Annotated in this window: 38 protein-coding genes (2 of these 38 running past the window's edge); 31 read left to right on the top strand and 7 right to left on the bottom strand. The window is 41.6% G+C overall.

Going from position 1 to position 57671, the window contains the following annotated elements; translation table 11 throughout:
- Positions 1-63, top strand: partial view of a DUF3861 domain-containing protein gene (locus G3R48_RS08635; RefSeq protein ID WP_228497426.1) — the 3' end only. It extends 240 nt beyond the left edge of the window; only the last 63 of its 303 coding nucleotides appear in the window; its start codon lies beyond the left edge, outside the window; the stop codon is at positions 61-63.
- 35 nt (positions 64-98) lie between these two features.
- Here the strand turns inward: G3R48_RS08635 and G3R48_RS08630 are convergent, their stop codons facing one another.
- The 3 genes from G3R48_RS08630 to G3R48_RS08620 all read right to left on the bottom strand — a co-directional run bounded on the left by G3R48_RS08630 (position 99) and on the right by G3R48_RS08620 (position 3572).
- Complete coding sequence (locus tag G3R48_RS08630; protein WP_153664207.1) at positions 99-740, bottom strand: LysE family translocator; 642 nt, start codon at positions 738-740, stop codon at positions 99-101.
- Positions 741-1227: 487 nt separating this feature from the next.
- Complete coding sequence (locus G3R48_RS08625) at positions 1228-1476, bottom strand: DUF3297 family protein (RefSeq protein WP_153664211.1); 249 nt, start codon at positions 1474-1476, stop codon at positions 1228-1230.
- Between the two features lie 224 nt (positions 1477-1700).
- Positions 1701-3572: a methyl-accepting chemotaxis protein gene (locus G3R48_RS08620; RefSeq protein ID WP_153664213.1), complete on the bottom strand. Its 1872-nt coding sequence runs from the start codon at positions 3570-3572 to the stop codon at positions 1701-1703.
- A 1142-nt stretch (positions 3573-4714) separates the two neighbouring features.
- On the opposite strand from G3R48_RS08620, the gene G3R48_RS08615 reads away from it, so the two are divergent.
- From G3R48_RS08615 to G3R48_RS08535, 17 genes are all read left to right on the top strand, one after another.
- On the top strand, positions 4715-6427 hold the full coding sequence (locus tag G3R48_RS08615; protein ID WP_153664215.1) for a formate--tetrahydrofolate ligase: 1713 nt from the start codon (positions 4715-4717) through the stop codon (positions 6425-6427).
- Positions 6428-6817: 390 nt separating this feature from the next.
- Positions 6818-7720, top strand: a complete 903-nt coding sequence (locus G3R48_RS08610) for a homocysteine S-methyltransferase family protein (protein WP_212593280.1) — start codon at positions 6818-6820, stop codon at positions 7718-7720.
- Complete coding sequence (locus G3R48_RS08605; RefSeq protein ID WP_153664219.1) at positions 7707-9230, top strand: BCCT family transporter; 1524 nt, start codon at positions 7707-7709, stop codon at positions 9228-9230. Before G3R48_RS08610 ends, G3R48_RS08605 begins: the two co-directional genes overlap by 14 nt.
- 292 nt (positions 9231-9522) lie before the next feature.
- Complete coding sequence (locus G3R48_RS08600; RefSeq protein WP_153664221.1) at positions 9523-10938, top strand: leucine-rich repeat-containing protein kinase family protein; 1416 nt, start codon at positions 9523-9525, stop codon at positions 10936-10938.
- A 453-nt stretch (positions 10939-11391) separates the two neighbouring features.
- Complete coding sequence (gene hyaA / locus G3R48_RS08595) at positions 11392-12528, top strand: nickel-dependent hydrogenase small subunit (protein WP_153664223.1); 1137 nt, start codon at positions 11392-11394, stop codon at positions 12526-12528.
- A gap of 2 nt (positions 12529-12530) precedes the next feature.
- Positions 12531-14234 carry a nickel-dependent hydrogenase large subunit gene (gene hyaB, locus G3R48_RS08590; protein WP_153664224.1) on the top strand — a complete coding sequence of 568 codons (1704 nt, stop codon included), beginning with the start codon at positions 12531-12533 and terminating at the stop codon, positions 14232-14234.
- Positions 14235-14260: 26 nt separating this feature from the next.
- Positions 14261-14926 carry a Ni/Fe-hydrogenase, b-type cytochrome subunit gene (gene cybH, locus G3R48_RS08585; RefSeq protein WP_153664226.1) on the top strand — a complete coding sequence of 222 codons (666 nt, stop codon included), beginning with the start codon at positions 14261-14263 and terminating at the stop codon, positions 14924-14926.
- Between the two features lie 5 nt (positions 14927-14931).
- A complete protein-coding gene (locus tag G3R48_RS08580; protein ID WP_212593278.1) occupies positions 14932-15495 on the top strand; it encodes a HyaD/HybD family hydrogenase maturation endopeptidase in 564 nt (187 codons plus the stop codon).
- The gene (locus G3R48_RS08575) at positions 15476-17281 is read left to right on the top strand and encodes a Kae1-like domain-containing protein (protein ID WP_153664228.1); all 1806 of its coding nucleotides are present in this window, start codon (positions 15476-15478) and stop codon (positions 17279-17281) included. The genes G3R48_RS08580 and G3R48_RS08575 overlap by 20 nt, the downstream gene beginning before the upstream one ends.
- A gap of 72 nt (positions 17282-17353) precedes the next feature.
- Complete coding sequence (hypF, locus tag G3R48_RS08570) at positions 17354-19882, top strand: carbamoyltransferase HypF (RefSeq protein ID WP_153664230.1); 2529 nt, start codon at positions 17354-17356, stop codon at positions 19880-19882.
- A gap of 127 nt (positions 19883-20009) precedes the next feature.
- Positions 20010-20759, top strand: coding sequence for a hydrogenase nickel incorporation protein HypB (gene hypB / locus G3R48_RS08565; RefSeq protein ID WP_153664232.1), 750 nt, complete (start codon positions 20010-20012; stop codon positions 20757-20759).
- A gap of 3 nt (positions 20760-20762) precedes the next feature.
- Positions 20763-20999, top strand: coding sequence for a HypC/HybG/HupF family hydrogenase formation chaperone (locus tag G3R48_RS08560; protein WP_153664234.1), 237 nt, complete (start codon positions 20763-20765; stop codon positions 20997-20999).
- Between the two features lie 3 nt (positions 21000-21002).
- On the top strand, positions 21003-22148 hold the full coding sequence (gene hypD, locus G3R48_RS08555) for a hydrogenase formation protein HypD (protein WP_153664236.1): 1146 nt from the start codon (positions 21003-21005) through the stop codon (positions 22146-22148).
- Complete coding sequence (gene hypE / locus G3R48_RS08550) at positions 22138-23148, top strand: hydrogenase expression/formation protein HypE (RefSeq protein ID WP_153664238.1); 1011 nt, start codon at positions 22138-22140, stop codon at positions 23146-23148. Before hypD ends, hypE begins: the two co-directional genes overlap by 11 nt.
- Complete coding sequence (locus tag G3R48_RS08545; RefSeq protein WP_153664240.1) at positions 23148-23492, top strand: hydrogenase maturation nickel metallochaperone HypA/HybF; 345 nt, start codon at positions 23148-23150, stop codon at positions 23490-23492. The genes hypE and G3R48_RS08545 overlap by 1 nt, the downstream gene beginning before the upstream one ends.
- Positions 23493-23578: 86 nt before the next feature.
- Positions 23579-23743, top strand: a complete 165-nt coding sequence (locus G3R48_RS08540) for a hypothetical protein (protein ID WP_194823883.1) — start codon at positions 23579-23581, stop codon at positions 23741-23743.
- 372 nt (positions 23744-24115) lie between these two features.
- Positions 24116-24751 carry a pseudouridine synthase gene (locus G3R48_RS08535; protein WP_153664242.1) on the top strand — a complete coding sequence of 212 codons (636 nt, stop codon included), beginning with the start codon at positions 24116-24118 and terminating at the stop codon, positions 24749-24751.
- 65 nt (positions 24752-24816) lie between these two features.
- On the opposite strand, the gene G3R48_RS08530 is transcribed toward G3R48_RS08535, so the two are convergent.
- Positions 24817-25995 (bottom strand): flagellar assembly protein T N-terminal domain-containing protein, encoded by a 1179-nt coding sequence (locus G3R48_RS08530; RefSeq protein ID WP_153664244.1) that lies wholly within the window; start codon positions 25993-25995, stop codon positions 24817-24819.
- A 3-nt stretch (positions 25996-25998) separates the two neighbouring features.
- Positions 25999-26727 (bottom strand): flagellar basal body L-ring protein FlgH, encoded by a 729-nt coding sequence (locus G3R48_RS08525; protein ID WP_153664246.1) that lies wholly within the window; start codon positions 26725-26727, stop codon positions 25999-26001.
- A gap of 443 nt (positions 26728-27170) precedes the next feature.
- Here G3R48_RS08525 and G3R48_RS08520 point away from each other — a divergent pair, with 443 nt between their 5' ends.
- The 12 genes from G3R48_RS08520 to G3R48_RS08465 all read left to right on the top strand — a co-directional run bounded on the left by G3R48_RS08520 (position 27171) and on the right by G3R48_RS08465 (position 50802).
- Complete coding sequence (locus G3R48_RS08520; RefSeq protein WP_153664248.1) at positions 27171-27884, top strand: hypothetical protein; 714 nt, start codon at positions 27171-27173, stop codon at positions 27882-27884.
- Between the two features lie 65 nt (positions 27885-27949).
- Entirely contained in the window at positions 27950-28405 is a 456-nt protein-coding gene (locus G3R48_RS08515; RefSeq protein WP_153664250.1) for an LPP20 family lipoprotein, read from the top strand.
- Between the two features lie 202 nt (positions 28406-28607).
- A complete protein-coding gene (locus tag G3R48_RS08510) occupies positions 28608-29384 on the top strand; it encodes an outer membrane protein OmpK (RefSeq protein WP_153664252.1) in 777 nt (258 codons plus the stop codon).
- A 148-nt stretch (positions 29385-29532) separates the two neighbouring features.
- Entirely contained in the window at positions 29533-29982 is a 450-nt protein-coding gene (locus G3R48_RS08505) for a hypothetical protein (RefSeq protein WP_212593277.1), read from the top strand.
- Between the two features lie 455 nt (positions 29983-30437).
- Positions 30438-31790 carry an NCS2 family permease gene (locus G3R48_RS08500; RefSeq protein ID WP_153664254.1) on the top strand — a complete coding sequence of 451 codons (1353 nt, stop codon included), beginning with the start codon at positions 30438-30440 and terminating at the stop codon, positions 31788-31790.
- Between the two features lie 298 nt (positions 31791-32088).
- Positions 32089-40560, top strand: coding sequence for a PKD domain-containing protein (locus G3R48_RS08495; RefSeq protein WP_153664256.1), 8472 nt, complete (start codon positions 32089-32091; stop codon positions 40558-40560).
- Between the two features lie 248 nt (positions 40561-40808).
- A complete protein-coding gene (locus tag G3R48_RS08490; RefSeq protein WP_153664258.1) occupies positions 40809-41483 on the top strand; it encodes a response regulator in 675 nt (224 codons plus the stop codon).
- Positions 41452-43701: an ATP-binding protein gene (locus G3R48_RS08485; protein ID WP_153664260.1), complete on the top strand. Its 2250-nt coding sequence runs from the start codon at positions 41452-41454 to the stop codon at positions 43699-43701. Before G3R48_RS08490 ends, G3R48_RS08485 begins: the two co-directional genes overlap by 32 nt.
- A 415-nt stretch (positions 43702-44116) precedes the next feature.
- Positions 44117-44980 carry a CLCA_X family protein gene (locus G3R48_RS08480; protein ID WP_153664441.1) on the top strand — a complete coding sequence of 288 codons (864 nt, stop codon included), beginning with the start codon at positions 44117-44119 and terminating at the stop codon, positions 44978-44980.
- A 169-nt stretch (positions 44981-45149) separates the two neighbouring features.
- Positions 45150-47084 carry a B12-binding domain-containing radical SAM protein gene (locus G3R48_RS08475; RefSeq protein WP_153664262.1) on the top strand — a complete coding sequence of 645 codons (1935 nt, stop codon included), beginning with the start codon at positions 45150-45152 and terminating at the stop codon, positions 47082-47084.
- A gap of 638 nt (positions 47085-47722) precedes the next feature.
- Positions 47723-49738, top strand: coding sequence for a bifunctional metallophosphatase/5'-nucleotidase (locus G3R48_RS08470; protein WP_153664264.1), 2016 nt, complete (start codon positions 47723-47725; stop codon positions 49736-49738).
- A gap of 305 nt (positions 49739-50043) precedes the next feature.
- Positions 50044-50802 (top strand): glycosyltransferase family 2 protein, encoded by a 759-nt coding sequence (locus tag G3R48_RS08465; protein WP_153664266.1) that lies wholly within the window; start codon positions 50044-50046, stop codon positions 50800-50802.
- 175 nt (positions 50803-50977) lie between these two features.
- Here the strand turns inward: G3R48_RS08465 and G3R48_RS08460 are convergent, their stop codons facing one another.
- Entirely contained in the window at positions 50978-53089 is a 2112-nt protein-coding gene (locus G3R48_RS08460; RefSeq protein ID WP_212593276.1) for a TonB-dependent siderophore receptor, read from the bottom strand.
- A gap of 1271 nt (positions 53090-54360) precedes the next feature.
- On the opposite strand from G3R48_RS08460, the gene G3R48_RS17340 reads away from it, so the two are divergent.
- Positions 54361-56316, top strand: coding sequence for a methyl-accepting chemotaxis protein (locus G3R48_RS17340; RefSeq protein ID WP_153664268.1), 1956 nt, complete (start codon positions 54361-54363; stop codon positions 56314-56316).
- Between the two features lie 123 nt (positions 56317-56439).
- Here G3R48_RS17340 and G3R48_RS08450 read toward each other — a convergent pair whose 3' ends face one another.
- Positions 56440-57671, bottom strand: partial view of a type I restriction endonuclease subunit R gene (locus G3R48_RS08450; RefSeq protein WP_153664270.1) — the final stretch only. Its footprint extends 2026 nt past the window's final position; only the last 1232 of its 3258 coding nucleotides appear in the window; the start codon falls outside the window, past its right edge; it ends in the stop codon at positions 56440-56442.

Genomic DNA, 57671 nt, shown 5'->3' with positions numbered 1-57671 from the left:
CCGCACTTTAAAAACTTTATGCAAAATCTAAAAAATACGGTTAAAGCGGCGAAAGGCAATTAATCAGTTAACTTATTGAAGAGTAGAATAACTAAGCCTTAAACAACGTCTTGAACTTGTGATGCTAATAGCCAAATTGCCAAAATAAAGAAAATCAGCCCCATTAATTTATTTTGGTATTGGCGAAACTTATTATTGTTTAACAAAGGCTTACCAAGTGTACCTATGAGTGCCACCAACAATAAGTTAAACAATAACCCCATCACATTCAGTAATAACCCCAGAACCAACATTTGTTGTCCCGAGCTAGCACTCAGTTGCGTTGAAACAAACTGAGGTAAAAATAAAACAAAGAAAATAAGTGCTTTAGGGTTAAGTAAATTACTCATCACCGCACGACGATACAATAACTTGGCAAGGTTATTATGTTGCTCTACATCGGGTGTTTGCGCCGCACTGCTGCGCATACAGTCCCAACCCATTTTAAGCAAGTACGCCCCACCGAGTACCCGTAACACCTCTAATGCCGTTGGGTTCATGGCTATCAACGCAGACACGCCCAAGGCGGCTAACACGGTTAAAATCAATCCTGATGTGGCATTACCAAAACTGGCATAAACGCCCACTTTACGCCCATAACTTAAACTTGAACTCGCAATTAACAGCATATCGGGGCCAGGAATTAACAACAAGGCCACCACGGTGGTGAGATAAACGGGAAGTAAAGCCAGATCAATCATGTTAAATACGCTACTACAAGGGCAAAAAATCAGTCGCGCATTCTACCGTGATTTAACATGAATAAAAATCATGTTGTGTTAAAAATCAGCTAATCATTGGCAGAGATTATTTACATATTTCACGCCACTAATGCCATTCACACCACAGAAAAGCCAATTCTGAGCAAAATGCGTAAACAAAGGGAATTAACAGGATAAGGAATAACTGAGAAAGTGAAACTGTGAAAAAATGTGAAAGTGAAACAAGAGTGTGATAACGCTAGTGGATAAACTAAGCTATGACCCAAGCTAAAAACCAACTAATACAACTAATACAACTAATACAACTAATACAACTAATACAACTAATACAACTAATACAACTAATACAACTAATACAACTAATACAACTAATACAACTAATAGCACATGTAAACAACCCAACTAGCACAGGTAACCAACTCAATGAAGCGGATAACAATATCCGCAAACATTGAGTTAGTCGCTATTAACGGTAAAACGCTTCCACGTTACCTTTAACCGTCATCAGCAATGGCTGACCGCGACGGTCAAGGGCTTTGTGAGATGCCACTTTTACCCAACCTTCGCTAATGCAATATTCTTCAACATCAAAACGTTCTTTACCATTAATGGTAATGCGGATGTCATGCTCAAATACTTTAGCCACATGGAATTTGCTACGTGGATTAATTGATAAACGATCCGGTAATGCCGGCTTTTCTGTCGTGTCAGTCATATCATGCTCTAATTAGAAAAAATCGTCGGTCATTGTAGGCAATCACACTGTTATGCTCAAGGCACATCATTAATGATTGCAGCTAACATCACCTAAATAATGCTCTAGATTTATCCCTATGTTGACCTAAATTCATACGAGCACGTCTTAGAAAAGTGATTATTGTCGTTCAAACTCAACCTTTGCAACCGCGCCCTATCTCGTGCAAATATGGCGCATTAGCCTTATAGAATAAACGTTGCCACTAGATCATTTAATGATTTTGCTTGGTCTTTTAAGTTTTGTGCTTTTTGTAGACCTTCATTAGCTGAGTGAGCAATTTTATCGGTCACATCTTTAATAGACACCGTATTTTGTGTAATTTCATTGGTTACTTGAGTTTGCTCTTCAGCGGCAGTGGCTATTTGGCTGGCCATATCAGACATTAACGCAGCGGCGCGTGTAATCTCTTCAATGGCTTTGTTTGCTTCATCGGCATCACCAACACTGCTAGTTGCTAAAGACTGGCTGCTTTGCATTAACGAGACTGCATTGGTGGTAGTATTTTGTAATGTTTCAATCGTTTCTTGAATCTCTCTTGCTGATTCTTGAGTGCGATGAGACAACACTCTCACTTCATCTGCAACCACGGCAAAGCCACGACCATGTTCACCAGCTCGAGCCGCTTCAATGGCAGCATTTAGTGCTAATAAGTTGGTTTGTTCAGCAATACCTTGAATGGTTGATAAAATACTTGAAATTGCATTGGCATGTCGATCTAACTCACCAATAACATCCGTAGCTTGAGAGACTTCATCAGCTAACCGGTTAATTGACTCGCGTGTTGTCGCGACTAGGTTTTGACCTTGGATACTGCTATCACTTGATTGCTGCGCTGAAGATGCGGTACTTTCAGCACTGGAAGCAATTTCTTGTGTTGCACTAGCCATTTGCGTGACTGCCGTTGCAACCATCGTCACTTCTTGTTGCTGAATTTGAATTTCGCCTTCTACTTGATGGCTACCTGATACAGTTGCATCAGCTTCTTGATCAAGCTGTTTTGCCACCTCGCGAATTTGACTAATCAGTATATGCTGGCTACCCACAAAGCGATTAAAACTGTCAGAAAGCACACCCACTTCATCTAATGTGTCAACTTCAATGCGTTGAGTTAAGTCACCGTTACCGTCTGCTATAAGGGCAAGGGCTTCTGATACGCGAGTTAGGGGGCGAAGTATTTGACTCATTAACCATGAAATAACAGCCATGCTTATTAATAGTACTAACGCAGATAAGCCAAGTAGTTTCAGTAATAAGGTTTCTAATGGTGTTTCTAAGGTTTTCTTATCTAAGACGACAATGAGTTGCCAATCAGTTTGAGGTATAGATTGTATCCAGACTAATTTATCTTTGTTTTCTGTCTCAAAGTGAACGGGGATTAATTGTTTACTGACATTTTGCTTTAATAAACTGTAATCCAATTGTGGAGTGATTTCACGAACATTCTTCATGACTTTACTGGTGTCTTTATAAGCAATAACAGTACCGTCTTTGTGTACCATAATAGCGAAACCGTTAGAAGGCAACTGCATGGTATTAACTTCATCAGCGATGTTGCTAATGGTTAAATCTGCGCCAATCACTCCTTGTTCGATTTGCTCTGCAAGGGTGGTAACAAGTTGTTTCGTCGAAAAATCAATATATGGTTTGGTTAACAGCATACCTTGACTGTTCTTTGCTTGCTTATACCAAGGGCGAGTGCGAGGGTCATAATTTGAGAAGTCGCCTTCAGTATCAGTGGTGGTCATTTCACCGTTATCCTTACCAAAATAAGTGGCTAGGAATTGACCTGCGTGCGAGGCATTTTTTAGCACATCAAGATCATTACCTTGGTGCAAATAACTTTCACTCGAACTGATAATTTCTTTTTTAGAATCTAACCATTCACTAATTCTGTCTGCTTGCTGGCTACTTAGACGTTGAACTTGCTCTAAATTTGACGAGAACAACATATCCTTTTGATTAGAGAAACTCTGCCAAGATAAGAGGGATATGACAGCGATTAGTGCTATCAAAACCGGAAGAAGGATTTTTAATTTCAACGATTTGAGTTTCATATGTTGTACCAATGGTCAATGCGCGATACTTAATTAATAGCAGTTAACTTATCAGTTTCAACCAGCAAAAGGTTAATCATGAAGCACAATTAATAACATCCAAATTAAATACATCCTTTACTTATTGTTTTAAGCAATACCCGAGATTAAAGATATTTATCATAACCCCAAAATCAAAAGGCACAGTTAGCCCTATGAAAAAATAGAGAAAATGCCAAGCTAAATTAGCTGCTCCCCCTGAAAATGCTAAAGCATTAGCTGAAGAATAGGCTGAAAAAGCTACTATTTTCTTCATTTGAGACAATCAAAATTTAAAATAATCCGTGAAATGAAGAAAGCAAATTTAACGCTCAGCGTGAGCAAATTGTGTCGAGTTTGCGCTCAGTTGCTGTTTCTATCATTTCATTTATCACACTAGCAATTTGAAAGACAATTTGGATACGTACGTTTTCCATATTTTTAACCGATATTATCGCCCCCTCAAAGTCACCAGGTATTGCTTGATTTATAACTTTGGACCATTGCCGTTCACATTTTTATTATTTTATTTAAGTAATTGAAACCTACTCGTTTGATTGTAAGTCATACCATCACCGTTCATCTCCCTTGTCATCTGCTCAGTTAACGATTCAACATTAAGCCCTCTTTCAACCACGACGATATTCAACATCAAGGGCGTCAGCGCCATGCTTCATTATTTTAATTGGCCTTGATTTCCTCTTATTTCTCTTACATTGGTTTATGTTATCTCGGCTCAATTTAACGCAAACAAGCCCGAATCAATGAATAAAACCAAGAATAAAACCGTACACAGAAAATCGCACGAGCACTTTTGTGCCACATACAAAACACTGAACACAATTGGTTAATCTCACACTAAGCTATTGGGCGACGTATGCCCATTAACACTCAGTTTCAGTTTATCTTCTACGCAAAAATAACCATAAAGACTGCCACCTAGATCACACTAAGGACACTTTTTAATGAACTAAAAAAGACAATTGCTCAAACTTGCTTACACGTTTTTTGATATGGATTATAAAAATAGACATTGCCAACCGCTGGCTATTTTCTCAGCAGGATAGATCAACTATATTGCAGGCGAAATTTACCCTACAAAACCCCACTGCGGATATATAAGAATGCTTTCAGATATTCAAATTTCACGTCTTCATCAATGCCAACCAATTGCTGATATAGCAAAAAAATGGGGCATTGAAGACAGTGAATTATCACTATTTGGCCACCATAAAGCCAAAGTATCACTTGATGTGGCTAAGCGTTTAGCTGCCAAACCTCAAGCTAAATTAATTATCGTGACAGCAGTGACTCCGACTCCGCACGGCGAAGGAAAAACCGTGACCACAATTGGCTTAACCCAAGGCTTAAATGCCATTGGCTTAAACGCCTGCGCTTGTATTCGCCAGCCTAGCATGGGCCCGGTTTTTGGTATAAAAGGCGGAGCCGCTGGCGGTGGTTACGCCCAAGTTGTGCCAATGGAAGAGTTAAATTTACACTTAACCGGTGATATTCACGCCGTCAGTAGCGCCCATAACTTAGCGGCTGCAGCCATTGATGCTCGCTTGTATCACGAAACACGTCTTGGCGCCCAAGCCTTTACTGAAGCGTCTGGGCTTGAAGCATTAAATATTGACAGCGAAAACATTCTTTGGCGTCGCGTGGTTGACCATAATGAGCGCAGCTTACGACAAATTGAAGTGGGTTTTGGTGCCGTTAACGGCCCGGTACATCAATCAGGTTTTGATATTACGGCCGCGTCTGAATTAATGGCTATCTTAGCGTTAAGCCAAGACATTGATGATTTAAAACAACGTATTGCTCGCTTAGTATTAGCATTAGATGTTGACGGTAACCCGATTACCGCACAAATGCTGGGAGTAGCAGGTGCGATGACGGCGGTGATGGTTGATGCAATTAAGCCGACCTTAATGCAAACCTTATCTGGCGATCCCTGTTTTGTTCACGCTGGCCCTTTTGCTAATATCGCCCACGGTAACTCATCGATTATTGCTGACAATATTGCCTCTAAATTATCCGATTATGTTGTCACTGAAGCCGGCTTTGGATCTGATATGGGATTTGAAAAATTCAGCAATATTAAAGTCAGAAACTCAGGCTACAAGCCAAGTGCAGCGGTAGTTGTCGTCACGCTAAAAGCCCTTAAAGCCAATAGTGGCATTGAGTCAGATAACGACATTAACTTACCTGATTTAGCCCGTTTAAGCGCTGGTTTTAAAAACCTTCAATGGCACATTAACAATGTTAGCCGTTATGGCGCACCAGTTGTCGTGGCGATTAACCGCTTCCCGACCGACACTGATACTGAACTTGAATGGCTACAGCAACAAATTAACACCACCGCAGCGTTTGGCAGCGCCATTAGTGAAGCCTTTGCAAAAGGCGCACAAGGTGCACAAGATTTAGCGCAATTAGTTAAGCAAGCCAGTGAGCAAGACTCTCAATTTTGCAGTTTGTATCAAACTGAGCAAAGTATTGAAACGAAATTATTGACCTTAGCGGAAGTCGGTTATGGTGCATCAGGCGTGTCGCTGTCAGATAAAGCCAAAGAGCAACTAACTTGGTTAAACACTCACGGTTATAACGCCCTGCCTATTTGTATTGCTAAAACGCCAATGTCGATTAGCCATGACCCTAAGTTAAAAGGTGTACCAACAGGCTTTGAAGTGCCGATTACACAATTAAAAGTCAATGCTGGTGCAGGCTTTATTACTGCGTTAGTGGGTAAAGTGATGACCATGCCAGGTTTAGGCATTAAGCCGGGCTACTTAGATATTGATGTCGACCAAAATGGTGAGATTGTTGGCTTAGCATAACCAACATTGCTGAATTTAAGTAGCTCTTGTGGCTGCTTAAATTCACAACTAAACATCATGACTACGCCCGCAAATCACCAGCCCTTTGCAACTCACAAACACAACATCCCAAACTCGCCAATTCAACACTTTATTTACTCTATTAACCAAACTGTATTTTAACGGCCTAGATCACATAAATTATTTATGTGTTTTTTTTAATAAAATCAGTAAAAAAAACAGCTAAGCAGAAAGAAATAAAGCTTTAAATACAACAGGCTAAACAACAACCTTCCGTAGCTTGGTTTAATCAAGTTTTATTCATTTAGCGCGTGAGCCGTTTTCACTTGTAATAGTGGCTATCTTTCGTTAAATACCAGCCTCTATTTTATGTTGTATAAGGTGTTTATAGTGAGCAAATTAACAATTCTTGATGGCGGAATGGGACGCGAGTTAAAACGCATTGGTGCGCCGTTTAGCCAACCATTATGGAGCGCACAAGCGCTGATTGAAGCGCCGCAAAGTGTGCAACAAGCTCACCAAGGTTTTATTGATGCTGGCGCCGAAATTATTACCGCCAATAGTTACGCATGTGTTCCCTTTCATTTAGGTCAAGCGTTATACGCTGAGCAAGGGTTTGCATTGGCACAACTGGCCGCCAAACTTGCCCGTGATTGTGCAGATAAAGCCACGCAGTCAGTAATAGTCGCCGGCTGTATTCCTCCAGCACTAGGCAGTTACCGCCCCGACTTGTTTAAAGCCGATACCGCCAAAGCTATCAGCCAAACCTTATTTGACGCCCAAGATGCTTATGTGGATATGTGGTTAGCTGAAACCCTGTCGAGCTTGGCTGAATTTAGGGTGATTGAAAACGTGCTATCAGCAACAAACAAAGCGTGTTGTTACTCCTTTAGTTTGGCCGACAGTCTTGATGGTGAACCCAAGCTGCGATCAGGTGAGCGCGTGCAAGATGTCGTACAACAGGTCTGCGATTCAGGCGCACAGGGAGTGTATTTTAACTGCTGCATTCCAGAAGTATGCGAACAAGCCATTGCTATTGCCAATGACATTATTACTGCTAATAACGTAGATATTGTCATTGGCGTTTACGCAAACAGCTTCACCCCGATTACAACGGGCCATCAAGCGAATGATGCCATTCAAGGTATGCGTGAATTAACGCCGGCAGACTATTTGGCTTTTGCCAAAAAATGGTATCAAGCTGGGGCACGCGTGATTGGCGGTTGCTGCGGCATTGAACCAAGCCATATTCAATCACTTAGCAATTGGAGTCATCGCATTGAAAAATCTTAATTACTCCTTAGCATTACCCGCAGTGTTATTGGTCATCGTTTTATTATTTCTAGCAGCGGGATTTCCAACACAATCTCAAGCGATGACGAATGTGGCAATGGATTTTGTTACCCATTGGTTTGGCTGGTTGGTCGAACTCGCAAGCTTAGCCTTAGTAGGGTTCTTATTTTGGTTAGCCTTTTCTAAATACGGCCAAATTAAACTCGGTAATCACGCCCCACAATACAGTCTCTTTACTTATAGTGGGATGATTTTTACTGCCGGTGTGGGGGCATCATTAATTTATTGGGGGATTGGTGAACCCATGAGTTATTTACAGTCTCCTCCGTTGTTTGCCCAAGCTGACAGCTATACCGCAGCAGCCTGGGCGGTCACCTATTCAATGTTCCATTGGGGGATAACAGGCTGGGCAATTTATTGCTTTCCGGCTATTCCATTTGCCTATGCTTTTTATGTCAAAAAGCAGCGTTCATTAAAGGTATCAACCCTATGTGAGTCAGTAATAGGTAAAAACCCCATTGCAGCTAAGGCGATTGATTTACTAGCTATATTTGGCACATTAGCTGCATTTGCTAGCTCACTATCATTAACTGTTACGTTACTCAGTGCCGGCGCGGCTGATCTATTGGGTATTCACAACAGTCTTGCTTTACAAGGCGGCATTATTTTGTTGTTTGTGGTGGTATTAGTGCTTGTGATGCTAGTGGACTTTAATAAAGGCATCAGCAAAGTGTCTGATTACACCGTTATTGCAGCCATTGCTTTCAGCTTATTTTTGCTTTTTAGTACCCATCCACAATTTATTCTAAATAACATTACCGACTCTGTTGGGATGATGCTCGATAACTTTTTTAGAATGTCACTGTGGACAGACCCCGTTCAGCAAAGTGGATTCCCGCAAAGTTGGACGCAATATTATTGGTTTTGGTATTACGCCTACTTAATTATGATGGGGTTGTTTATTACCCGAATATCCCAAGGTCGCAGCATTAAGGAACTCATATTAATCACCATTTCCATGGGCTCATTAGGTTGCGCTTTTTTCATCACAATTTTTGGTGGTTATGCGGTTTGGGCACAAATGCTCGGCGGCTTTCCAGTTCAGCAATGGGTCAGTGAAGGCGGTTTACCTTTTGCCGTGGTGTCGTTGATTAAAACCTTGCCAGCAAGCTCGTTCGTTTTAGGGGTGTTTTTAATCATCCAGTTCTTCTTTATGTTAACCACCATGTCTAGTGCAAGCGTCACCACGGCAATGCTGACAACCAACCGTTTAGAGTTAAACGGCGACCCAGACAATAAAGTCAAATTATTATGGGCTGGGGCAATTGCATTAATTAGCTTTAGTGTGTTTTTAGCCGGCGGCGGTATTAGCACCATTAAGTCATTATGTGTTGTGGCAGGGCTACCAATGATGTTTATTTTTGCCATATTGCTAAAACAACTCATGAGTGAATTACACGGTTTGTCTGACGCTAAACTAGTCCAACTGACTAAGCATTCGCTTAATTAACCCAAGCTTAACCCTTTTAAAATTAACTAACCGTTCGACAAAGCACAATGAATTACACCCAATGAATTACGCCCAATGAATAAGACGCGATAAAGCGAGACAAAAAATGAGAGCTTAGGCTCTCATTTTTATTTTGTGGCTGTGGTATACCGTTCATATGTTAATAAAAGCGCTAGTGGCGATAGCCTTTCTCTTTAGTGCTAACATCGGCATCTATGATGTTTTAGTGTTTATATTGCTGAGGTTGATTTATTATGAGCGCCATTTTTAAAGCCACGTTCAGGAATTGCTTTTGCACACGCTAGCTCAATTAACATCAGGTGAATTAACCCATACCGGCCTAAAACGCTTACAAATAGCAGAGCAATTAACCCAATTTCCACTGGAAATACTGCAATTGGCCAGCACGCTTGAAGTGCTCGATTTATCCAACAATCGCTTAAGCAGCCTGCCCGATGAATTTGCTCAACTTACTGAGCTTAAAATCCTGTTTTTGTCGTTTAATTGTTTTAGTGAAATACCAGCCATTATTGCTCAATGCCCAAAGCTTGAAATGATTGGTTTTAAAGCCAACCAAATTACTTACGCGGCTGAAAATTGTTTCCCGTTAGCAACCCGTTGGCTTATTTTAACTGACAATAAACTCACCCAACTGCCCGACTCAATCGGCGATTTATCTCGACTAAAGAAATTTGCTCTGGCGGGAAACCAGCTCACAACGTTGCCTTCAAGCATGCAGCAATGCCAAGAACTTGAATTATTACGTGTGTCAGCTAATCAGCTTGACGTTATTCCTCAATGGCTACTTTCAATGCCTAAATTGGCTTGGTTAGCATTTAGTGGCAACCCCGCAACTGATCGCCAGCAAACTCACAATAACTTTTGCCACGCCAAGCTTGAGGAGTTGCAATTAGGCGACCATTTAGGTCAAGGAGCATCAGGGGTCATTTACCAAGCAACTTGGCGGCAGCCATCGGTAAACAATGCTCAACATCAACACAAGGAAACCGCTGCAGCGAAAGATAAGCTGACAGCAATGACAGACAAAGAAGTGGCGGTTAAAATGTTTCGAGGTGCGGTCACCTCTGATGGATACCCAAGTGATGAACTGCATTGTTGTTTAAGCGCGGGGCATCACCCTAATTTAATTAAGGTGTTGGCACAGGTGACGCAACCAGGGCAATTAGGCTTAGTCATGGAGCTCATCCCTGCACATTTTTACAACTTAGGCCTACCACCGTCTTTAATCACGTGTACCCGTGATACCTTTTCTACCGATATGGATATCAGCATGGCTCATATCATAAAGGTAATGACCAGCATGGCCAATGCACTAAACCACTTGCATCACAATCAAGTCAGCCATGGTGACATATACGCGCATAACACCATGATAGATACGCAAGCCAATATGTTATTTGGTGACTTTGGCGCAGCGTCAGATTTAACTACGCTAACGCCAACTCAAGCACAGTTAATGCAAGCAATTGAAGTTCGTGCTTGGGGAAATATGTTAGAGGATTTACTGCAACAGCAACTTAACTTAGGTTACATTTCAACAACGGATATTGAGCTAACACAACCTGAGCAAACAGCATCAACTACCGCACAAAAACTAATGTGTTTAGTCTTGCAGTGCCAACAAGATAATGCGTTTGCAAGACCGACATTTACAGCATTAGAAACACAACTTAACCAACTAGGTTAACCTGCTTAATCAAAATAACTAATACCCAGTTTATTCAGGGTATTAGTTTATTTATGACGTCTAATTAGCCCAAATACCATATATCCCACTGCATTATTTTTAGCTTAATTAACAAATAGACTTTGACCTTTTCTTAAAAAGTTAGCCATAAACGTGCATTTATCACAATTATGCCCCTTGATGGCCATGCAAGAGAAAATAATGGCACTTTAGATTACCTAAAAATATGAAAGTTCAATGGTTTAGTCAATATTAAATAAAGTTTAACCATACACGTGCCTATTTTAAGTGGTTGATTTATATAAATTAAAAAAATAAGCATTTAACCTAATGAGTCGTAGATCAAATTAATTAATTTTGCTTGATATATATCAAGTTGAATTGAGTCTACACTCTTTACTATCAGTTAGTGGATAAAATCAACCCATTGTGCAAATGATAAAAGGTTAGACTATGGACAACCATGCAGCGCTCTATGAACAAGGTAAACAACGCCTTGAATATCTACGTCAATTTGCCCCAAGGCAAAAGGTATCCCTCCAACAAAAGATGGAAGAATCAGGGATAACACGACGTGACTTTATGAAGTGGACTGGCGCAGTCTCAGCAATGCTTGCATTGCCACTTCCATTTAGCACATTAGTTGCTGAAGCAGCAGAAATAGCCGACCGTGTGCCATTAATTTGGTTACACATGGCTGAATGTACAGGGTGTTCTGAATCACTCATTCGTACAGATACGCCTAACCTAGACACCTTAATTTTTGATCATATTTCACTTGAGTATCATGAAACATTAATGGCAGCCGCCGGTTGGCAAGCAGAAGAGAATCTTGAAAATGCATTAGAGACTTATAAAGGTCGCTATTTACTTGCTGTTGAAGGTGCGGTGCCAACGGCAAACAACGGTGCATATTTAACGGTTGGTTGTAAAGGTCACACAGGTCTTCACACTATCACCGCCGCAGCTGAAAATGCAGCAGCGATTATCTCTGTCGGTACTTGTGCTGCATTTGGTGGTGTACAAGCTGCTGCACCCAACCCAACGGGTGCAAAAGGCGTACAAGAAGTCATCGATAAGCCGGTTATCAACCTTGGTGGTTGCCCTCCGAGCGAAAAAAATATTGTCGGTACATTGATGTATTTCATCATGTTCGGCAAATTACCGGCTTTAGATATCTTCAATCGTCCTAAATGGGCTTATGGCGCACGTGTTCACGATAACTGCGAACGCCGTGGTCGTTTTGATGCGGGTGAATTTGTTGAAACCTTTGGCGATCAAGGAGCGAAAGACGGTTACTGTTTATACAAAGTGGGTTGTAAAGGTCCTTACACTTACAACAACTGTCCAACAGAACGTTTTAATGCACACACAAGCTGGCCAGTACTTGCTGGACATGGCTGTATGGGGTGTTCTGAACCTAATTTCTGGGATGACATGGCTGACTTTGAAAAGCCACTTGGAAGACAATTATTTCATGGCATAGATGCAACTGCAGACACCATTGGTGCTGTTGTATTAGGTGCAACCGCTGTCGGTATCGGTGCTCACGCCGTTGCCAGTTTATTTGCTAAGCCATTGGAGGATTAACCATGAGCAAGCGCGTCGTTATTGACCCTATCACCCGTATTGAAGGGCATTTACGTGTTGAAGTTGAAGTCGATGAAAATAATACCATTACCAAAGCATGGTCATCATCAACACTATGGCGTGGCCTTGAGGTCATTCTTAAAGGTCGTACCCCAATGGACGTGGGTTTATTAGTACAACGTATTTGTGGTGTATGTACTTATTCTCATTACCGCAGTGGCATTGAAGCAGTTGAAGATGCATTAGATGTAAAAATTCCGCTAAACGCGAAATACTTACGCTCTTTAATGCAAGCGTCATTATTTATGCACGATCACATTGTGCAATTCTACCATTTACATGGTCTTGATTGGGTTGACGTGGTATCGGCACTAAGCGCAGATCCTGCATTAGCCGCTCAAGAAGCAACAAAATACACCACAACCCCTATTGCTGCAGGTGAAGGTGATTTACGTGCCGTTCAAGAGAAAGTAAAAGGGTTAGTTGACTCAGGTAAGCTTGGCCCATTCGCTAACGCTTATTGGGGTAATAGCACGTATAAGTTTACGCCTGAGCAAAACTTAATTGCATTATCTCACTACTTAAAAGCACTCGAAGTTCAACGTGTTGCTGCAGAAATGCTCGCTATTTTCGGTGGTAAATCTCCGCATCCACAGTCTTTAGTTGTTGGTGGTGTCACCTCAGTACGTGACATGCTAAGCCCGGCACGTTTACAACAGTGGAAACAAAAGCACGCTGAAGTTCAAGACTTCATCAATCGCGCTTATAAAGCGGACATTTTGATGGCCGCTGCCGCTTACGGTAACGAACCAAGTGTCCTTGGTGGTGTTGCAGTGAAGAACTTCATGGCAACCAATGATTTCGTTATTGCTAATGGCGAGTCTTTATTTGAGCGTGGCATCATTATGAATGCTGACCTTTCAAATGTAAGCGACATCAACCCTGATCTGATTAAAGAAGATGTTACCCACGCTTGGTATGAAGCTGACGGGCCTCAACATCCGTATGAAGGGACAACTATTCCTAACTATACCGGCTTTGTTGAGCGCGATACTGTTTACGGTAAGCTACCAACAATTGATGGTGACGGTAAATATTCTTGGGTTAAATCACCACGTTACGATGGCGAGCCTGTTGAAGTGGGTCCACTAGCTTCACTGCTTGTTAGTTACGCCCGTGGCAATGAACTTGTGACTAAGACCGTTGATGGTTTCCTTAAAGAAGCAGGTTTACCCCTTTCAGCTTTATTTACCACGCTTGGTCGAACTGCTGCACGTATGCTACAAGCAAAAATTGTTGGTGAAGAAAGCTTAAAAACCTTCGATGCAATGCTCGTTAACATGCAAAGCGATGAAAGCACCTATGTGACACCAGAGCTTGACCCTAATAAAGAATATGAAGGTTACTCAATGATGGAAGCGCCTCGTGGCATGCTAAGTCACTGGATCCGTATTAAAGACGGTAAAGTAGAAAACTATCAAGCCGTTGTACCAACAACTTGGAACGCAGGTCCTGTTGATGTAAACGGTAAAGTGGGTCCATACGAAGCATCATTAGTTGGCTTGAAACTAGAAGATCCAACTAAACCGCTTGAAGTTATCCGTGTGATCCACTCATTCGATCCATGTATGGCTTGTTCTGTACACGTGATGGACTACAAAAAACAAGAATTAGGTCAATTTAAACTTTCACCTAATGGTTTCTAACACTTGTTGGTTAGAAAGGAGGAGCTATGGAACACGAAGCAACCCATAAGAGACAGCTCATTTTCACACCTGCCATTAGGATTTTCCATTGGCTACGTGCGTTGTCTATTTTGGCTTTGGTTATCACAGGATTTTATATCTCGTGGCCATTTTTAGTCGCACCAGAATCAAGTGACGTATTAGTGCAAGGCTGGATTCGTTTTGCACACGTCGTATTTGGTTTTGTATTAACAGCCATCACCCTGGTCCGTTTTTATCTGTTTTTCTTTAGTCGAAATGACATTGAAAGACGCTCATTTAAAGACGTCATGAGTGTTAAAAGCTGGATTACTCAGCTTAAATCTTATGTATGGATGGGGCACTTAAATAAAGCAGGGATTTATGGTCCACTGCAGTTTGTTACTTATGTCGCAATTTCATTTGTGGCGCTATTGATTTGTATTACTGGTTTAGTGCTTTATGCCAACGTTTACCATGAAGGATTAGGGGGTATGCTTTGGGATAGTTCAGCTTGGATAATGATGCAAATGGGCGGCTTAGCCAATGTCCGTATTATTCATCATTATTTGACATGGGCATTTATTATCTTTGCAGTAATACACGTATATATGGCTGTGTGGTCAGGTATTCGCTTTAAACACAACTCGGTTGATTCAATCGTGTCAGGATATGACTACCATAAGGATCATTAACCCTAGTGAGCAAAATATTACTCTTGGGTATTGGTAATGTACTGTACGCCGACGAAGGAGTCGGCGTACATTTCACAAATTACATTGCTGAAAAATACACCTTCTCTCACTCAGACCACCAGCTAGATATTGTCGATGGCGGTACGCTAGCTCAAGGTCTGATCCGCATCATCTGCCAATATGACAAACTCATTATCGTCGATACTGTTAACTGTCATGATGCTGAATATGGCGATGTCTATTTCTTTAACTTTGATCAGGCCCCTGCAGAGATTGACTGGCAAGGCAGTGCTCATGAAGTTGAAATGCTACAAACCCTAACAATGATGGATATGGTCGGCGATCGCCCTGAAACCCATATTTTAGGTGTTGTTCCAACAGTAATTGAACCTATGGTGTTAGGGTTAACTGACAAACTATACGGTGCAATACCCACCATGGAAAAAGCACTTTTAGCACATATTGAATCGTTAGGGTTTAGCCACACTAAAGACGATTCAGTGAAAATAGAACAAGTCATTCCTGATGCTTATAAGCGAGGTCAAATCGATGCACCATATTCAGTTTGAGTTTATATGTTCGCAGCCTGTCCCTTTATACGGACACCTGTGCCAAGAATATATAGCTCGTCATGTTTTTAATATCAGTGCAAGCCAGTTCACTGGTGAAGAACACAACACTCACTACGTGATTGAAGCAACCGGTTCTCAAGCTGAACTTGAAACATTAGCTGAAGATATTGCCGAACATTTTTTGTTGTCGGTATGGTTAGTTGATTCAAAAATGCAACTGGTAAAAGAACGTCAATACCCAACATCATCTTTGGGTAAAGATGTGCATTTACCTGTTGCACCTTTAGTTTTTTGTCACCATTGCCAACCTAAATTTGGCGACAACCAAAACCCGCAATTTGGTGATATCAACTTAGCTTGTGATCATTGTGGCGGCCAAAATAAACTGCCCACAGCGCATGATGCCCTTAGCGAACAAGATATTTTCGCGTTCGCGCAGTTACTGCTTGAGAAGCAACCCCTGCATCTAGTTGATGACAACTTGACGCTATCATTAACCGCTATTGGCGATGCAGGTAAACGTCCATCTATTATTGTGTGTAATCCCAACACCTTAAATGACTTCTTCCAGCTCAACGACAAGCAAGTTCAAGCCTTATCAAGTCATGAAAAACCGTGTCTTAACATCAACACCAATGAAGCTGGCGCGGCAAGCTTGCAAGCGTCAATGGTTGACGTGCAATTTGCCAGTAACCGTTTACTGGTGGTGCTATGTGAGAAGTTACGCCAGAAAGGCGTTAATTGGATTTACAGCCAATTTACCCCGTCAGCAAATACCCAATTACCGCCACTCAAGCTTGCATTAATTGATGAACAGTGGGTTGCAAAACAACTGGTTCAGGCGGGTCAAACAGAATTAAAATTATCAGCATTACATGATGAAGCTTGCGCTCAAATTGGCAACTTGGCCTACACTGCCACCAGCCATAAAAAGCACATTAGCTGGCAAATAAGCCAACAAGAACAACAGCAAATTTCTCCAGCAACTCATGCTGCAGAATGTGCGCTTTATGCTGGGTTACAAAGCAAAGATGTTAATGGTAAAAGTACCAAGCCTAAATACGCAACCGTGTTGTTTTTTAGTCGATATCAAGCCAGTCAAATAGTCATGGTCGATCAAGACAGTAAAGCAGAGCTGTTCTTAGAGATGCCCGAAATGCCAAGTGTCGGCTCAGAAATCATTAATCAACTCAATCAAAGCCCTGAAAAAGGCTTGGTAGAGAAGTTTAAAGCCGCCCACCCTGACAGCTATAACGCGTTAATGAACTTAGCCATTACGACTCATGCTAACTCAGTAACCAGCTTTATGGTTGCCGCGGCTTGTGTTGTCGGTATTAAACTACCAACAGGCAGCGCTAAATCGGTTACACAACAATTGGCTGATAACTTTGTCAGTGACGCGATGAGCTATAGAGGCTCTAATGCACCACGCATTGATTTCCCGTTAATTTTGCAAGGCGCACAACGCAGCATTAACTGGTGTAAAACATTAGGCTCATTAATGAGTTTCCGTTTAGCTGGCGAAGATGACACAACCAAATTAGCGTTTGCTTTTCACGACTCGCTTGCTGACTACCTAAGCAACTGGGTTGAGCATATTGATAACAACACCGGTGTACATAACCTTGTACTTGCTGGCAGTGAGTTTGATAACCCAGTACTGGCCAAACGCATTCGTTTGCGCGTTGGCAAAAACATCCCAATTGTGATCAATAAACAACTGGATCTAGAAGGCGCTAACCTTGCCATAGGTGGCCTTTTCCTCACTCAACGGCGTCGTTAATCTGGCATCGAATCACAGTTAGGCACGTTATTAATACATTGGGCGGTACATTAATAACGTTGAGGGGGCTTTATGGCGTTACAACAAGTCAGTATTTTCATTAAAGGCATTGTTCAAGGTGTGGGATTTAGACCGTTTGTTTTCCGCTTAGCGACTGAACACCACCTCACAGGCACGGTGCTAAATGATCATCGTGGTGTCAGTATTGTCTTTCAAGGTGAACTTGAAAACATTAACCACTGCTTACAAATACTTGAACAAAGCCCGCCGCCACTTGCCCGTATTGATTCGATACAAACTCAATCGCAGCTCTTAAGCCCTGCTTTGGATAATTTCAGCATTATCCAAAGCACTAAAGGCCAGCAACAAGCGATTGTGGCATTATCAGGCGACAAAAGTACCTGCCAAGATTGCGTGAATGAAATGAACGATCCTGATAATCGTCACTTTCAATATCCTTTTACCAACTGTACCAATTGCGGGCCTCGTTACAGCATTGTCCAAGCACTGCCTTATGACCGTGGTAACACATCAATGGCGGCATTTGATATGTGTGATGACTGCGCTAGAGCTTATAAAGACCCGTTAAATAGACGTTATCACGCTCAACCTATTAGTTGCCCACATTGTGGCCCACATTTAAGTTTGCAGTTGATTTCACATAGCAATATTAGCGCGACAGCAGCGGAATTAAAGCCATCCCCTCAAAGCAACACGGCGGCGATAATTAACCAAACAATCGATTTACTACAACAAGGTAAAATCATTGCACTAAAAGGCTTAGGTGGGTTTCACCTTATGTGTGATGCCACCAATAATGATGCAGTTAAATTATTACGCCAACGTAAAAATAGAGCCGCAAAGCCGTTAGCTGTAATGGTAAAAAATGCCGAGCAAGCAGCCTATTATGTCAATGCATCATCAGCAGAGTTGCAGGTACTTAATAGCGCCGAAAAACCCATTACCGTGATGCAAAAAAGATTGATGGCTGAGATAGACATTCCTACTCAATATGCGCTTGCACCGAGTGTGGCACCTGATATCGATCGCCTGGGGTTATTTTTACCTTATACCCCACTGCATCATGTGCTAATGAATGCATTTGGCAAACCTTTGGTTGCGACCAGTGCTAACCGCAGTGGTGAACCCATGATTTGTGATGCCGACACGATCATCAACCACCTTAGTCATGTTGTTGACGCCGTACTCGACCATAACCGGCCAATTTTAAATGCTTGTGATGACAGTGTGGTGCAGGTCATTGACCAACAATTACAAGTTATTCGCCTTGCAAGAGGTTATGCGCCGCTCACCTTGCCGACCGGTCACGCAGCTATCGCACAATCACTATTAGCCGTTGGCGGCCAACAAAAAAATGCCCTCGCCTTTGGGTTTGAGCAAAACATGATTTTATCGCCTCATATCGGCGACTTGTACAGCTTAGAAGCCCAATCGTATTTTGAACGCAGCCTTGAAACCTTTAAGCGGTTGTACGACTTTACACCCGATTATGTCATCCATGACAAACACCCCAATTACACGCCGAGTCGCTGGGCAAGTGAATATGGTGAACACCCCCATGTCAGCCTAATCACCATTCAACATCATTACGCCCATGTCTTAGCCATTATGGCGGCAAATCAACAAACACAACCGGTTCTGGGCTTTAGTTATGATGGCACCGGGCTTGGCGATAAAGGAGAGCTATGGGGCAGTGAAGTGATGCTGGCCGATACTCAAAGCTTTACCACTGTGGCTCATTTTAGCGGCTTTAAATTAATTGGCGGCGAACAAGCCATTAAACAGCCTGTACGTATTTTATTGTCATTATTGTTTAGCAGTTTTAGCTTAGAAACCATCAAACACTTACCGATAAATGCCATTAAACAGCTAAGTGATTCGCAGCTAAATAATTTGTACCTGTTATGGAAAAATCCACGTCACGGTATTATGTGCCGCTCAGTTGGGCGCTTATTTGATGCTGTGGCAGTCGCGCTTAATTTAATTGAGACAAATCAATTTGAGGGTCAAGCCGGCATGTTGATTGAAGCCAAAGCGGCTTTAGCGCAATCAAGCTCAAGCACACAGGTATGCCAAAGCGCCCCCCCCCTATTATCACTGTCAATGGTTTCGAGTGCCGCAGGCGATATCGCTACGGAGTCAGTCACTCATTCAGAGTTTAACGAGCAAGTTGAGTCACCTAAAAAGGTCACTGTTTGGGACAGCCAAGCACTGCTAAAACAACTTATTGAACAACGACTACAACCCTGTGAAAACACCGATAAACAAACAGCGTTATTAGCATGGCAATTTATTGAAGCACTAGCTCAAGGCGTCGAAGATATAGCCCTGCAGTATGCGACATACCCTATCGTGCTCTGTGGCGGCGTATTTCAAAACAAGCTATTATTTAGACAATGCTTACGTAATATAAAACGTAATAATTTAACGCGACTACCAAGCCATTATGTCCCAGTAAATGACGGCGGTTTAGCCTTAGGTCAATTGTGGTATGGGTTACATCAACTACCACTATTTCAAGCGAACAGCAGTACTGTTGCGCCCCCCCTTTCTACCGATATCAGCACACTAAATGTGTGATGATAATCACAAATACCAAGGCAACATTGGCTTAGATTTTAAAAAGCTAATTAAGCTGATTTCTGTCAACGTTTGTGAGCTTAATCTATCGCAAACTGAAATATAGATAAAAAATAGGAATTCGATTATGTGCCAAGACTGCGGTTGTTCAATGACTCACGATCACCATCACGACTCATTACACACAAACCCACAATTAAACGACAAAAAAACCTTGTCAGTCATCCATAAAATTTTGGATAAAAATGACGTTGAAGCACAACACAACCGCGACCATTTTGAAAAAAATGGCATTTGTGCTTTCAACCTTATGAGCAGCCCCGGTAGCGGTAAAACCACGCTTTTAGAGCACCTAGTTGATCAAACTGACATGAAATATGCCGTGATTGAAGGTGACTTAGAAACCTCTCGTGACGCAGACCGCTTAATTGCTAAAGGCATTAATGCATACCAAATTCAAACCGGTTCGGCCTGTCATTTAGATGCCTTTATGGTACATGGCGCACTGCATCATGTTGAGTTAGAACCATTAGATATCTGTTTTGTAGAAAACGTTGGCAACTTAGTGTGTCCAGCAAGTTATGATGTCGGCACTCACAAAAATATCGTATTACTTTCCATCCCTGAAGGTGACGATAAAATCGAAAAATACCCCGTCATGTTCCGCCGGGCTGACCTAGTGCTTATCACCAAATCAGACTTACAACAGCATTTTGACTTCAGTGTTGAAAGCGCTAAAGCACAACTGGCAAAACTAAACCCTGACGTTCAAGTTATGAGTATTTCAGTAAAAGAACCGCAAAGCTTACAACCACTTGTTGACTGGTTAGCCACCCAACAAGCTGGTTTAAAACAACAACTAGCAGAGCAGGCATAATTTATGTGTTTATCAGTACCGTCTCAAGTTGTTGAAATTCATGATGACAACTCGGTCACGGTTGACACCATGGGCGTAAAACGCCAAGTCAGCTGCCACTTAATGACCGAACCACTAGCCATTGGCGATTACGTCCTGATCCATATTGGGTTTGTGATGAATAAAATTGACCAACAAGCGGCGCAAGAAAGCTTGGCGTTGTATGAAGAGATTGTCGAAAAAATGTCTGAACAGGAGTAACCCCTGATGCAGCTAAAAGATTTATATCAAGGCTTTCGTCATCCTGAAACCATTCATACTCTTGCAAAATCTATTGCTGAGCATGCGGCAAAAGTTGATGAAACCATTAACATCATGGAAGTGTGTGGTGGTCATACCCACACCATCATGAAATACGGTTTATTACAATTACTGCCAGACAACATCAATTTCATCCATGGCCCAGGTTGCCCTGTTTGCGTGATGCCAAAAGAGCGCATCGATCATGCTGCCGCACTCGCGAATCTGCCTGATGTTATTTTAGTCTGCTTAGGCGACATGATCCGTGTGCCTGGTTCAAAAGGCAGTTTGGCAAAATGGCGTTCTGAAGGTTGTGATATTCGCCCCATTTACGATCCGCTCGACACCTTGACCATCGCCAAAGAAAACCCTGATAAAACCGTGATCTTCTTTGCCATTGGCTTTGAAACCTCAACCCCAATGACCGCAGTATTACTCGACCAAGCGCAGCATCAAGGTATTGAAAACATCTATTTCCATATCAACCATGTGTTAGTGCCACCTGCCATTGATGCTGTAATGGCTGAGCCAAAAACAAAAGTTAACGCTTTTATTGGCCCAGCTCATGTCAGCGTAATTAGTGGCGCTAAGGTGTATCAACCTGCGGTAGATAAATATCACACCCCTGTTGTGGTGTCAGGTTTTGAACCGGTTGATGTCTTAGAGTCTATTTTACAAATTGTAAAACAGCGCACTGAAAACAAAGCTGAGCTTGAGGTGCAATATAATCGCTCGGTGACTTACGACGGCAATGTCGCCGCCCAAGCAATGATCGACAAATACTTCGATGTGCGTGACTCATTTCGCTGGCGCGGTTTAGGCCCAATAGCTAATTCAGCGCTAAAATTACGTGATGAATTTCGTCATCGTGATGCAGAAATTATCTTTAAAGAACACTTGCCAACCACCCTCATTGATGACCATAAAGCCTGTCAATGTGGCGATATATTACGTGGGCTAGCTAACCCAGTAGATTGCAAAGTGTTTGGTCGCGGTTGTACCCCAGAAACACCATTAGGCAGCTGCATGGTTAGTTCAGAAGGTGCCTGTAATGCCTATTATCGTTATGGTGGTTTAACTGCTAAAAAAGGAACCTCGAATGCCAAGTAAGTCTAAAACGGTTCAACTTAGCCACGGTGGTGGCGGTAAAGAGATGGACCAACTGATTAAGTCGGTTTTTTTTAACGCGTTTGACAACCCAATTTTATCTGCCGAAGAAGACGCTGCTAAGCTAAATCTTTCAGGCCCGGTTGCCTTTACTACCGACTCATTCACCGTTTCCCCCTTATTTTTTGCTGGTGGTGACATTGGTAAACTGGCTATTGCTGGCACAGTCAATGACTTAGCCATGATGGCCGCTGAGCCACAATACTTAAGTTGCAGCTTTATTATTGAAGAAGGTTTTGCCATTAATGACTTAAAAACCATCGTCAATAGCATGGCGAAGGAGCTACATAAATCGGGTGCACGCATTGTATGCGGCGACACCAAAGTGGTACCCAAAGGTTGCGCTGACGGAGTATTTATTAATACCACAGGTGTTGGGCGTATTCTCAATCCGAATGTGTCAGTTAAAAACATTCAACCCGGTGACGCTATTATTGTGTCACGCGATGTCGGCCGTCACGGCGCCACTATATTAATGTCTCGCGAAGGCTTGTCTCTCGAATCTGACTTAAGCAGTGATTGCGCAACATTATGGCCAATTGTCGAGCAATTAGTCGCAACAAGTACCCCAATACATGCCATGCGTGATGCCACCCGCGGTGGTTTATCCGCAGTATTGAATGAGTGGTCAAAAGCTTCTAATGTGGGCATTGATGTCGACGAAGATGCAATTCCAGTCGCTGATGAAGTCAAAGGTTTATGTGAACTATTTGGCTTTGAACCGTATGATTTAGCAAATGAAGGCACCTTTATTTTAGCCGTACCTAAAGCGGCAGCAGCTGGCGCAGTTGAAATAATGAAGCGTTACGGTAACTGCGAGCATGCTGCTATTATTGGTCATGTAACCGAAGCGCATGCAGGTAAAGTTGTACTAACCACTCCTTGGGGCAGTCATCGATACCTAGACTTACCACAAGGTGAGTTACTGCCAAGGATTTGTTAATGCACGAATATTCAATTGTTACTGCGTTAATTGAGCAGTGTGAAACCTTAGGTGCAGAAAACCAAGCAAAAGCCATTACGCGTGTGGAAGTAAAAATTGGCATGTTAAGTGGTGTTGAACCCGCTTTGCTTTCTCAAGCATTTGAAACATTTAAACTCGATGGTATTTGTGCTAACGCGCAGTTTAATATGCAAATTCAACCCTTGGTGTTGCAGTGTCATCAATGTGGTCAAACATCAGAGCAAACTGAACGCACAATTATTTGCAGTCATTGTCAGTCAAATAACACCCAAATTATTGATGGTGAAGACATGATGTTGATGCAATTAGAAATGGATACGTAGTAGAGTCAAAAAATACATATTGCCTTAAGATTAAGGCAATAAAATGGACAAAAATTTGTAATCAAGTTTATAAAAAGGAAAATACAATGAAAAAGCTTATCTCGTTATCCGCACTTGCCGCGACACCTACTTTAGCGTTAGCCCATGAGGGGCATGGCGGGGTTGGCCTATTTCATCACATGGTAGATTTAGTACCTGCAATTGCCTTAGTGGCTGTTGTCGGGTTTATTATTTGGAAGCGAACCCGCTAATCATTTAATCACAAAAGATAATGCCAGCACATTATCGTTTACCACGAAAAAGACGACGACACTGAGTCGTCTTTTTTATCCCTTTTCATTCATTATTCCTCTGATGAATTGAGCTAATCAAGCTCAACTCACACCGCTTAAAGTCGCTTAAAATAGCTTGAAATGTATGCGCATCAAACGGATCGCTTATCGAAAAAGGCATTAACATGACACTTGAACTTTCCATCATTAAGCATGAAGCGCATTGCATCTAACTGCCGTCAGATTGTGGTTAAATAGCGCAGCAAACAACTCAATAACCTAAGTTAAGTGAATCGCAAAACTGGCGTATAATAATGCCATTATCGCTTTTGTTATTAAGAATATTCTCCAATGCCTAGTAAGACTTCATCCGCCAATCAATCACATACCACTCAGGCTCAGGCTCAGGCTCAGCAGCATTTTAAAATATTCAAACCTTACCGATTTTTAAGTCAATTTGTGCCCGAAGTACGCAAGAAGAAACCATTAATAGGGCAATTATATGATTTCCCTGCCAACACCATGGCCATTGGGCGCTTAGATCACGACTCAGAAGGATTGTTACTGCTCACTACCGACGGCATGATGAGTTATCGAGTAAGAAGTCAACAGATTGAAAAAGAGTATTATGTGCAAGTCGATGGTGACATAAGTAACGAAGCCATTGCCCAGTTACAAACCGGTGTTGAGATTACCGTCAATGGCGACAAATACTTCACCCTTAGCTGTAAAGTCCATAAACTGACTAGCGAGCCAAGCTTGCCAAGCCGGGGGCGTAAAATACGTGACGCAAGACATGGCCCTACCAGTTGGGTTTCTATCACCTTATGTGAAGGAAAGAATCGTCAAATAAGGAAAATGACCGCTGCAGTAGGATTTGCCACATTACGACTTGTCAGAGTAAGAATTGGGGCAATTCATATCGACAACATGCACAGCGGTGATGTGATTCCTTTAGCTGATTTACAAGAGGCTTTTAATACCTAGTAATCACCGCTCAATTCACTGCATCAGATAATGCAGCGAATAAATACCTACATCTGGTCACTAAATTAAAAAGACACACTAGTGACGGCATCATAAAGGTCAATTTGGTGCTGATTAGCCCATTGCAGATCATCGACACGGGTTTTCAACAAACTCACCTTATTGCTCACTTGCACCACTTCGAGATGAATGGGCTTTTCAGCAGGCATAAAGGTCGATAACATCGAGTTAGGCAACTTAATATTTCTTAACTTAGTATGTTGAAAAACATCGCCTTTTTTAACGCCATGCAACTTACCAATATTGATAGTGACAAAGTTATTCTCGGTATTAATCACAATGGCCTTTGTTGGTTCACAACTTAGCTTACGATTAATATCTTGCGCTACCTTAAATAAAGTATTCACCACAGCTTGACCATAATTACTGCGCCAAAATAAGCTATTAGACAGATCAACATTGCCGTTAGAGTCAAAACTCCAATCACCTTCTCCGTGATATTCTTCTTCCACTAAAATACTGTCGCTGATCCGGTCATACATAAACACTTTAATCGTAAAATTACGCTTTGGGGTTTTGGTGTTAACCAATAAACTCGACGTAATCTCGTTATACAAACTCACATCTCGGATATAGCCAAACACCAAATATTGACTCTGAAAATCACTATTAAGCCCATGAGAAATCGCTTTTACCGACTTTAAATCTACGCTATCAAAGCTCGATTGTGGTTTATAAACCATTTGCGAAATGAGCCCTTCAACAAAAATATTAGGTTGATTACTTAACTCACTTTTAAATCGAGATGCAACATGAAATGGCAGTTTTGAAATGTCGCCAGCGGCGGCTTGTGCGGGAGTTAATAGCGGAAACTGTGCCACAACTAGCTGTTTTAGATAATGATCCTTAATGCAATTTGCCGATGAGTGCATATTCACTTTAAGGTTAACGGTAAGCTTACCTGCGGCAATAGATTCATTAAGAATGACAATTTCACTGATTTGCTGCGCAGAAGAAATACTACTTTCACTTTTTGTTAAAATCCCCCCCGTAACCGTGGTTTCAATACTAATGAAGCTTTGCGCTTGCAACGATGCATTTTCAATTGCTAATTCAACGGCTTTTTTACGCACATCGTTATAGTTATCGCCATCATAAGGGATCGATGCTTGGCCTAAATACCACTGTGCCGATACTACACATGGCAATAGCATCAACATCAAAGCCAGCAAATATCTAATCATACGTTACCCAAACACGCCCAATAACTTGGAAATAAGTGATGGGTCTTGGTTATCTTGCTGCTCGCCTTTGCCACTCACTTCAATAATGGTATTGCCCACCATACTCGAATCAATTGAATGGTCAGAACCAATATCAGTGACACGTATTTCACCAGAAAAGCGAACATACTCATCGCCTTTATTTAATTTAAGCCATTTTTCACCTGCGACAATTAAATTGCCATTGGGCAATTTTTCACGCACTGCAACCGTAATTGTGCCAGATAATGAATTACGGTGTTTACTGGCCGATGAGCTATCAAAGCTTTTATCTTGCGAGTAATCCGCACTTAAATTATTTTCGTTAATATTAATGCTACCCGCAGTCACATTCGGAGAAAGCTCAAAAGAGTCTGAACTATCTTTTTTGTAACTAATTGATTTATTAGAGGTCATTTCTTCATTGAGTCTAATAAGAATCATATCGCCCACTTCATAGCGATTATTATTTTGATAAATACTGTAAACGTTATCAGGGTTGAATAATGACCCAGTAAACTGCTGCGCTTGTTGAATGTTATTGTTTCTAACAGGGCGATACTGCGGATCACCACGCATGATTTCATCGGGCTTTTCAATCACATTTACGGTGGTGTTTTCTTTGGTAGGCACTTTAATTTCAGCCACCTCAGTGGTTGAACAAGCTGAAATATTTAAGATAGCTAACAGACTAAGCGGTGTTTTAATATTCATTGCAAGGCAGCTGAATTTATAAGTTATAAAAAAATTTTGAAGCATATTTTTATATTAATCCATACACATTGCCTAGATTCACACTAACTCCACAATTACAACATACTTTATCCACTCTTAGCGTAATAAACGCTCAAAATAAGTTAACAAAACGCATTAAAAGTTAATTATTATGATCAATTAAAGCGATAATGATGCGGATTATTTTTTTGTGATACTGCATAAGTAATTCACCCGAAAACGAACTGTAAAACAAATATCAAAATCAAGCTTGACGAGCGCTATATTTTAACAATAATACCTACAATAAATATTAAAACCGATATCTGTACGCTTTTTAAACAAATAACCTCACGCATTTATTTATTGGGATATTGAGTAACAATACACTCTTCCCTTTATCGATATAAATTGTTCCGTCTTACATAAAATAAGATAACTCTATGTCACAACATGATGCATTATCCGTATTAAACACAGCTGCTAGTGCGATTAAATCGCATACATCACTCAATTCTGAACTCAATGACAATGCAGGTAAATTCAGTGATATTTTAAGCACGGTTTCTGCTGTCAGTCAGGTTGGTAATGGCATGTTAAACGCCAATTCTGCGTCCGATTTACTTGGGGTAGATGCATTGCAGCAAAAGATGCTGGCTGACATTGGCTTAAATGATGACAGCTTTTTTTCATTAGCCATGGACGACAATATGGTGGCTGATTTTCAACAAGAATTATTAGGGTCTTTGCAAACCAGCATCATTCAAAACTCAATTGCGATGACCGCTGAGCAAGATAAAGCCGCTGCGCAATTAGCTGATGCGGATAACGCATTAGACACAGAGCAACAACCAAGCTTAAGCCAAAAAGTGTATGACTATGCTTTTGGTGAAGACGGGCTAGATGAAAATGATATTTTAGATTCGGTCAATATATTGAATCACACGCCTATTATTTCAAATATATACCAACAAGCGACAGGTACACAGCCAAGCCCAGCATCAAAACTTGCTGGTAGCTTATTATATGCTGATTATATTGGCACAGGCGTGATGGCCAGTAAATTAGCTACAGATTATTTATCAAACAGCAGCGACGAAGGCTTTATTAATCAAATAGGTTCTTCATTGACTGATAATAAAGATAAAACTAATTAAGTTTATTTTAAATTAACATTCATGTTTTTTAGCTGAGTGTTTTTTATACGTTGTTTGGAAATTAAATGAAAATATTAATTATTATTGGCTGCTTATTACTTGCTGGCTGTGAAGCACTTCAATTTGAATCAGAGTCAAAACCTAAGCATGACTTTCCAGTATTAACCGCCGTCGGTTATGCACCAATAGATAAACAACCTGCACAATTACGTTCAGACCAAATATTAATGGCTATGGAAGCCTCTAAAATTTTGGCCTATCGAGAACTTACCGAGCAAGTATATGGCTTACAACTTAGCTCCCAAACCTCAATCGATGGTCACTTACTCAATAATATTGGTACAAAAATAAAAGTATCTGGGGTAATAAAAGGCGCAAAAATCGTTAAAACCTACCCTGTTGATGGTTTTTATGTCACAGAATTAGAGCTCGACTTTAAATTAGTACGTGACTTATATATGCAAGCTGAAGCACCTGTTCAAAATAACACCTTAATTATTGAACCGGTTAAGAACTTCTAATTAAAGACAAAAAGCCTTAAACCACCACAACAAAGCCAAGCTGCAATGACCGCTAAGTTCATAAATATGAATAAACATATTGAACTTTGCGGTTAATATCCTTATATTTTGCGAGGAATTACGATAATTCCAAATTGAGAACAATTCAAATAATAATCACTCAAATACCTTACCTCTATATAAGTAACAAAGAAGGCTGAAAATGAACAATAAATGGCTTTATGCTGCAATCCTTGCAAGCGTACCGACTTTCGCATCTGCTAACGATCTTGTGCAATGGTCTGATACCAGTGTCACAGGACTTTATGGTGATAACTACAAAGTCGATGCTGAAAAGCAGCAAACGGTTACGTTTGAATCAGCCGGCGCATTTACTTACGGTGATTGGTTTGCTTTTGGTGACGTCATTCATTTTGACAACACTGACAAATACACTTATTACGCAGAAGTTTCACCGCGCTTTAGTATCAATAAAATCTTCGACGTCAATACCACCTTTGGCCCAATAAAAGACGTGTCTTTTGCCACAACACTTGAACAAGGTCGCGGTGCTGGAACCAATTTTTTATACGGTGTGGGCTTAGACTTAGACATCCCCTTCTTTAGCTACTTCCAGCTAAACACCTATAAAAGAACCTCGGTTGCTGATGCCCATGTAGGCCAAAACAACACTGACGGTTGGCAGTTAACGCCGTCTTACCGTATCGATATTCCAGTGGGTAACTCAAACATCGTCGTCGATGGTTACATTGACTGGGTATTTGCAAGTGATGACAGCGCTAAATACAGCACCAACTTCCACTTCAACCCACAAATTAAATATGACTTGGGCCAAGTTATCTTCAACTCTAAAGCCAAGAATAAATTCTTAGTGGGTGTTGAGTATGATTACTGGAAGAACAAGTACGGTATTGAAAGCAGTTCAGGCTTTAAAACCAATCAAAATACGTTCTCTATTATTGCTAAATACCACTTCTAATGGCGTTAGCCAATTAACGAACAAAAAAGGCGCAATTAGCGCCTTTTTATTTGCTGTTAAGCCGTGTGCATGGGCAAAAAAACCAAATACGTTGTCGAGCCACACCTCATGACCCTTTACTATTTCAAATAAAGAACAATACCAACTTATGATGCCAACCAAAGCGCAATTAATGCAACAGTTACAAGCCATGTTAAGTGTGCAACGCCAAACCGCATTAGACGCGGCGCAAGTGGCACATAACGATGCGACTAATGAGCAAAGTGTTGCCGAAACCCAATATGATACCATCGGCTTAGAGGCCGCTTACTTAGCCCATGGGCAATCTCAACGAGTGGCAGATATTGACGCTATTTTGCAGCAACTTGCATCATTATTATTACGCGATTTCAGTTCAGATGATAACATAGCATTAACCGCTATCATCACCCTTGAAGGCGGCATGACCTGCTGGTTACTGCCTGCATGTGGCGGCTATAAGCTGAGCAACGACAACATCATCGTTATCACTCCTCAATCACCATTGGGTAAAAAACTTGATGGGGCAATGGTCAATGATACGCTTGACGATGGCCGCAAAATCATCTCGATAAGTTAACCACTAAAATGATCTGCTTTTCGCTTTTTTGCTACAGACAAGCTAGCACTTTATCCGAGATTGTCACTTATTGATGTTGGTGCTTACTACTGCACAATATCAAGCCTGCTGTAATCCCCTCCCAAACTGATACGAATGTTGAACATAAAACAACATTACGCCTTGCTGGTAGAATACTTATCCAGCAACCACTTATGTAAAACAACATTTTTTATCGATCTAGCACAAAAGTATCAATTGTTTTTAATCATTCTAAAGCCATTTGAGTTAAGCTATGCGCCGATAAAGCTATGTTGGAATGAGTAAATTTTTCCAGGCATATTGCTCGCAGGTCACGAGTGTTTTTAACATGATGTGGATCTCTCACCCACTTGTTGGGGCTTTACCTGCCATAGCTTACACGTCAACGAATCCGCGTTGATTGATTAATACACAAGAGATCAAAGGTTAACACTATGAAGTCTGATCAGACTCACACACCAGCTAATCAACAATCATTTCTCGATAGTTTTTTTAACATTACCCAACGTGGCAGCTCAATAAAACAAGAAATTATTGGCGGCTTGACCACTTTTCTAGCCATGGTTTATTCCGTTATTGTCGTGCCTAATATGCTTAGCGCTGCAGGTTTTGACCATGAAGCTACCTTTATTGCAACCTGTTTAATTGCGGCATTTGGCTCATTATTAATGGGGCTGTGGGCCAACTTGCCAATGGCAATTGGCTGTGCAATATCACTCACCGCATTTACCGCATTTAGTATGGTGCTAGGCCAAGGGATCTCGATTCCTGTGACACTAGGTGCGATATTCTTAATGGGGGTGTTATTTACCCTAGTCAGTGTCACCGGCATTCGCCAATGGGTGCTAAGTAACCTTCCAAAAGGGATTGCTCACGGTACCGGTATTGGTATTGGTCTATTTTTATTATTAATTGCCGCAAATAGCGTTAAATTAATTGTATCAAACGACGCTGGCTTACCGATTAAACTCGGCGACATTACCAGTTTACCCGTACTCGCAACCATTATTGGTTTAGCGGCTATCTTTGGTCTTGAACGTCGTCGCACGCCAGGTGGTATCTTACTCGTGATTATTGCGCTGTCTGTTTTTGGACTGGCATTTGACCCTGACGTCACCTTCCAAGGCTTCTTCGCACTACCTAACTTTACCTCAGATGCATCACTTATCGGCCAATTAGATATCATGGGGGCACTAAACCCAGTAGTTATACCAATTGTATTGGCATTGGTCATGACAGCAATCTTTGATGCAACAGGCACCATTCGCGCCGTTGCAGGTCAAGCAGAATTGCTTGATGACAAAGGTAATATCATTGATGGCGGCAAAGCATTAACATCAGATTCTGTTACCAGCATGGTGTCAGGTTTAACCGGTGGCGCACCAGCAGCGGTTTACATTGAATCAGCAGCAGGCACTGCAGCAGGCGCTAAAACCGGTTTATCAACTACATTAGTCGGTTTGTTATTTGTATTAATGATGTTCCTTGCGCCATTAAGTTTCTTAGTGCCTTCTTATGCAACCGCACCAGCATTAATGTATGTGGGTCTGTTAATGCTAAGCAACGTCACCAAACTCGATTTTGAAGACAGCATTGATGCCATGTCAGGCTTAACCTGTGCCGTGTTTATTGTACTAAGCAGCAACATTGTCACCGGTATTATGCTGGGCTTTAGCACCTTAGTGATTGGTCGAATCATCAGTGGTGAGTGGCGTAAACTGAAATTAGGTGTGGTGTTAATTACCATCGGTTTAGCAGTATTTTATTTAGGTGGCTGGGCAATTTAAGCCAAGCATCCCCCTAATACACCAGGCAAGTTAGTCGCAAAAAAGGAGCATTTATGCTCCTTTTTTTTTTGGAATAATTTTCACTTATCGAGCCAATTTAGTCTGTGCGATGAATGAAAGTGTGTCGTCACAACGCCATTGTTTAGCTTTTTCCTCAATATCTTTTTCTCAATATCTTTTTTGTTCAATGAGTTAACTTGGCAGAAAAAATCAAACGTCCTTATTTCCTCCTTATTTGTTAACTAACATCCACTTAACTTAACATTTTTCCAAAATAATTATAACGTTGGTGCCTACTATGCAGTTTACATTACTCCTGAGTTTAACCGCAGTCGTTGGGGTCATTGGCTTAGCTTTACCGGTACAAGCTAATGGCGTGGATACTGATAATGACGATGTTATAGACACACTTGATGTCGATATTGATGGCGATGGTTTAATCGAAATCAATAGCCTTGAGCAATTCAACCATATCCGTAATAACTTAGCGGGCACCGCTTATGACAACGGTATTAGTGAGAACACAACAGGTTGTGGTAATAACGACGACATCATTGCTTGTTTTGGTTATGAGTTAACCACTCACTTAGATTTTGATAAAAATAATGATGGTGTTAAGAACGACACCTACAATACGGGTGAAGGTTGGGCACCTATTGGCACCCTCGCTGCACCTTTTACTGGTACGTTTGACGGTAATCATTTCACAATTGCAAACCTGTACATCAACAATACGTCTTTAACTGGCGATGACGACAGCCTTGGCTTATTCGGTCATGCTGAAAATACCACGATTGAAAACCTTCATGTTAATGGTCAGGTAACTGCTAGCAGCTATTACGTAGCCGGCCTAGTTGGTTACATCTATGGTAGTAACCCCAGTGTCATGACCAATATCTCGTTTACCGGAACAGTACAAAGCAATCAATCTGGGGCTTATGCCGGCGGTATTGCCGCTCGTGTGAATCAAGCAACGGTTAAGCAATGTTTAGCCACGGTTGATGTAACAGGCCAAGGTGATGCCGGTGCATTTGCAGGAGAGCTCGTAAATGGTAGCGTTGAAAACTGTCTAGTCAATGGCTCTGTCATTACCTCTGGCACTGTCGGCGGCGGTTTTATTGGTAACCTTTCAAGTGCAGATGTCACTAATGTCGCCTCTCATGCTAAAGCCGAGGCGAATAATGCAGTGGGCGGCTTAATTGGCAGCGTTGCTTCTTCATCGTCAACCATTACAAATAGCTTCTCAACAGGCTCTGCTAAGCAGGCATTTAATAAAGGCGGGCTAACAGGCTCTGCACTTGGCACAGTAACAAATTCTTTCTGGGATACCCAAACCAGTGGCAACGCGACAAGTGGCTCGGGTACTGGCTATACCACAACTGAATTACAAACTCCGGTTGCTAACGTTGGTATCTATGCCAATTGGGATGAAGCCTATTGGGATTTTGGTACATCTAGTCAGTACCCTTCACCTATTATCAACGGTGTGGCTTTTCACGATAGAGATAATGATGGCGTGCCAGATTCATTAGACGCTTTCCCTGATGACGCCACAGAATGGTCAGATACTGATAACGATAATGTCGGTGACAATGCTGATGCTTTTCCTAATGATCCAACAGAATGGTCAGATACTGACGGCGATTTAATTGGTGATAATTCAGATCCTGATATTGATGGTGACAATGTGGCCAATGAGTCAGATCTGTACCCATTTGATGCGACAGGCTCAACTGCTGCACACGATGTTGATCTTGACGATGATGGACTTATTGAAATCTCAACGTTGGCCCAATTACACGCGATGCGTGATGACTTAGCCGGTAATAGTTTAAGTGGTGTTACCGCAGGTTGTGCCGGTTTAACTGACGGCACAGGCTGTATGGGTTACGAACTAACAACCGATTTAGACTTCGATACTGATTCTGACGGCGAACTGTCAGATGAAAGTTACTACAACGCAGGTGAAGGTTGGCAGCCTATTGGGACTTCCGATGACCGCTTTGCCGCCAACTTTAACGGTAATGGTTTCACCATTTATAACCTATTTATCAATCGCCCAGATGAAGACTATCAAGCGCTATTGGGTTATGTCGCTACAGTTAGTGTCACAAATATTAATATTGACGGTGATTTAACTTACGTCACAGGCTTGAATAACTCAGCACTCTTAATTGCGAGAAACAGCAGCGCTGATTCAGCGGTGCTGAGCAATATTAACGTGCAAGGTACCATCCTTGGTAATGATGACAGCGGTTTCGTTGCCGGTCGACTTTATAACTTAGATGCAGATCAAGTTCATGCACAAGGTAATATCACCTCGATTTCTATTACTGGTGATGCAGGTTCTGATACCGGTGGTTTATTTGGTCAATTATCAGGGACTAACACATTAGATAACGTGAGTTTTGAAGGCGATATTCAGGCCGTGACGTCTGCAGGCGGCTTAATTGGTGATGCTGAAAGTGTCACGATTAACGATAGTTACGCGATTGTAGAAATTACCCTGATTGATGAAGCTGGCATTGAGACCGATATTGAAGTCGCAGGCGGTCTTATCGGTAAAGTTGAAGGCACAAGCGTGTTAACCCGAGTGTTTGCCCAAGGCAGCATTACTGCACCCAAGATTCTAGGTGGTTTAATTGGTGATATTGATGGCGAGACAGAGGTGGTTGACTCATACGCTGATGTTTCACTGTTAGGTGACTCGATTATTGGTGGTATCGCAGGTGACTTAAATGCAGATTCAACATTTGAACGTGTCTTGGCATATGGTGCGATTAACACCAATGATGATCAAAATACTGATACAGGTGGCCTTTTAGGTTACAGCGCATCAAATACATTATCTGTTGTGTATGCCCTTTGGGATACCGAAGCAACAGGCATATTGAGCACATTCAACAGTGCAGGCGCAGGTTATACATCTGAAGACCTTAAATGCCCGACAACCCCCGCTGATGTTAATTGTAACAGCACCGCTTATACAAATGACTGGTCTTTAGCCAACTGGAATTTCGGCACGTCAGAGCAATACCCAGCATTATTATTAAATGGCAACTTATACCGTGATGCCGATGCCGATGGTTACTGGGCATTTGAAGATGCATTTGATAACGATGCGTCTGAATACCTCGATTCTGATAACGATGGCGTGGGTGATAACGCAGACGCCTTCCCTAATGATCGTAATGAACAATACGATACCGATGCTGATGGTGTTGGTAACAACAGCGACCTTGATGATGATGGCGACGGCATTTCTGATAGCGATGAGCTTCTTTATGGATTAGATCCTCTAGATGACAGCGACGCTTTCGCTGATCTTGATGGGGACGGTATTATCAATATTGATGAATTACAACAAGGTACCGAACTTAATGATGCAGACGATTATGTTAACGTCTTAGATGAAAACTTTAATCATGGTGAAGTGAGCTACTATGACTTAAATGATGGCTCAACTGATGACTTTGAACTACATGGTATTGCTCAAGACGGTAATCAGTTTTTACTGACAGGTTATTATTATGATGAATACTTAGATGACGATTATGGCGCAATTGGCCGAATTAACGCCACCAGTGAGCTAGATAACAGCTTTAGTGATGATGGTATTTATTCCGGTAGTGAAGATGACATTGGCACCTACATAGAAAATATCATTAAGGTCAGTAACGGTGGTTATTTAGCAGGTGTAAGCTACTACGCAAGCAATGCGACCGTCGCGGCTATCACCTCTGACGGTCAGCTCGATACTAGCGTTTTCTCTACTGAAGCTAACCCTGGGTTTTATTATGCAACCGGCAGCAAAAGACATGCCCCGATTGTATACCAAACAAGTCAAAGTGAATTCTACATTGGTAGCCAGAGCGACGGTTCAAACACTAAGTTTTACATCGAAAAATTAACCGCTGATGCCATCTTAGATGAGACTTTTGGTATCAATGGTAAGCTCACCTTCAACTATGCTGGCAATTATAACGTTGAATCCGTTAGGCATTTTTTCGAACAAGCCAATGGTAATATTCTGATTGCTTTTTCCATAAATAGTAATTTACGTTTCATTGAAATTAGCCCATCAGGTGAATTGAATACTGACTTTGGCGAAGATGGTTTATTAAACCCAGAGGTAAGCTATAACGACGTTATCCAGTTAGCCGATGGCCGCTATATCATCCTATTCGACGGTAATCATAATAATGAAGCTGGTCTTCATTTGGTTATGTATACGCCAGAAGGTGAAATAGATACCAGTTTTGGTCTTAATGGCTACTTTAGCTTCACTGAAGAGTTATCAAGCTTTGAAGCGCTTAACGTATTTGAACAAGCTAATGGCACATTATTAATTGCCAGTAAATTTAATTACAGGGGCAATAATTATGGTACACAACTTGTACAGGTAACCAATGATGGTCAACTTGATACACGCTTTTATAGCGCAGGTTATGCAAGAGCCGTTTATAGCGAAGATATTTCCATCGATTTTGCAACCAAGCTAGACAACCATAGCGTGATTTTTGCAGGTGACGATGATGTAACAGATCACCTTGTCGCGGCCATCGCCATGGCGAATCCTTACGATCATGATTTTGACGGTGTGCCAGATACTGAAGATGCCTTCCCTGAAGATGCAAACGAAAGTGTTGACTCAGACAACGACGGCTATGGTGACCAATCAGATGCCTTCCCTTACGACAATAACGAATGGTTAGATTCTGACAATGATGGCGTAGGAGACAACGCAGACGTCTTCCCAAATGATCATAATGAACAATACGATACCGATGCTGATGGTGTTGGTAACAATACTGATAACGATGATGCCGGTGACTTAGTCACGACTTATGGCTTAAACGGTATTGCTTCCGCTTATGTGCATAATGGCGATAGAGAAATTTATATTACTGACGCCATTGCTCACGATAATGGCCTTTACTTGGTGGGGACGTCATATCACAACACCCTTGATGAAGAGAGCGGTGTGATCATTGATATGGATAACTCAGGTGCCATTAACAACGATTTTGCTGAAAGCGGCGTTCTTTATGCATTAAATCAAGGTCTAGCAACTCACTTTACACTAGCACTAACAAATGAAAGCGGCATTAAAGTCGCAGGTGATAAAGACAATCAAGTATTTATCGCTCAGTATGATGCTACTGGTGCTTTAGATACTCGCTTTAACGAGACGGGTGTTTACGATAATGAAGACGGTTTAATTATTCGTGGGACAGACGTTGCCTCAACTTTATCTGATGGCAGCACAGTCATTTACGGTAAGTACACCTATCAAAACTTCGCATATAAGCTCAGCAGTGACGGTACTTTTGATACTAGCTTTGGTGATGCGGGTAGTTTATCTGTTGGTGCTACTGAACTTGGTAGTTACGTCTATTTCATCGATGCGTTAGTGCTTGATGATGATAGCCAAGTGTTAGCAATGCAGAAACAAGATCGCACTTTCTATCTGAGCAAAATTGACGTTGATGGCAACATTGATACTAGCTTTGGTACAGATGGCGAGCTCGCACTTGATAGCGATATGTTTGCTCGTTCGATTAAATTAGCTAAAGATGCAGAAGGCAATGTTTACGCTGCGGGTACAACATCAAACGTTGCTAAACGACTCAGTGTACTGAAAATTGTTGATGGCCAACTTGACAGCACATTTGCAGACAATGGTTATTCGGCCAACGATTTCGACGAAGATGTTAGCGTCTGGAATGTTCAAGATATTCAGATTCAACGTGACGGCCGTATACTTGTATTGAGCGGTGTAACGGCTGATTACGCCCATGTTGTTCGCTTTACTGAAAATGGTGAATTAGACAGCCAGTTCAATACCTTAGGTTATGTAAAGCTAGATGTTCAAGAATATGACCCTACCAAATTAATCCTTCAAGATGATGGCAACTTGTTAATCGCCGGTTCTGACTGGAATGGTTTTGGCATTCACCTAGTCAAGATGCTTAATGACTTTGACCTAGACGGAGATGGATTAACCAACGCCAATGATCTCGATGATGATGCTGATGGCGTTGAAGACATCAGCGATGCCTTCCCTCTAGACCCAACTGAAACGTTAGATTCAGATAATGATGGTATCGGTGATAACGCTGATGCCTTCCCAACTGATCCAACTGAAACAGTCGATACAGACAATGACGGTGTGGGTAATAACGCGGATGCTTTCCCAACCGACCCTACAGAAACTGCAGATAGTGATAACGACGGCGTGGGTGATAACGCGGATGCTTTCCCAACTGATCCTACAGAAACCGTAGATAGTGATAACGATGGTGTAGGTGATAACGCGGATGCCTTCCCAACCGATCCTACAGAAACGGTTGATACCGACAATGATGGTGTGGGCGATAACGCGGATGCCTTCCCTACCGATCCAACAGAAACCGTTGATAGTGATAACGATGGTGTGGGCGATAACGCGGATGCTTTCCCGACCGATCCAACTGAAACGGTCGATACCGACAATGATGGTATTGGTAATAATGCCGATAATGACGATGATGGCGACGGTGTGATTGATGCCAACGACCCGAATCCCCTCACACCCGGCGAGTCTGACACTCAAGCGCCTGTATTTAGTAATATTGCCCCAATAACGCTTGAGGCCACCGCACAATTAACAGCGGTGCAAATTGTGCTGCCAACAGTCACTGACGATAACGATGCAGCCCCGAGTCTCGTTGCCGACATCAATGACTTTGCATTTGCAGTAGGCGAGCACATCATTAATTGGACCGCGACAGATGTGTCAGGCAACAGTGCGAACGCCCAGCAAGTGATCACCATTACTGATACCACTGCGCCACATTTTGATACGTTAATGGATATGACGCTAAATGCACAAGGCCACTTTACTGACATTGATAACGCCCTTAATGTGATTGCACTCGATCTCGTTGACGGTGAGATTAACGCCAGCGTTGTCGGCACATCACGCCTTCAATCAGGTCAACATCTCATCGACATTCAAGCAATTGATGTCGCTGGTAATGTCGCAATGGCTAGCCTAACGGTAAATATTGCGCCGCAACTGTCGCTAACATCTCGCTTGCAGGTTGAAGCGGGAGGCAGCTATCAAGTGAATGCTTTCTTAGCTGGTAACGCACCCAATTATCCGCTGCAAATAGCTTACAGCTTGTTAATCAATGGGTTAGTAAACCAACAGTTCGACGGCGTCATAGAGCAAGGTCAACGTGGGCAACTTGCGGTGACGATCCCCAATGATGTGACGGTAACTGACACATTGCAACTGCAATTAGATAGCAGCACAAACGCCTTTATTGGCAGCAACAGCAGTACACAATTAATGTTGGTAACAGAAAACATCGCGCCGCGTGTATCACTGCTCACCCGACAAAACAATCAACAAGTCAGTGTGGTAAATATCAACGCAGGCCCGGTGACAATCAACGCAGTAATTGATGATCGTAACCAAGCAGACAGCCATGATGTTATCTGGTCGTCACTAACAGACTTAGTTGATCAAGCGCTAGACAATGACCCTTTGAGTTTTGAAATAGACCCAAGCCAGCTGCAAGCTGGGGTATATAACATTGCGCTAACGGTCACTGAAAATAATACCGTAGATGCATTTAGCGCTAATGCGAGCAAGTCATTAGTGTTTGCTAACTTACCTGCACTGCCAAGCGATACCGATTCCGATAACGACGGCATTGTTGACAGTGAAGAAGGTTACGCCGATACCGACGGTGATGGCATTGCTGATTACTTAGATAACGACAATAACACCAGTCAAATACCAACCATCGAAACTGCCGCACCTGCGCATACTCAATATGGTTTATCAATGGTATTAGGCCAGTGGGTATCGCGCTTAGCTAGCACCGCCAATGTCGCCAGTTTATCGCTTGAATCGCTGGCGATGTTATTGCCCGCACAAGCGCAAAGCAATGTTGATGAGTACTATCAACATATCACCCCAGTTTATAACTTTAAAGTCAATGACTTGCCCGATTATGGCAGTAGTATTGCCATAGTGATCCCTTTAGCTGTCAATGACAGCTTGCCAGCGAACACTCTATACCGCCATTACAGCACCACTTTAGGTTGGTATAGCTTCATTACCGACAGCAACAACGGCTTGTACTCAGCGTTAAGTGATGAAAATGGCAATTGTCCACATGTCAGTGATGCTATCTTCGACAGCGGTGATAATGTTGGATTAATAGAAGGCAATCAATGCATTAAGTTAATCATTGAAGATGGCGGTATTAATGATGCCGACGGCCAAGTGAATGGTTCAATAGAAGTACTTGGGGCACTGGCGACACCGTCAAGCGCACTAGCAGACAACATTGCCCCCATTGCTTATATCGACAGTCACGATAGCGTGTTAGAAACAAGCACGATAACCATTAACGCTTATGCGGTTGATGATAATGGCGACACGTTAAGTTATGCATGGCAGCAATTATCTGGCCCGCAAGCCACATTAGACAATACCAGCAACCCGCAGCTCACGCTTACATTGCCACAAGTGAATGTGGATGAAACCATTGAACTGGCTTTAACCGTATCAGATGGTGAGCTAAGTTACACCGTTACCACTAGCGTATTGGTACTCAATAACAGCAGTAACGATGAGCCAACACCTGAAGATGAAGACGCGCCAGAACCACAAGAAAGTAATGATAGCGGCGGCGCAATAGGGTTAAGTTTACTGTTACTCACATTGTGTTGTGTAACACGCCGAAAACGTTTACTTAACATGCAACCCTAGTCGCCATTACGCGGGCAATTTAGGCCGCAGCCACACCGCCCTTGCTGGAAGAACGCCATATCCATGGCACTATTTCAGCAAGGGCTTTTTTGTGTGTTTATCACATATTGATTAACAAGTTGGAAATATTATTTTTACTGTGGGAGAATAAAATCAAATGTGTCATTGTCAGTAACGTATTGATCCTAAAGCAGGGTTAATACCATAACGGTAGTGCTGTTCGCCAACGCATCAGCAGAGGTATACCCATGCAGTCACAAAAACAAAAAATACTGATTGTTGAAGACGATATTGATATCGCCGAAAGCCTATTACTGTTTTATCGCCATCATCAATTTGACACCTTACATATTGATGACGGCGACAAGGTAATAAACACCGTCATGCGATTCGAACCCAACCTCATTGTGCTCGATATCATGCTGCCCAATAAAAACGGCATTGAGTGTTGCACCGCCATTCGTCAATTCAGTAACGTACCAATCATCTTACTCACCGCCAAGGTCAACCAAGCTGACAAAAACATCGGTTTACATGCGGGCGCGGATGATTATATTTGCAAACCATTTGACCCAATGGAGCTTATTCTTCGCTCTAAATCCATTTTAGCCCGCAGTCAAGGCACGGTGAGTTTTTCAAAATTAACTGTCGATACCACTCAAGGCAAAGTGATTTACCAAGATAAAAAAGTCGACTTATCTGCCCTTGAAACCAGCTTATTCGCTTTACTGCATCAGCAACCAGACCGCATTTATTCCCGTGAGGAAATTTTAAATTTAGCCTACCCTCAATATCGGCATATTACCGACCGCACCATTGACAGCCACGTAAAGAAAATTCGTAATAAATTTAAGCATGCAGGAATTACAGAAAACCCGATAGAGTCAGTTTATGGTGCAGGTTATCGCTTTAGTCTTTGTTAATCATCCGCGTAAATTACTGCGCCAAAAAAAAAGGTTTAGCGCAATACGCTGCACCTGTTTAGCTTGGGTTATTTATAGTGTACTTACCCTAGGGTTAACCCGTGCTCAGCCGTTGCAAGTTCAGCAGCTCTCGCCAATGGAAGTAGCATTAAATGACATCGTGTCATCGTCTAAAGAAGCGGAAAGACAGGTTAGAGCATTAGGTGCAAATGCTAAGGGCGATGACCTGGTATACGTGAAACTAAAACTGGTCACGATTTATCGAAAAAGTGGCCAACAAGCTCGCTCAGAACAATTGCTCAATAGGCTACTGACAGCCTTACCTAGCTATAACACAACGCTTAAAATCAAGGTGCTAATTAGCGCCGCCTTTTTTGAACGCAGGCAAAACCGCTATGCCAATGCCGCACAAATCATTATTGAACAAGCCTTACCCTTAGCAAAACCGGACACATTACAACAAGCAAGATTGCTGCAATTAGCCGGCTTATTTACCCGCTTACAAATGGAGCTAAGCCAAGCAAAGCGCTATTACTTATCCGCGCTTGCCATATTTCAGCAGCATGAAGATCATCACAGCGAAGCCCAACTATTTAGCCAATTAGGGGTGCTATATGAATCAGAAGGGGATTTAGCTTTAGCAGCCGAATACCAAATTAAAGCCATGCGCTTTTTTGAAACCACCGATGACATTACAGAGCTTGCAGGGAATTATTTTAATCTCGGTGAGTTGTATTACCGCGCCAATGACTACGACAAGTCATTAGACTTTTACTTAAAAGCGCTCACCTACGACAAACAGCTCAATAATATTCAAGATATGGGCTTTGACTACCACCGTCTTGGGAGCATTTATTTGCAAACCCAAGACTTTGTCAAAGCCATTAAATACACCCGCCAAGCCATTGCGATTTTTGAAGCTGAATCAGCCAATCAACTCTTGTCACGTTCCTATTTACAACTGGCTAAAATCTATCAACAACTCAATGATGAATCCCAGCGTTTCGCCCAGCTAAAACATGCCCAAGAAACAGCACTACTGGCCCCAACAGATCATCAGCTACGACAAGTCTGGCATGACTTAGGTGCTTATTATGTCGACAATAAAAACTACCTTAAAGCGAAACAATATCTTGAAAAATCAGTGGTGATTTCAAGCCGATTAGGCTTATTAGATCATCAACTTAGTGACAATGAACTGCTCAGCACTATTTATCACCAACTTGGCGATTATGACAGTGCACATCAGTACTTAGAAGCCGCCTATGCCATAAAACTGCAACTGCATTCAGAGCAGCGCATCAGAGAAATTGAAAAACATAAACGCGATATTGACCTATTAGAAGAACAAATTAAAGTCGCTAACTTGCAAGAGCAACATAAAGCCGCCGTCGCAGACGCCGCCACCCATAAAACCATTTCTCAAGGGGTCATTTTTGTCGCCTTAGTATTATTGGTGCTGCTGTCGGTGGTCATTTACTTCTTTTACCAACGCCGCCAATTGGCAGTATTAAAAGCCAATTTATACCAAGACGCCTTAAACCAAAAAAATCAAATTTTAGCCGATGTGTCTCATGAACTGCGCACGCCTTTAACGGCGCTAAAGCTACAAGTAGACGCTCTAAAATATCAATTAGTGGACGATGTGGATGTCAGTTACCAAAAGCTTGGCACTAAAATCGATGACTTAAACCACCTCATTAGCGACATCTATGAACTGGCATTGTCTGATGCTAATGGCTTGTCTTTTGAGCCTCGTAAAATAGATTTTATTCCGCTTATCCGCAGCTGGGCAGAAGAGTTTGAACACTACACCAGTGCGCAGGGATTTACATGGCAATGTCAGTTACATACGGCAGCGGCACGGGTCAATATTGATTGCGATCGGATAAAACAAGTATTGTCTAACTTGTTGACTAATAGCATAAAGTACACTGACAAGCCGGGGGTGATTGGGTTAGATGTTGCTGTCATTAGCAATCAATTAGTGATCACCATCAAAGACAGTTCACCAAGCGTTCCTGATGCTGAGTTAGAAAAAATATTTGAACGACTTTATCGCGTTGAAAAGTCGCGTAACCGCAGCACTGGCGGCTCAGGTTTAGGTTTGTCGATAAGCCAAAATATTATTCAAGCACATAACGGTACAATTACCGCGACCACCAGTGATTTAGGCGGGTTAGCGGTAACAGTGAGTTTGCCGCTGCAGGCAATGTAGTTTCCTAACAAAGCGCCGTTTTATATCTTGTTGCCTTTATTGGCTTCCCCTTATTGGCTTCATTAAATTCATTACGCGACCGAGGTCTACTAAGCTATTGAAGCTATTGCTGCTATTACAAATTTTAAAGCGGTACGCTGTGAAAGTGCATTAAGTGATTAAAGCCGCTATCAACCCATGCGTATTAAGAGGGGTTAATGCACTAAAAATGGTGCTAAAAATGGCGCTTAAAGTAGGATTACTTTTAACAAGCTTTTTTGATTTAAGGCTAATTGTACTCACAGTTTTTTTAGCGCAAACTTAGCCCGCTTTTATCCACTGACATTAACACAGCGTATCGCTGCTACTTTATTGTTAATATGACCGCCCAGTAAATTTAGACTAAACGAGGTAGAGTTTGGCTTCAGCGCATTCATTGCTTAATCATCAACGTTATTTTGAACGCATTGGCCCAGATTATCGCAATGGAGATAGCGTTAGCTTTTTAGATATTAAACAGACTTTTGGTTTGCAGCATATTCGGGTGGGCAAATGGGTCAACCGCCAAGAGTCAGCCTTAGCAGCCAACTTAATCTTCGACTCTCTTGCAGACCTTGCTAATATTTTACGGGTACCGCCAACCTTAATAGGCTTGCGTGGTAGCTTACGGTTTGCCTTTGGTCATGGTGGTCAAAAAGGCGTACAAGCGCATTACTCTCCCGCTTATCGTGAACTTGCCTTAGCTAAAAATGCAGGTGCTGGCGCACTCGCCCACGAGTTTTGGCATGCGTTCGATCATTATATTGCCGACAAAATGTTTCATGATGACAGCTTATTAAACCCATATCATGACGAAGACAATATTGTGTTTAGCGCCATAACGTCAGCGCCAAGTAGTCGCTACGCATGCGCGAGCGATCACTGGCTAGCAGATAAACCCATGATAAATCATCCACTTAATCAACAGTTGTCGGCGCTATTTAAACAAACTTTACTAGATGACAGCGGTAACCAACCACATCAATACGTACGCCAAGCCATTGCACTTGATAAACAACAAAACTGTATCTATTTTGCCAAACCCACTGAAATGATGGCGCGTGCATTTGAAGCCAGTATTGAGCGTCACTCACAAACTTATGCCGCCATAAGTAATCCTTATCTGGTCAACAGCACCGTAGGTTCACCCTTAGCCAAGCATGGCGCGTATCCAAGCGATGCTCACTGCGATAAGATTTATCAAGCGATGATGGCTTACTTTGAGCCACTTGGAATAGCATTTGATAAACAAAGTCGCTAACCGTTAGCCGCCTTATATAACATCCCAGCAATTATGCCGCTTGCTTCAAGCTAATTTACGGGTTTTTATCGGCTTCATTTGTTAGAATCCTGTTTTTATTTTTGGCGCAACCGTGTGCCAATAACATCAAGCATATTTGATGTTGCCGTTTTAACGCTAAAGGCAGGTTATGACCATTCTTCTAATGACGCCCCCAATGACTCAGTTAAATACGCCATACCCAGCAACCGCGTATTTAACCGGATTTTTACGCTCACAAGGCTTTGATGCAGTGCAGCGTGACCCCGCCATTGAGCTGTTTTTAGAAATGATGACGGCCCCCGCGCTTGAGATTATTCGCCAGCACGTAGAAGACAACTACCAAGACTTTGACGATGAGCAACTGCCTGATGTTATTTTTAACTTCCTTGCAGAATTTGACCGTTACCACTTAACCGTTGAACCTGTTATTGGTTTTTTACAAGGTAAAGCCCCTAGCCTTGCCATGCGAATTAACTCACGCCGCTTTTTACCTGAAGGCCCTGCTTTTGATGCTATTTCGCAAATGGAAGCGGTGTCAGGCGACGTACTTCAAGCCGCTTTTGGTAATTTAGGGGTACAAGATAAAGCCAAATATTTAGCGACACTGTTCATTAATGACTTATCAAGCGTGATCACCCAAGGCGTTGACCCGTATTTTGAAGTGAGCCGTTATGGTGAACAATTAGCCGCAGCCAACCCAAGTTTTGACAACCTTTATGACACTTTAATGGGTGAGCCCAGCTTTAGTTCCGACATTTTAGCGCAACTGGTTGAATGCTACCTTGAAGAAACCCAGCCCAGCGTGGTGGCGTTAACCGTGCCATTTCCCGGTAACATGTTAGGTGCGCTGCGCATTGCCCAAACCTGTAAAAGCATCAATCCTGACTTACCGATCATCATCGGCGGCGGGTTTATTAATACCGAATTAAGGGCGTTAAAAGACCCACGAGTATTTGAATTTATCGACTTTATTTGCCTTGATGACGGCGAGCGACCATTGCTAACGTTATTAGAATACTTTCAAGAACAACGTGGTATCGACGAGCTAGTCCGCACTTACTTTTTGGCCGAAGATGAACACGGTCAACCTTACGTGCATTTAAATACCAATGATCAGTTGCACGACATTCCACAAATTGATGTTGGCGCGCCAGTATACGACGGCCTGCCCCTTGATCAATACCTGTCTTTATGTGAAATGCTTAATCCCATGCACCGAATTTGGAGCGATGGCCGCTGGAATAAACTCACCATCGCCCACGGGTGTTACTGGCGAAAATGCAGCTTTTGCGATGTCAGCTTAGATTATATTGACCGTTACGACGCCGCTGGCGCTGACATATTAGTTGACCGCATTGAACAAATGATTTCCGAAACTGGCGAAACTGGCTTCCACTTTGTGGATGAAGCACTACCACCTAAGGTATTATTTTCATTTGCAAAACGCTTAATTGAACGCAAAATCGTCATCAGCTGGTGGGGCAACATTCGCTTTGAACGCACCTTTAGCCCAGCCCGTTGCCAACTGCTTGCCGACTCAGGTTGTATTGCCGTAAGTGGTGGTTTGGAAGTAGCATCTGACAGACTGTTAAAGCTGATGAAAAAAGGGGTCAGTGTCGAGCGCGTTGCCCATGTAACCAAAGCATTTAGCGACGCAGGTATTTTGGTTCACGCTTACTTAATGTATGGCTTCCCGACCCAAACAGAACAAGAAACTGTTGATTCGTTAGAAATGGTGCGTCAAATGATGCAACAAGGTTGTTTCCAAAGCGCTTATTGGCACCGCTTTGTAGCCACCATTCATAGCCCAATTGGCATGAACCCAGAACAATTTGGTATCACCCTTGCCAAGCGCCCAGATATTTTATTTGCTGAAAACGATGTCGACTTTACCGACCCGACAGGCACCGATCATCAGATGCTTGGCGAAGGGCTACGTAAAGCCATTTACAACTACATGCACGGCATTGGCTTTGAGCAACCAATGAGCTTTTGGTTTGAGCAAAATGTCACTCCCACGAGCATGAAACCAGACCTCATCAGTACTGCTATCGATAACTTTATTTCCAGCAATGAAGACTAAAACACACTATATAAGGGAGGCTGCCTTATTATTTATGGTGTTATCGCTGCACTTATATTTATCGGATTGTTTATAAAAAAATCTACTTATCTAAGCCAATATGCCCTTTTGATATCTCGCTTTTGGTCATAACACGCGCAATGATTCAGATGATGATAAAACCTCATGCTGTTCATTGCGTTTTACCACCGCGATAATCATCATTGATAATAAAACGCCCCCGCTAGCAACCTACCCATTCAGCAACTCAGCAACTCAGCAACTCAGCAACTCAGCAACTCAGCAACTCAGCAACAATCTAATATTTAAGTTTAATTTCCCGCTAGTGACATGAGTAAATGATCGCAAACAGATCCCCTCACAAGGTATAACCGTTGTGCCCTTTTGATAACATGTTAATTAAAATATCAATTAAAACAACAGTGTAAATAAAAGAATCTCAACGCTTCATGTTATTACAAGATATTTTTATTGTTATATTTCTTTAATAAATCTTTAGTAAACACTCACTATGATCACTTAAAAATATGACAACGAGATATTTATTTAAATATTCAACGTTGTTTGTCGTAAAACGAAAATACGTACGTTAGTGCAGTAATTAACTCAAAGTCAGTCTTCTAATATAAAGGTATAAAATGAAACGTAATTTGATTGCTCTTAGTGTTCTCGTCGCATTATCAGGCTGTGGAACCGACTCAAGCTCAGATAATACTCAAACAGAAAGTGACTTTTCGTTACAGCTTCTTCATGTGGCAGATATGGATGGTTCAAATGCCGCGGTATTAGCCAATGTCAGTAATTTCTCAGCTTTAGTGACGGGTTTCACCAGCCAACATCCTAGCAATACATTGTTTTTAAGCTCAGGAGACAACTACATTCCTGGTTCTCGATATGAAGCAACAAACGACGACTCAATGGTGGATGTTGATGGCATAAAAGTCCCCGGTGTTGCCCGTGGTGACATCGCCATGTTAAACGCAATGGGCTTACAAGCATCGGCTGTCGGTAACCATGACTTAGATGGTGGCAGTGCTGAATTTGCAACGATTATTGCTCAAGATGGCCAATACCTTGGCGCACAATTCCCTTATTTAAGCGCGAACTTAGGTTTTGATGAAGATACCAATACAGCAGGGTTAGTTGTTGAGGATGCACACATTGCCTCTGATATACCAAATGGTTTAGCCGCCACCACCATTATTGAAGTCAATGGCGAGCAAATTGGTATTGTAGGAATAACCACCCCAACGAATGATAATATTACCACCACAGATGACATTGGGGTTTACCCTGCCAATGACTCCATTGACGAACTGGTTGAAATTGTACAAACCAAAGTCGATGCGCTGGTCAGTCAAGGCATTAATAAAGTCATTGCATTAGCCCATATGCAGTCAATTACTTTTGAAAAAGAACTGGCAAGCAAACTCAGACATGTTGATATTATTGTTGCCGGTGGTTCAAATACATTACTGGCAAATGTTGACGATCGTCTGTGGGCTGGCGACACCATTCAAGGTGAATACCCTATTTTATTAAAAGATGCTGATGATAATAATATTGCTATCGTCAATGTTGATGGTGACTATAAATACTTAGGTCGCTTGGTGGTTGATTTTGATGAAAATGGCCTAATCATTACCGACAGTATTAATGCTGATGAAAGTGGCCCTTTTATCACCGATGATGAAATGGTGAATAATACCGAAGGTGCTGTCGCAAACAATGACGTGGCAACAATTGTGTCTGCAATTGAAGATGTCATTTTAGACAGTGAAGGCAATATTCAAGGCCACACTGATGTGTACCTAAACGGTACCCGTGGTTATGTGCGTACCGAAGAAACTAACCTAGGTAACCTAACCGCTGATGCCAACCTTTGGTATGGTCAATTACACGATTCAAATGTCGTTATTTCGTTGAAAAATGGCGGAGGGATACGCGCCGATATAGGCTATGCTGCTTTTCCTGCAGGTTCCACAAACCCAGACGACTTAAGTTACTATCCACCCGCGGCTTACCCTGCAGCCAACAAACTAGAAGGCGACATTTCTCAATATGACATCCAGTCGGCACTTGCCTTTAATAACAGTTTAGCCATTGTAGATATTACATCTGAGCAGTTAGTTGAAATCCTTGAAGATGGCGTTGCTGGTGTTGAGAATATTGCTGGTGGTTTTATTCATATGGGCGGTATGTGTATCACTTATGATGGTACTAAAACTGCTCGTCAGTCTGACCCAGAAACAGGCTTACAAACAGTCGCTGGAGATCGAATTCGTTCCGTTACAGTGGACACAAACCAAGACGGTAACTGTGATAATTCAGATGAACAAGTTGTGGTTGCAGGGGTGAATCAACTTCCAGGTAACAGCTATAAAGCCATTACCTTAAGTTATTTATCCGCCTCAGCACCATGGCCTTGTGTTGGTGAGTCGTGTAGTAACCAAATACGACTAGAAGAAAACGCAGTGATGACAACCGATCCACAGCTTAGCGACTTTGCCCCAACAGGCACCGAACAAGACGCGCTGGCAGAGTACCTTCAAGCGAAATATACAAATAGCGATTCCGCTTATGATACCAAAGACAGTATTGATGATGGTGCAGCCGATGCGCGCATTATTCGTCTAGATTCATCAGCAATATAAGCATTATACGCACAAATATAATGGGCCTTTAGCACACTAAAGGCCCATTTTTAATGGCGCAAAAACCACATGTTAATATGACCTGCTGTCGGTATCGCCGCTGCTGAAATATCATGTTCTTTCAACCTTGTCATCACTCGCTACATGAGATAACTAAAGATAAATTGTCCCCAACACACAGAAGTTATCACCAAGCCATAAATGTGAACTCAAACGCATTATTATTAACAACTAACAAAAAACCATATGTTGTTTTTGATATAATTCTCACAATTATTTTATATATTCTCAAATAAAAGGTTCTGATGTCACATTCTAAAGTTTCGTTTGTGTTAACCAGCTGTAACCGCTTTGACCTGCTAGAAGAAACGTTAAAGTCTTTTTTAAAATTTAACACCTACCCGATAGCCCAATACATCATCATTGAAGACAGCCATAACATTGATAAACTTAATCAAGTGTTGAATAAATTCCCACAAATTGAATTTACTGTCTTGCATAACATCCCTCAATTAGGGCAAATGAAAAGTATCGATAAAGCCTATGCAGAGGTAACGTCTGAATATATTTTCCATTGTGAAGATGACTGGGAATTTTATCGTGAAGGCTTTATTGAAGAATCGTTTAACGTGCTCAATGCAGACAATAAAATTGTCACCGTTTGGCTACGAGAGCAAAACGACACCAATGGACATCCGGTCGAGCCAGAAATTTATACTTGTGAAGATGAAGCACAAACGCCATATCAACTGATCATGCGTAACTATAAGCAGCCCGGTAATGGCAGTATTTGGCATGGTTTTACCTTTAACCCCGGTTTAAGACGATTAGCTGATTACAATATTTTTGCGCCTATTGGTAATCTTGGTAGAGAAAGAGACATGAGCCAGCTCTATTACGACAAAGGTTTTAAAGCTGCGATTTTCCCAACAGGATTTGTCCGTCATATTGGTTACCATCGCGGTATTCGTTACAAATTAGGCCAAAGCAACCTAATTAAAGATTTTTCTGTCAAAATGAAAAAAGTAAAAGCAAAAATCTGCCAAGTATTTGAAACCAAATAATCTTGCGATACAAAATAAGCTAAAAACCAAAGCACGAATGCACTAAAGAGCTAAAGTTCAGATAAAAGCCACCGTACTTAAGGGCAAAATAAACCTTGCTCAGTTAACAAAAAAGCGACCATATGGTCGCTTTTTGGTTTTTAGTCACTGGGTGACACATTGCCTGTTAAGCACATTAGAACGCATATTTCACACTGGCAGTAAAGTTAATCGGTTCGCCCGGCATGGTCCATAACTTGTGGTATGAGCTTTCAAAATATTGCTCATTAAATACGTTATTTACATCAAACATCACTCTAAATTTACTATTGATATCTACCCCTGCAGACAAGTTTACTAAGGTGTAAGCAGGTAAAATATAATCTGGATCAGTGGTTTCACCTAAACGATCGCCAACGTAATTAACCGTAGCGCCAAAATACGCCTCTTTACCCATAATGTCGGTGTAGTGTTTTAACGTAATATGGCCAACATGTTCAGCAACATTAATTAAGCGTGAACCTTTAGGAATCGGTACGCCCCAATCGTTATCGATTAAGTCTTTTGCTGTTCTGGCATCGGTATAAGCGTACGCAAACTCAATACTGGTGTCATCGGTCAACAAAGTATTGAACTCTAGCTCAACGCCCTGACTTTCAACTTCACCCAACGTGGCGGATAATCCGGTATCTGGTTCTGCTGTTAACATGTTAGTTTTACTGGCATCAAACCATGCCAAGCTGCCGCTAAATCGCTCAGCAACGTCTTGCCATTTAAGACCAATTTCATAGGACTGTGTGGTTTCAGGGTCAAATGCGTTACGGTCAGAGTCAAGCCCAGGGTTAGGTCTAAAGCCTTCTGCATAACTGGTATACAGATTAACCTTGTCATCTAACTTATAAACTAAACCAAAACGTGAAGACACTTCGGTTTGATCATTCTTTTGCGACTCATCATCAATCTTGTTGAGGATTTGCTGATTAAAGTTATCGACGCGAAAACCTAATAAAAAGTTAACGTTATCAGTAAGCTCAATAATATCTTGAGCATAGAATCCTAAGCCATTTTGTTCTTCTGAGGTTAACGTCGTCGGTGATGTTTCAGGTTGAGCCATCGTGTAGTCAGGGTTATTTGGGTCAATAGCATAAGTGGTATCGCCAGAACCCCAAGCCGTACGCCACACTCTGTAATCGGTATCTAACTGAAAGTGGTAATAATCTAAGCCAATTAACAGGTTATTTTTAAAGCCAGCCACACTGGCATCGCCACTTAACTCAAACCTAGCTGACAAGTCTTTAGCTTGGTAGTCGCGCTCTCTTTTTTGTCTTGATAACAAATTAGGGTTGGTATAAATCAACTGCCGACCAGCTGAAAGTTCAGTATCAGATGACTGACCTTTAAATGAAGAGTCTCTATAAGCCAAACCCGTTAACATGTGCCATTGGTCATTTAATTGATGATTTAATAGTAATTGATGCCCTAACGCTTTAACTTCATGAGCACCATCTCGCACATCACCGTAAAAAGCCGAAGTATCAACAGAATCAAAGTCGTTATCTAATATATACACACCACGTTCTAACGGTTTATGCTGATCTAATATTTCCATTTCATAAATTAAACTGGTGTTATCAGAAATATTCCACAACAACGACGGACTTAAGTTAACGCTCTTAAAATCAACATGATCACGATACGTATCTGAATCTTCATAGAAACCATTAATTCGATAAGCCACCTCATCGGTTAAGCCTTTGGTGTGGTCAAATTCAAATTGTTTTTTATCAAAGTTGCCCAATGCAGCCTGAATATAACCTTGCTCAGTAAACTGCGGTTTTTTGGTAATAATATTAACCGTCCCACCAGGCTCACCTTGGCCATAAAGTGCTGACCCCGGCCCCTTCATCACCTCAATGGTTTCAATGTTGGCGGGGTTACGATTACCGTTATAACCACGCGAGTTAAAACCATTAACTAAATATCCAGTCGGGTTATTTTCATCCCCTGAAAAGCCACGAATAGCAAAACTGTCAAACATACCACCCGAGTTATTTTGCCTAACAATGCTAGGAGAAAAGTCCAATGCATCCATAAAACGGGTAATGCCTTGATTTTTAATATCATCGGCATTAATTCTATCAACCGCTTGCGGCGTATCAATTAAAGGAACATTACCGCGATATGGCTGCCATTGGCGAGTCACTTCAATGTGCTCAATACCATTAGTTGCTGTATTTACCGGATTATTATCTTGTGCAATTGCAACGTTAGAAATAATAATTAATGGATATATAAGGTGGTTTTTCACGTTCTTGACTCTTAGAAAGGTAGTATCGAAGTTACGTTATGTTACAACATATCATAAGTTGTAGTCAAAGCGATTATGCAGACACCAAATAAAACACCCGTTGTTTACGAGTGTTTTATTTTAACACCGGTTGTATTGGTTTTGTTTAGTAACCATTAAATCTCAATAAGTTAATAACTTTAGACTTAACACTTTTGAGGCAAACAACTAAATGATTATTGTTGAAAAAAACGTGGAAAACGGTGTTAGAAATAAATGGTTTTTAAAAAGTGGGGTATTACTGTCAGCTTCACCCGCATCAATATCACGGCGGGCTAATGATAAGACAAGATATTCAGTCCAAGCAGTAAATCCGTGCCTCGCACATTACTCGCACAATCTTCAACACCTGAAATTAAAGGTAACCTTTAGCAATTGATACCACCACAAAAAAAATTATTGTTTCAGATAATTTGCTAGCTTTGAGATACAAAAAATAATAGATGGTAATAAACAAGAGCCCCGCCCGAGATTCTCTGTTAGATTTTTGAAATATCGATATCCCGATACTCTAAAGCGAAACAGTTATATTGTGAGATAAAAGTGTAACCAGCAGCTATCTAGAAAAGCTAGCTTAGAAAACTCTTGGTTTTTAACCCAATTATTACTGAATTTTGTTTAAGTATCAACTAGATAACAAACTCATAAAGGATATTCGCCAAGCAACCAACAAAGGCATGGCGATTGGCAATAATAAATTTAAAGATGAAATAGAAAAACTCACAGGAAAGAGCATGAAACCGAAGAAAATGAGTCGTCCTGTTAAGACAAAAAAATAAGTTTACTCTGCCCCAACTTACACGGCCCCACTTATATTAATTGTGTTTAATAAACCCAGAAATTAATTGAATCTGCGATCTGCACAACTTGTAGGTTTGGCTGTAATGGTATTCTTGCATTATAGGTTACTGTCATTTTTTAATGACTGCCATTGATATTTCTACGTTTACCAACGCTTTTAAATTATCAATTAAAACCTTAGATTTAACTCCAATTTAAGCATTAATGCCTTGGTAAATATGAAATGACAAATTGTTATTAAAATGAATAGTCGTATTTTTTATTTGCAGTAAACAGACATTGCCGATGGCAGCTTACGCCAGTACTAACCTAAGTAAAAATATATTGCTACAACGGATGAATAAGCAGAGTTTACCAACTTTCACAATAACCACTTATTTCACGGTAATGATGTTTGTTCTAAACAACATAGATGAACGCTAGGAATAATCATGTTTTTTAAAAAGAGCAAAGCCGCCAAAGTTAACCAAAGCACAACGGCAGAAGTCCTTAAAGGCAGTAGCAATAGAGTTGCCGACAAGTTAGCTTTGACACAATATTCACTTATATTATGCTATCTTCCTCCTTCTCTTGCTGCCCAAGATGTTTCCCAGCTAACAAAACAGCTCACTCAACGTTGCGGTGATGTCATCACCATTATGTCTTCAGGAACCATATCAGGTACAGAAAACATTTATAACTCACCGGATGAGTCAAATGTCGTCATTCATGCATTCCCTAAAAGTATGATCTCTGATGTTAGTGTCGCTAAAATTTCTATCCCAGCTCACACCACGGATAAAGAGATCCATCGACACAAAAACAGCTTAAAAAGCAGCTTGAAAGGCGTAAATTTTAATTTTGATGTTGATTTAAAAGATACTTTTATTTTGAGTTATTTCTCAGGCTTAAATGCATTTGAAAACCAAACTGTTGAGTCAATTCTTAATTCTGGTAACGAAAACTTTTCAACCCACATCATTGGCGGTAGTGCTGGAGGTAAACTTGACTTTAAGTCAGCAGCAGTTGCTCATAACGGGAATTTTTCTGAGTCGCAACTACTGCTCGTGGCAGTAAAATTACATCCTGACTTTGGTTATGCCATCAATAAAACTCATAACTTTGCCAAAAATCGCATCTCATTTGTTGTCGCGAAATCCGATAACACCACACGAACAGTAACTCATGTTCTTGATGATAATGGTAACCTAACCTCTATCGTTTCCTATTTATGCTCAGCGTTAAGTTGTTCGAAACAAGAGTTATCAGCACAACTTGCTAATAAACAATTTTGTGTTGATATTGAAGGTGACGTGATGATCCGCAGTGTTGCTGCTGTTGATCTCGAAAAAGAATCAATTGCTTTCTTCTGTGATATGGCCTTTGGTGAAACCATTTATATGGTCACACAAGAGGATTTTGCCACTAAATCAAATCGCGAATTTGATAAGTTTACTAATGATCTTACCGCTAAATATTGTCAAGAAATCGATACTATTATCGGTATCGATTGTGTGCTGCGTCGTCTACAAAATGACCCTAAAGTACTCAAACAAGTACGACTTAATAATGTTAAAAGCCATGCGGCATTCTCAAGCTTTGGCGAAATCCATGGACAACACCAAAATAATACTTCGGTGTTAGTGGCAATTTATCGTAAGCAAACCCAATCGCCACATGCATCTGTTAAGCGTTACTTTGTCGCGCTTACCGAAGTCGCCCGCTATTACCTTGCGGTAGAGCTCAATCGAGAACGCTTTATTGGTGAACTAAAAACCTCATTAATTGATGAACTTAATCACTATGAAGGAATCGTGGTTAGCTCCACTGAAGACTTATTACGCCTCAGTGAATTATCTGGTTTAATTGATGGTGAACAACAAACAGTATCACAGCTTATTAACGAACTACTCGCCAAAGGTGAAAGCCAAGCCCAAATTCGTCAAGACCTTGAAGCACGCGTTACAGAATTAAAAAATAGTAGCAAGCAGATTTTAAATGTTATGTCGAGTATCGATGCGATTGCCGAACAAACCAACCTACTGGCGCTCAATGCCGCAATTGAAGCCGCTCGAGCCGGTGAAGCTGGCCGTGGTTTTGCGGTGGTTGCAGATGAAGTAAGAAGCTTAGCCTCTAAATCACAACAAGATATTGGCCGCAGCCGAGAAGCGATTGATTCTGTTGAATTGTCCATCGCGAATATCAGCAAATCGGTCGACATTCTTACGACCACTTCAGTACAAATGGAACAATCGATTGAGTCTGCCATGGAACAAACCAAGAAAATTGCTGAATTAACCTCTAAATCAAGTCAAATTGCAACCCATGGCCTAAGTAGCGCACAAGCAAACCAAAACGAGCATGTACGAATTCAAGCACAAAAAGATAAGTTAACTTCACTTCTTTAATAACTAAGATTTTCGTGGGGTCAAATTTAGTTGACCACCACAGTAGACACTATCCGGTTTATCATTAAAGAAATTATACATAAATATACAAAAGGCAAGATATTAACCTTGCCTTTACTTTATTTATGCTGAATACCAACCATCAGCCAAAACTTCAGCTTGCTCCAATACAAGCTTAATTGCATCTTCCGCAGCATCCGGTGGATACTTCCAGCGTCGTAATAAACGGCGAACAAGGTTACGCATTCGCGCACGTACACTGTCACGTTTTTGCCAATCGACAGTCGCTGATTTGCGTAATTGTTGAGTAAGCTCAATGGCAAGGCTACGAAGAGTATCATCCCCAAGTTGACGGACAGACTCTTCGTTTTCAATTAATGCACGGTAAAAAGCTATTTCATCGACTGAAAGATTAAGTTTATCGAGCATTTCTGCATCTTCTTGCATCTCCTTTGCCCATTGAATGAGTTCTTCAATGACTTGAGCCGTTTCAATGCTGCGATTATGGTACTTTTGAAGTGTCGACATAATACGCTCGGAGTATTTTTTCTCCTGAACTTTATCGTTTTTCATACGAGCTTTCACTTCATCACGAAGCAGCTTTTCTAGTAGCTCTACAGCTAGGTTCTTCTCCTTTATGTTCTTCACATCTTCTAAGAACTCTGGTGAAAGTAAGCCAATATTGGGTTTATCTAAACCCACCATGGAGAAGATATCATCAACTCCATCAGCAACTACCGCATTATTTAAAATTTGCTTTAAAGCTGTATTTCGTTCTTCATCAGTGCGCTTTTTATCTACTGTAGAATGTTTGATGAAGGCCGTTTTAATCGCAGAGTAAAAGGCTATCTCATTTTTATATCCCTGAGTTTCATCCATGGTGTTACACAGCGAATATGCCTTGGATAGCGCCGCCATCACATCTAAAAAGCGTCTCTTTCCATCTCTGACTTCTTTTCCGCTACCGTCAGTTTGAGACAGTCCAGATAAATGGTTCACCGCACCAGGTAATAACCTTAAAGCATCGGTTTCAAAGTCAGGTCGATAGTTAAACACTTTGCCATCAACGGGCGTTGCAAACATCCCTCTGATGATATCAACCTTTTCCATCAACACAGCAAATGCTTCTGCTGTATCGACGGTGGGCTGACCTTTGCCTTGGCTATTGGTATAAGTTTTTAGTGCATTTTTAAGTTCATTCGCGATACCAATATAATCGACAACCAATCCACCAGGTTTATCCTTAAACACTCGGTTTACACGAGCAATGGCCTGCATCAGGTTATGCCCTTTCATCGGTTTATCGATATACATGGTATGACAGCATGGTGCATCAAAGCCGGTTAACCACATGT

Source organism: Shewanella intestini, assembly GCF_018221465.1.
GTDB lineage: Bacteria > Pseudomonadota > Gammaproteobacteria > Enterobacterales > Shewanellaceae > Shewanella > Shewanella intestini.
The sequence above is the reverse complement of the archived record's forward strand: the minus strand, read 5'-3'. Positions and strand labels throughout refer to the sequence as shown.

What these genes read in the sequence shown, in the direction of transcription:
- G3R48_RS08500 (WP_153664254.1), top strand. Translation starts at nt 30,438, where the DNA reads ATGAAGTCTGATCAGACTCACACACCAGCTAATCAACAATCATTTCTC.
- G3R48_RS08545 (WP_153664240.1), top strand. Translation starts at nt 23,148, where the DNA reads ATGCACGAATATTCAATTGTTACTGCGTTAATTGAGCAGTGTGAAACC.
- G3R48_RS08560 (WP_153664234.1), top strand. Translation starts at nt 20,763, where the DNA reads ATGTGTTTATCAGTACCGTCTCAAGTTGTTGAAATTCATGATGACAAC.
- G3R48_RS08510 (WP_153664252.1), top strand. Translation starts at nt 28,608, where the DNA reads ATGAACAATAAATGGCTTTATGCTGCAATCCTTGCAAGCGTACCGACT.
- G3R48_RS08515 (WP_153664250.1), top strand. Translation starts at nt 27,950, where the DNA reads ATGAAAATATTAATTATTATTGGCTGCTTATTACTTGCTGGCTGTGAA.
- G3R48_RS08520 (WP_153664248.1), top strand. Translation starts at nt 27,171, where the DNA reads ATGTCACAACATGATGCATTATCCGTATTAAACACAGCTGCTAGTGCG.
- G3R48_RS08535 (WP_153664242.1), top strand. Translation starts at nt 24,116, where the DNA reads ATGCCTAGTAAGACTTCATCCGCCAATCAATCACATACCACTCAGGCT.
- G3R48_RS08615 (WP_153664215.1), top strand. Translation starts at nt 4,715, where the DNA reads ATGCTTTCAGATATTCAAATTTCACGTCTTCATCAATGCCAACCAATT.
- G3R48_RS08630 (WP_153664207.1), bottom strand. Translation starts at nt 740, where the DNA reads ATGATTGATCTGGCTTTACTTCCCGTTTATCTCACCACCGTGGTGGCC.
- G3R48_RS08470 (WP_153664264.1), top strand. Translation starts at nt 47,723, where the DNA reads ATGAAACGTAATTTGATTGCTCTTAGTGTTCTCGTCGCATTATCAGGC.
- G3R48_RS08505 (WP_212593277.1), top strand. Translation starts at nt 29,533, where the DNA reads ATGATGCCAACCAAAGCGCAATTAATGCAACAGTTACAAGCCATGTTA.
- G3R48_RS08495 (WP_153664256.1), top strand. Translation starts at nt 32,089, where the DNA reads ATGCAGTTTACATTACTCCTGAGTTTAACCGCAGTCGTTGGGGTCATT.
- G3R48_RS08575 (WP_153664228.1), top strand. Translation starts at nt 15,476, where the DNA reads ATGCACCATATTCAGTTTGAGTTTATATGTTCGCAGCCTGTCCCTTTA.
- G3R48_RS08490 (WP_153664258.1), top strand. Translation starts at nt 40,809, where the DNA reads ATGCAGTCACAAAAACAAAAAATACTGATTGTTGAAGACGATATTGAT.
- hypB (WP_153664232.1), top strand. Translation starts at nt 20,010, where the DNA reads ATGTGCCAAGACTGCGGTTGTTCAATGACTCACGATCACCATCACGAC.
- G3R48_RS08485 (WP_153664260.1), top strand. Translation starts at nt 41,452, where the DNA reads ATGGTGCAGGTTATCGCTTTAGTCTTTGTTAATCATCCGCGTAAATTA.
- hyaA (WP_153664223.1), top strand. Translation starts at nt 11,392, where the DNA reads ATGGACAACCATGCAGCGCTCTATGAACAAGGTAAACAACGCCTTGAA.
- G3R48_RS17340 (WP_153664268.1), top strand. Translation starts at nt 54,361, where the DNA reads ATGTTTTTTAAAAAGAGCAAAGCCGCCAAAGTTAACCAAAGCACAACG.
- hyaB (WP_153664224.1), top strand. Translation starts at nt 12,531, where the DNA reads ATGAGCAAGCGCGTCGTTATTGACCCTATCACCCGTATTGAAGGGCAT.
- G3R48_RS08625 (WP_153664211.1), bottom strand. Translation starts at nt 1,476, where the DNA reads ATGACTGACACGACAGAAAAGCCGGCATTACCGGATCGTTTATCAATT.
- hypF (WP_153664230.1), top strand. Translation starts at nt 17,354, where the DNA reads ATGGCGTTACAACAAGTCAGTATTTTCATTAAAGGCATTGTTCAAGGT.
- cybH (WP_153664226.1), top strand. Translation starts at nt 14,261, where the DNA reads ATGGAACACGAAGCAACCCATAAGAGACAGCTCATTTTCACACCTGCC.
- G3R48_RS08530 (WP_153664244.1), bottom strand. Translation starts at nt 25,995, where the DNA reads ATGATTAGATATTTGCTGGCTTTGATGTTGATGCTATTGCCATGTGTA.
- G3R48_RS08465 (WP_153664266.1), top strand. Translation starts at nt 50,044, where the DNA reads ATGTCACATTCTAAAGTTTCGTTTGTGTTAACCAGCTGTAACCGCTTT.
- G3R48_RS08540 (WP_194823883.1), top strand. Translation starts at nt 23,579, where the DNA reads ATGAAAAAGCTTATCTCGTTATCCGCACTTGCCGCGACACCTACTTTA.
- G3R48_RS08475 (WP_153664262.1), top strand. Translation starts at nt 45,150, where the DNA reads ATGACCATTCTTCTAATGACGCCCCCAATGACTCAGTTAAATACGCCA.
- hypE (WP_153664238.1), top strand. Translation starts at nt 22,138, where the DNA reads ATGCCAAGTAAGTCTAAAACGGTTCAACTTAGCCACGGTGGTGGCGGT.
- G3R48_RS08525 (WP_153664246.1), bottom strand. Translation starts at nt 26,727, where the DNA reads ATGAATATTAAAACACCGCTTAGTCTGTTAGCTATCTTAAATATTTCA.
- G3R48_RS08620 (WP_153664213.1), bottom strand. Translation starts at nt 3,572, where the DNA reads ATGAAACTCAAATCGTTGAAATTAAAAATCCTTCTTCCGGTTTTGATA.